Source organism: Furfurilactobacillus sp. WILCCON 0119, assembly GCF_053471565.1.
Map to the genome: position 1 here is coordinate 1 of NZ_JBPCCV010000005.1, position 57671 is coordinate 57671.

Sequence of the window (57671 nt, forward strand, 5' to 3'; positions counted from 1 at the left end):
GTTAAACAGGCGTTTATAGATTATCTAAAATCCTGTCGTCTCCTTTTTGACCCGTTATTGAACGGTCACGAAGAAGAGAAAAAAGTAAGCCAAACCCTTTTATATCATGGGCTTGGCTTATTTTTTTTGATTTTGACCAATCACTGAATAATCACTGAAATAAAAAAACATTTTGCGCAAATTTTGCGCAAGCCTCTTTTGAGGTCTCGAATATCCCTTAAATTGGTATACCAAATCAAGTGCACTCATCATATGTTCTGCCATTTCTTAAATCTCAAATAGAAATAAATACTGAATAGCAGTACAAACTGCGCCCACTTCAGTTATTGAAGACCATTTTTTTAAAAAATAGTTAAGTATAAAAACTATTTTCGCCATGATTTTTTTAATCGTGTGTTAAAGTTATGTTGTACAAAATATTTTTTAAGGATGGTTATTATGAAAAGTTCGAAAACTTTCCGAAGTATATTAGCTCTTTTAATATTCGTCGTTACTTTAGGATTTTCTTTTCCTGCGTTCGCTGCTCCAGATCCAAATAGTATTACCATAACCTATACTTGGAAAAACAGTGATTCCGATACAACTGCGTTTCCATCTGTCTCTCAACATTTCGCGGAAGGCCAGCGTTACACGTTCATTCACGTATCTAAAGTTGGATACACTATTGATAACAATAATTCTTTTCTCGCGGAGAGAATTACTGGTCCTCATACTGCGTCGTATGCACAAATGATTGCTACCATTCCCAATGCCACAAATATTGATAATTATCTTGACATAGCCAATGAAACCGGATATTTCGCTGGAACTGTCGAGAATGGCAGAAAATATTTTTTTAATACTACTCTGATTCCAAACGATGAAACGGTGACCGTTAACTACGTTGCTTCTGATGGCAAAAAGTTAGGCTCTAAGACAATTGATACCAAGTTCAGTCAGACCATCACGATTGATCAGCCTAGTTTTGATGGCTACACCATTGCCGCTAATCAACCAAGTTCGTATAAGGTTGACAAGGACGGTGATGGCGCTAACGTTGTGACTGTCACTTATGATCCCGCCGCTTCATCAAGTTCTGAAAGTTCGAGTTCAAATGGTTCAAGCAGTTCTTCCTCCAATTCTAGCGACGTCGCTAGTTCAAGCGTTTCTGGGAGTTCTTCATCGAGTTCAAGCGTAACTTCGAATGGTCAATCATCGACTGCTGGTCAATCAAATTCACAAAGCAGTAATGGTCAATCTATTGTTGCTACCCTTGTTAAAAAAGATTCTTCAAGCAATAACTCATCAAACACGCCTGCACAACAAACTAGCAAAGGTGACAACACGCGTCACGCTAGTTTACCAAGTACCAGTGCAATTGGTTACACAACCAGCATCATTGGCATTATCATCTTAGCTGGTGTCACCACCTTATTTGTAATTAAGAAACGGAATCATTAATCACAAAAAGGCTCTAACTTCCTACAACATTAGGAAGTTAGAGCCTTTCTTTGGAATTTTAGTTAGAAATGTGATCGGTTATTTTTCTCGAAAAGTTCGTAAAAGACTCAGTTGAATCTCCATTTTTATCAAAGAATTTAGATCTACGTAACAACCAAAATCCTAATAATAAAGGAACTAAGTAAACAGGGCTAAGTGAAACAATCTTGCTGTCCCCAATTCCAGCCGCAATAAACGTCATACCATCATTCATTGCGTGAAAAAGCATTGGCCATAAAATACTACCAGTCCGTAGCAAGATGGCCGCTGACAAGAACCCAGTCATAGCCGCCGAAGCCGCTTGAACCACTGTTGCCAAAACACTTTGGCTTGTAAGATTAATGCCATGCGTTAGACCAAAGGTCAAACTAGAGATAATCGCGGCATACATAACACTTTTATACGTAATTTTATTGAATGATGACAAAATTGTCGAAATGATTAGCCCTCTGAAAAGATATTCTTCGGCTATGCCCACCAAAACTGCCGCTGCATAGAATAATAATAATGTTCCAATTGGCTTACTGCGACCAATATGTGAAAGAAAAGAAACGGCGGTAATGTTTAAAAACAAGTACGCAACCAAAGGCAACCAGGTAACGGCCAGTTGCTCTTTAATCGATACAGTCGGTTTAATGCTTATTTCTTGTTTGAGCCAAAAAACATTTAAAGCAACAACAACCAAAATAAGAATTATTTCATCAAAAATAATCGAAACTGCTGGATTCTTGAGAAATCCTGCTGGTGTCCAATAGTTTTCGGTAAGAACTAACGCAATAAACACAAGCCATGTAACAAACACCTTATAATATTTTGACATGATGATGACTTCCTTTACTATTGTTTAGAACCATATTACTAAAGGCCTCGAAGCAGCTTTCTTGAGGATCTTTATTTATCTCCTTGCTGAGGTCTTGAAATTTAAGAGTACCACCCAACAAGAGTAGCACAGCACAATTAAATTGTGCGAAACGTATATTCGACTGCAATTAAACCAGCCCCTAATTATCATAGTAACCGGCCATAAGACGGAATAAAAATAGCCATTGAAATTCAAAGTGCTTGTTTATCATTTAATTGACTTATAACCTAGCTCAACCGCTCCTCACCCTGTTATTTTTTCAATTATGCTACAATTCAATTGGATCAACTCATTTCAGAAGGAGCCTCACTCATGTCACCGATCAATATCCTAGTCACGCTAAATCAAAATTATCTTATGCCGCTAAAGACCGCGTTGACATCCCTGGCGGCCAATAACCGTGCTTATGAATTTCACATCTATTTACTCCATAAAACAATTACTCCAGCGCAAATTCAGGAATTATCAACGTTTGTACAGAGTTTCAACTGGCACTTCACTGCCATTCAAATTGATCAGGTCTTTGACACGCAAAAGATTACGACAATCCATGATTATCCATCAGAAATGTACTTTCGTTTACTCGCTGGTGACTTCTTGCCAGATGATGTGAGTCGCATTATTTATCTTGACCCTGACACCTTGATTATTAATGACCTTTCACCCCTGTGGACCTTTGATTTGGGTGACGCAATGATGGCGGCCGCCTCTCACACCGGTTTGCTTGATGCTGTCACACCAATCAATAATTTACGGCTCAATACTGAGGGGAAGTATTACAACACTGGTGTGCTCTTAATGGATTTGAACAAAACCCGGCAAATTATTCAAGCGAGTGCGATTCAGCAGACCATCGAAACCTATCATGACCAGCTCCTCTTACCAGATCAAGACGTCCTTAATCACTTATATCACAGCCACATCGTCGAAATTCCTGAAGAAATTTGGAATTATGACACGCGTCAATTTATGACGTATCAAATCCGCAGCATGGGCGAACACACGCTTGCTTGGGTTATGCAGCAGACCGTTATCCTGCATTTTGCCGGAAGCCCTAAACCATGGGAAGCTAAAAGTGATTCACGGTTCACGGCACTCTATTTACAATATCAACAACTAACCAACAGACACATTGCCCAATTGAGCTAAACGAGGTTTCACAACCGACCTACGCACGGTTACTCATTGCTCCTACAGAATCACTTTTGCATCGAAAAAGCCAAGCACTCCCTTAATCAAGGAGTACGCTTGGCTTTTCTTTAACGTGCGACTAAATCCAGGTCACCTTAAAACTTCATTGACAAGGTAAACCACAATCGCCGCAATAACTGTGCCAACCACAAAAATCACATTTAAATTCAGCGATTTCCGGTCGGTTATCTTCATGAGCATTCCGGTAATCAGTCCAGCTGTAATAATGATGATTACAATTGCCATCGCATTAACGTCCTATTCCACGATATAGACCGTACAAAATTCCCGCAACATGTTGAAAAATAAAGATCGCCAAAAACACCCGATCAAAGATTTCGGCTCGTGAAAAGTGATTGAGCCATTGTCTAAACCGGTGGCTATGCCAATAAACTAAGTGAAAGCAAATGTAGACACAATTTATCGCTAGTAGAACACCAACAACTTCATGTAGTGACGGTAGTGGGCCCAACCAGGACACCCTCATTCTTTATGATTCATTTACAAAATCATTATACCTCACAGCTTCACTTGATTATTATCTAAATCAAACTTTTCAACCACTCAGGCATTTCAACTAGTGCAGCCTTTAAAGCAGATTTTTTGTTGCGTTTTCACGCGCGGTGTAACCTACAAAGTGTCCTCACAGCTGGCCAGCATGGGACACAAATTCCTCATAAAAAGAAGCATTCGCCTATGGCAGATTGGACAACACAGTTAGTCGTAAAAAACACCACTAAGCAGGACCGCTTACTTAGTGACCGCTATGTTTATCCTAAAAATCGGGTTGATAGTTTCCCGGAAATCATTCGTGCTGGAAAAACTGCGACCTTTAAAGTGGTCTCCCCTAGTGGAAAGCCTTACGGTCCGGAATTCTGGATCAAGTTGGTCGCTGACTCACCGGTCGGCCACGAAAGTTTAGGCTCAATCTATTTTCACGTCGACATTCCTTACGGTCGCCACATCAACGAATTAGTTGTCCGGGCTAACAATGAGTTAGCATTCAAACTAAATCCATCTGAATTGAAAAATGGGGCGCATGACTACTTTGGCGAACTAACCATTGGCTTGCTGAACGACGCAAAGGAGCCTACAAATGAGAAATGGACTGAAGAATTGATCATTGAATAGTTTTCGCAAAGCCTGCCATCTGGCGGGCTTTTCATTTGCGCTTCGTTTTTTAAGATGCCCCTGATTCCGTTTTACGGCCCCATATCATTCCAAATGTAACAAGATTGCTAAGCCCATTTGTAAGGCCTCTTGGCGTGCCGAAAAACCCCAACCGCGTTTATCATAATTATTACTATCCGCTAAACTATCTGCCGTAAAGAAAAATTGACCAAACGCAACCTGCCGAAATTCAGCGCAAGCAGCCAGCGCGGCACACTCCATTTCGACCGTCTCGTACCCCGCCGCCCGATATTCTTCAATCAGGGCCTGAGTCTCACGAAAGAACGCATCCGTTGTCCATGTCTTGACGCGGCTCGTCGTCCTACCCGTTCGGTTGATTTGGCGTTCAATCGTTGTTTGCATGGTTTCATTAAGTTTAATCGTCGGCGCCGCCGGAAGATAGTGATAAGAGGTTCCCTCATCGCGTAATGCCGTAAACGGAACCAAGAACGCTGCTTCCGGTCGCTTTGTCAGTACGCCGCAACTGCCTAAACTGATTATTTGCTTGGCACCATGCCCAATTAAATAATCTAAAAACTGCACCGCAGCGGGCGCTCCAAGTGGTGCCTGCGCAACCATGATTGCTTCATTTTCAATTGTGAGACGCCAAATCGGAAACTGTTTCGTAATGTTCTCGAATTGAAAGACCTGTTCAACGTCATAATCCTCAAAGAAGGTTTGTAAATCCTTGTCCTCCACAAAGGCAAATAAGCATTTCGCAAACCCCGTAAATTCAGGATCTTCGGTTGGCGATACGACACTATTTGGATTGGCGTCATAGTTAAAGAGTGGTGATTTAAGGTTCATTCAGACAGCCTTCTTCCGTTCTAAATTCTTACACATGGCCCGCATTCTCATTTTATTTTCATTTAATCATACTGTTGTGGAGCCTTAATGTCGAGCATTAATACAACCTTGCCTTATGCTATCGAGTTGGTGTCAAACGCCGTCTCATTTATTCTTAATAGTTAAACACTAGTGTCTTCTATCTAGGTGTCACTAGGTTTCATCCGCTCATGGCGTATAATGTGAATCAAACATTGCTTTTTGAAAGGAGTTTTTCCTCATGGAAATCGGACCACTTTCCGAATGGGTCACCGCCGCTGCGGAAATACTAGCCGTCTGTACAGCACTATTTTTACCCACCATTACTAATGCTAGAACGGCAAAACGTCGGGAACGAAAACTTGCCACGTCAATTAAGCACATCACCCAGCAGGCCTTACAGGGTGACGCTGACACTGGTCACCAACTTGAAATCTTTATCAAAATCTACTTCTTTATTGCGGAAACATCACATGAACAAAATGATTTATTGATTGCCACTCAAATCGTGGACCTTTTGGATCACAAGACCGTTGATGAAGAGGTCACTTCAGCAGTTACGCAATTACTAAAGGATCTCGATTAACCCGAATTTGTTGTCATTTCATCCACCCACAAAGGAGTCTTTTCATGGCTGACGCACTCATTATTATCGATATGCAAGCTGGTTTACAAGACATTGCCCACCGAACTCAAACAGTTGCCGTCATTAATCAGCGGATCAACTTATACCGGGCCGACCACAAACCAATCGTTTTCATTCAACACACCGAGCCTGGTATGGAAGTGGCGTCAGCTGGTTGGCAGTTGTTTTCAGACATTGACGCTCAGGGTTCAGATACTTATTTCATCAAAACACGCCCCGATTCGTTTTATCAAACCGGTCTCAATGACTTTCTTAACATGAATCAGCTGACACACATTGAAATCTGTGGTGCTCAGGTTGAATTCTGCGTCGATACCACCATTCGGGTCGCCTTTCACCTCGGCTTCACCGTCTCGATCCTTTTAGATGGCATTACCACTTGCGATTCTGCCCTTCTCTCCGCCGAACAAATCAAGGCCCACCACGCCAGCATTTGGAAGGATCGGTTCGGCACGATCGTTGCGCCCACCACATCGCTGTAATCAACAAAAGCGCTCACCATGTTTTGACAACCCGTCCAAGGATTATCAAAAACACGGTGAGCGCTCTTAATTTCAGCACTATTTCGGTGAATCTTGTCCAACTGTCTTGGCTGATCTAGCCCGATAAAGCACGATCAGTAGTGCAAGCACCGAAATGAAAATTGCAAACCAAAAGACCCGTTGAAAGGCCGCAACAAAGGTCATCCCCAGCGCTTGACTAACGTGTTTCACGTTTGGTAATTGGGCAAACAATAATGTTGACCCGAAACTAATGCCGACCGTCATCCCGATCGTCCGGGCAAATGAATTGAATGAACCCGAGACACCCGACAAGCGTGAACTGACAGATGACATCGTAATGGCATTATTTGGTGAAAGGAACAGTGCCATCCCGATTCCGTTTAAAACAATTGGCCAAATGATCATAACCAAATTTAGGGTGAGCGGATAAACGGCATAACCGATTTGCGAAATAAGCAGCACAACTAGGCCAATAATGGTTAACTTCATCCGATCCCAGTGATCTGCAAGTGCGCCTGCAATTGGTGTCACAATCAGCATGACGCCCGCTTGCAAGCCCATAATCAAACCGCTTACTAACGGCGACAAACCGCTATAACTTTGTAAATAAAATGGTAGTAGAATGTTAGAAATCGCGTTTGTCAGCATCGACAGCGCCATCGCAAAGATCGATACCATGAACGCCTTATTATGAAGGATCGTCGGATCGATCCACGGATTTTTCGATTCGCCATCCACTTTAAAGCTATAGAGTGTAATCACACTTCCTAAAACGAGCGCCACCACCCCCGTTAGCATGGCCACTGGCGTATGCGTGTTAAAAAATAAACTGCTGGAGAAAAAGAGAAGAATTCCGATGGTGAAGACATTTTGCCCGCGCCAATCCGCCTGCTGATACACCGTTTTGACAAGTGTTCGATCAATTTTTGTAAATGGCAACACTCGCCAACCAAAGATTAAAATAATGATGCCAATGGGCACGTTGAAGAGAAAAATCCAGCGCCAGGATGAAATTGACATAATCAGCCCACCCAGTGCTGGCCCAGAAATGGACCCAATGGCAATAAACATTGAAATTACCGATAACGCCTCAGCCCGTGAATTATCTGAAAACGTTTCTGTGACGATTCCCATTGAGTTCGCCATGATCATGGCAGATCCAATGGCTTGAATGAAACGCCCCAGAAGAACGAACCAAAACGCCAGTGCGATCCCGGTCATCAGTGATCCCAGAATAAATAGCCCGCCGCCATATAAAAAGATTAATGTCTTTGATGTGATGTCGCCGATGTGACCAAACATAACGAGTAAAATGGTCGTCGTCACTAAGCCAACTTGAACGATCCACGTGGCGGTGCTACTGGAGACACCAAGTGAAACGGCCATTTTAGGTAATGCGAGATTTGTACTCGATCCAGATAACGAAGTCACTAACGAGAACAGTCCCAAAATGACGATGATTGGCCAACGTTTCACACTTTGATTTGTTGAATTCATGGCTTCTCCCCCTTTATCCAACAAAGCATACATCATGACTTTTTTAAATACTTGATTGTTTACTTATTTAGTCCCCACTTGTTCTAATGTCATGACTGTAACCGCCAGCTATTCGGCGCTTACGTCAATTCTTATTCAAGATGTGGTGCAATTGAGTCCCAAACTTTTGCGTCGCTTGCTCACCCAATTGAGTCAGGAAAACGCGTTTTGTCCGGCGATCCCGCGCAACATTTTTAACGCTAATGAGGCCCAAGTGAACATTGGTGCTAATCCGCAGTGACAGTGCCGAAGAACTGATGTTAAGTGCTTTGGCCAGCACCGCAATTTCAATGCCATCCGCTGCTTGCTGTAACCGCAACAACATGTAGATGGTGCTTAAATCGTAGCCAAAGGCACGATAAACGTTTCGATTGAGCGTTTGAACATGGTCTTGTGTTTCAATAGCTGCATTGAGTTCATCAATTATTGCTGCTTTAATCATTGGCGTTACTCCCTTTTCACTGGCAAGTTTGCGTTGATTCGCAAACTACCCAAAATCAGTTTACGACCAACGATACCACCGCACTAAAAGCCCATTTTCAAATTCTGGACGGGCGGCGAAAAATTGACATTTGTCCGGCAGACTCATCAATCAATCCAGCTAACCAACGCAAACCAGCGTTCCACCATTAAGAATCAATGGTGAAACGCTGGTTTAATTATCACTTTGAACCGCTATTTATCGAACGACAATAACTGTCTTGCTGAAATGGTGAATCAAAAAATCGGCTGTTGATCCGAGGCTACTTGCGTCAATTGCATTGGCCCCCTGCGCACCGATCATCAACGCAAAGATTGCTGAGTCCATTCCTTGCGCAATGATTTCTTCCTTCGGGTTCCCCAACATCACTTTAGAAGCGGCGGCAAAAACCCGGCTAGCTTTTGCCTGGTCAACGTAACCCGTCAGCTTCTTTTGTTCCGCCAGTTGCTCTGTTTGAACGAGTAGGTTCAACTTCCCATCAGCATCATCAAAATGGAACCCCGTGGCGTCAACCACGAAGAGAAATAAGATTTTCATCCGTAAATCGACCGCATAGCGAATGGCCGCTTTCACAACCGTGTCGGCGTGCGCCGATTCATCAATGGCAACTAATAATGTTTGCGCCGTGTCATCCATGACTAACCCTCCTCAACTGAATCGCTAAGCTGCTAACCCGAGAGTGCTATTTTTCTTCATCACTAACCAAGGTGATTTTATCATCACGTCGGCCCATCTAGTGTGTTTTTATGCTTTTAATCGGTCAGCAATAATTCCAAGTCCAAAAATTGGTCTGTTTGATTGCACACCTCTATAATTGGGTCATCAATAAACAGGAGGAATCGCTCATGGCAAAATTAACCGCTGAAATGAAAGAATTAGTCGACAAGGCATTTCCGTTTATCGCAACGGTGGACGCGCACGGGAATCCGCAGATTGGTCCCAAGGGTACGCTGCGGGTCTTAGACGATGAACACTTGATCTATAACGAAGAGACTGGCCGCCACGCCTGGCAAAATTTGCAGGACAACGGCAAAATTGCGGTGGCCGTGCATCCTTATCCCGGGTTAAAGGGCATCCGTGTGGAAGGCCATGCTACAATTTATACGGACGGTAAGATTTTTGACGACGCAAAACAGTTTGCTACCGATAACAAGCTTCCCGACTTGATTGCGGCAGTGGTCATCAGCGTTGACCGGATTATTCGGTTAGATGCTGGTCCAGACGCCGGAACCGAAATTGCCAATTCACCTGTCAAAGATTAGGCCAACTGGACTAACATTCAAGATAAAACGACGTAGGTAATCGCTTTTTGATTTCCTACGTTATTTTTAACCCGTTGGTCTGGTAATTTCACCGGCAATTTAGTTTCTTAATTTTTTTGAATCTGGATTTTTATGAGCGGTGCTTAACACGGTTAATCGCTATAATGACTTTCTAAATAAGGATCCCGTGTCTTCCTTTACCGTCAGTTGACGACGACAATTGATGCTTTGGACCAGACTAAACTAGTGGCGGGCGTACCCTTTCGGAGGCAGTTACCATGGACAACAAAGAATTAATGGATCAGTATAATAATGCATTTTTATTTATGGGAAAGTTTATTGATGAGTTTGTTTCCACCGTCGATCAACAATATCAGTTGTCCCACAACGCTTGGCTTATCCTAAAACTCATTCGGGATAACGGACAATTAACCAACCGAAAAATTGCCCAGATTATGAAGGTTGCGCCCGCCAGCACCTCAATTCAACTCTCACCGTTATTAAAGCGTGGCCTTGTTAACCAATCATTGAGTAATGAGGATCGCCGGGTTCGGCAGCTCACCCTCTCCGACGATGGTCTTCGCATTGTCAATGAACTCGAAAAACGGCATCTGGCCCGTTTCGACCAGTGGGCCAATGCTCTTGGTCACGATGAAACGCTGGAATTACTACGCCTAATTAAAAAAGTTGAGACTGATGTCCTCCCGAACGACAAGCTCGTCAATGGCGATCATTTACGTTAGCCCCACTAATCATTTGTAACGTTAAGGAATGTTTTGTACAATGTAGTTGCAAAAAACTATATTCGAGGTTAGGGACTATGATTAGTTTATATACCATACCATCAAATTTTCCTTCCAGACGTGCAGTCACCTGGTTTAAAGACCATCACATTACCGTTAAGGAGTACCGGGTTCATCCAAGTGCCCCCACGTTAGTAAAATTGCCACTTAAATCATTTTTAGCCGCTTCTGAAAATGGCGTCGATGATTTACTTGCCCTGAAAAGTAAAGCGATGGTGCGCTTCAAGCAAACCCATAGCATTGATGACATTTCGCTAAACGATTTACTTACCACAATTGCTGAGAATCCATCCATGCTCCATTTTCCAATCATTTTTGATTCGGACCGTTCCATCGTTCAATTTGGCTTTTCGGAGGATGACATTCGGACATTTATTCCCCATGCAGTTAGACATGACAGTTTACTTCAATTATTAGAACCACTGAACTCAAGTAATCATCAGCACACAACCGCCAAAAGCGTTTAATTAACCGACAATCACTCACTGTTCTCAGCATGAACAATGGGTGATTGTTTTTTTGTTAATATCCATTCCGTTAACAAACGAGGCATTAGGTGATTCTTCCAATATTTAGATTAGTCAACCTATTTCCGATCACCTCGGCGCCCTAACACTAACTTTTCACGTTCATTACCCGCGTCTCCCCTTTTAGAGATTAAATCGACTTCATCGCTACCCGTTGGCTGTCCATGTAAGTTGAAACATTCAATTAAGGCGTAGTTTTCGGTTCGCTCTTAAAGATGACCACGAATCTGTCTAAGAATCACTTTGCTTTATTGTCTATAAATGACGCCTCACGACTTTTCGTTTGAAAACATTATCAAGTTGGGAGAACATAAATTACCTTTTTTTAACCCTCTGATTTAGACTATGTTTGTTCGAAAGACAAGCTGTTAACCGATGGTAATTTAATTGGAGGGATAATTCATGTCAAGAAAAGATCGTAAACAAAAAATCAAAGACTTACTAACCTTAGAAAAAGTCGAAGGCCCAATTGTTTCCTTGTATTTGCCACTCCATCCACAACAAGACAATCCTGAACAAGACACGGTAACATTTAATTCACTAATTGATCAGGCTAAAACAACCATTAAATTAGAATATTCATCGGAGCTTTGGAACGCTTACCAATTTCAGATTGATAAAAGATTTGCAAATGGTCTCCCAATTTCGGAAACGTTAAGTCAGGGACTATTGATTTATGTATCAACCAATAGTATTGAAGTGGTGGAACTTAATTTTTCAATTGAAGCTGGTTTCTACATTGATCCTCAGCCATTATTATGGCCAGTCTTGGTCAACAATCGACCGCGCCCCGACTTTGATCTACTATTATTACAAAAAGACCATGCTCAAGTTATTCGAGCCACTTTTTCCAATCAAGTATCCGTTAATCAAATTTTCAATATCGCAATTAGTGAGACTGGTATAACAGATACGACCACTTTTTTCACTAATATTGACAAACAAATCATAAAAGATGTCTCCAACCAAGATAAATCACCCCTGATCTTAGTTGCTAATCAAGAAGATCAAGGCCTTTTTCGTAAAGTTAGCAAAAACCAATCTCTGAGTACCACAATCTCCGCATCCATTGACCCTAATTTACCGGCTGATCACATTCAGTTGACCCAGTTGGTACAAGAAGTTAGCAATCAACTGATAAGCGCTGGCATCGCGACACTCCAAGCAGAGATTGAGAAGGCCCAAGGTGCCAACAGGCTTATCCAGACACCAGCTAAAATCGTTACACAAACCGACGCAGCTAATGTCGCAACACTTGTACTCACTACTGATAGCCTGACAATATTCGGTGATACGACAGTGGCTAACAGCTTTCTTAAGCAGGCAGTTGCTAGTGACACGGACATTTTCATCTTTAATAACCAAATGACAACACCAACTGCTCCACTCGCAATTTTGCGTCATTCAATTTAATTTCCAATTTTTGAGTAATAGAACGACTCACCGTACTAATTAATAATCACCGAAACGGTCATGAGAAAGCAATTTTTGCTTTCTCATGACCGTTTTTAGTTCTGGCTGCTTTCATTGAATCGCTGTCCACAAAAGCACATCATTTTGCCAGTTCTGGTTACCGCACTACCATCGCTTCAATCCTAGCTTTACGGGGCTTCCTGGACAAGCGTAATGTTCTTATTTCAGACGGTGATTCAGGCATCGGTCGCGCTGTTGCAATTGCTTTTGCTCGAGAAGGTGCTGATGTTGCCCTTCAATTTCTGCCGGTCAAAAGGCATTGCTACTCCCATTGATTTAAGAGATGAGTCCGCACCCCAAGAAATGATTAAACGTGTTATTACTCCTTTTGGGGCTTAGATACCATTGTTATGCAGCCCAACAAATTGCCGTCGAAGATCATCAAAAACTATCCATGGAGCAAATTCATGAGACATTTACAATCAATCTATTTTTGATGATGGCACTTGTGAAAGCAGCAGAAAAAAACCTTCAAAGCGGCAGTGCCATCATCACGACAACTTCTGTCCAGGCGTTTCATCCAAGCCCTCATTTAATTGACTATGCAGCCACAAAGGCCGCAATTGCGAATTATACAATTAACTTATCTCAGATAATAATTCAAAAAGGAATTCAAGTGAACGGTGTCGCCCCCGGCCCGATTTGGACCCCGTTACAACTTAACAATGGCCAACCAAAAGGTGCAATTTCAGGATTTGGTCAAAAATCTTTGCTGAGTCGCGCTGGTCAACCAAGCCGAACTGGCCTCTGTCTATGTTTTTTAGCTTCAAATAATGCTAGCTATGTAACCGGCCAAATATATGGGTTACCGGCGGTGAAAATATTAACCTTTAGTCACACCAAATTTCCTTATTTAGCACACCATTGTCTTACAATGCTTGGTACTTTCATCCATTTGGCCTCAGAAAGGACAACGTCATTTTCTTCAAGACAATCCAAATCTAGTGGTCAATTTAACCATAGGCATTGCTTTTGACGACAAAAGCTTTTTAGGTTAGTTTTATTAATGAAATGATTTTACGATTTGACGTATCATTTCACCATAATTTTATTCATTTCACGGGAGGTAAAAGTCTATGCATTGGTTATGGGTAATCATTATCGGAGCTGTCATTGGTGCCATTGCTGGAGCGATTACTAATCGCGGTCACTCCATGGGCTGGATTAGCAATATCCTTGCCGGTCTAGTAGGATCATCTTTGGGTGAGGCTATCCTGGGTTCTTGGGGCCCAAAACTTGCAGGAATGGCAATTATCCCTTCTTTGATTGGCGCCGTGCTTCTTGTCCTCATTGTTTCATTTATTTTTTCACGAATGAATCGGTCTTAAGGAGATTAATATTATGTCTAGTATTCTTAAATTAGCTTTTTCCATGGTTCTAATTATTGGAGGCCTCTTAATTGGTGGTACCGTATTTGCTGCCAAAGAAGCTGATAAATGGGGCGATAAGCTTCAAGATCGTCTTCACAATTAAATTCAAACAATTATAAAATCCGTTAAACACATAACTTGAATGTGCGTTTAACGTTTTTTTTAGTTAAGTCAGTAACTGTTTCGACACGTGTCAAAGTAGCCAACGATTATGTTAATCGCATCTAAACAATAGCATCTAAAAATTCACCATATCACAAGCATTTTCATTGGCATTCTGTAACAATCGTCATTACAATATAACTGTTGAAATCGGTTTCATGTCACTATCAGTCACCAAGGAGGCACAATCATGGCCTATCAAACCATTAATCCATATACCAACGAAACAGTTCATGTTTATGAAAATGCTACTGCTACCGACGTTGAGCGGGCATTAACAAACGCGCAAGCGCTCTACAAACACTGGCGCAATGGCCCGGTCGGCAGTCGGATCACCGTTTTACAGAAACTTGCTACTCATTTTCGCGACCATGTCGATGAATTAGCAACCGTCTTAACCGTCGATATGGGGAAACTTTATTCGGAAGCCAAAGGTGAAGTCTTGCTTTGTGCGGACATTGCTGACTATTACGCTAAGAATGCGGAACGACTGCTCGCACCGCGGCAGATTGAGTCAATCGCCGGTGAGGCACAATTAGAAAACCATCCCCTTGGGGTTCTCCTAGCGGTTGAACCGTGGAACTTCCCCTATTATCAAATGATGCGGATCTTTGCCCCCAACTACGCGGTTGGTGATCCCATCGTGTATAAGCACGCTGCCAATACGCCAGGCGCCGCGCTTGCCTTCGAAAAGGCTGTCACAGAAGCCGGTGCGCCCGCTGGTGCCCTGACAAACCTCTTCTTGTCCTATGATCAAGTAACAGACGTCATCGCAGATAAACGTGTTGTCGGCATTGCATTGACGGGATCTGAACGTGGCGGTCGCTCAGTCGCCGAAGAAGCAGGTAAAAACCTCAAGAAAAACACAATGGAATTAGGTGGTGCGGACGCCTTTATTGTTGCGAGTGACGCCAATATGGACCAAGTGAACGCCATTGCGCCACGGGCCCGGTTATATAATTGTGGCCAGGTCTGCACGTCTTCCAAACGTTTTATTGTTACAGAAAACAACTATGACGCATTCTTAGCTTCTTTAAAAAAGGCATTTAAAAACGCCGTCCTTGGCGATCCCATGGATCCCAAGACGACGCTAGCACCGATGTCATCAAAACGTGCCAAAGAAAAACTTCAGGAGCAAGTTGATGCCGCAGTTGACGCTGGGGCCACCCTCTACTTCCGTCATGACCCAGTTGATTCAGACGGGCAGTTCTTCCTGCCAACCATCTTGACGGATGTTACCAAGGATAACCCCGCCTACCATCAAGAATTCTTTGGACCAGTGGCGATGGTCTACAAGGTTAAAGACGATGAAGAAGCCATTAATTTAGCCAATGATTCTGACCTTGGATTAGGTGGTATCGTCTTCTCTGGCGATAAGGATCACGGAGCCGAAATTGCTTCCCAACTTGAAACCGGTATGGTGTTTGTTAATACATTCTTCTCCACGCTTCCAGAATTAGAATTTGGTGGCGTCAAAATGTCCGGTTATGGCCGTGAAATGGGCGAAAGCGGCATTCTTAGCTTTGCTAATCAAGAACTCGTGGTAAAACGTGATGCACCAAATGACAATGAATTTGGTGGTCTTGTCGCTCCGTCAACATATTTATAATTTAAACAGGACCGCTAATGAGCTTGATCACTCATTAGCGGCCTTGTTTTAACAGGCTGTTATTTATACCGGAGTCGAGCTGTTTTTTTAGCTGGCAAATTCGTCTCTCAATAAAATCAGTAAACTGGTAATTATTGAAATGTTTTCGAAAATTAATTATCATGCATTAAAAATCACTATTTTGATTACTAATTTTATAACTGATATACTTAAATAAGTTAAGAAAGCGAGGTTTAACCGAATGACACACACATCGTTCAAACGACCATTATTTCTGGCGATCCTTGGTGCCCTCTTTTTTATGTCATTGACGTCACCAGGATTCGCAGATAAAACAAATTTCACCGTTAACTACAGTTGGACCAACACTGATCCAGAAGGGACGGCTCCAACAGCCGTTTCTGATCGCTTTGCTGTTGGCGACACACTGGTCTGCCACCCCGTCTCGGTAACCGGCTTTACCGTCGACAACGCTGCTTCACGGATCCTGCAGACTGATGTGGACGGCAACGTTAATCTAGATGCCCCCTACACAGATATCATCAACAATCTTCATTTCCCAACCGTTGACGCATACTTAGAATACGTAACCGGGACGCACACTAAAATAACGGCCGAGGATTTGGGCGGGTCACAAACTTACAAGACCGTCCTAACACCAAACGATGAAACAGTGACTGTTAATTACGTTTCGACCGATGGCAAGAAACTGGACTCAAAGACCATTAACACCAAGTTTAGTCGCACGGTTCCAATCGCCCAACCAACCTTTTCTGGGTACACCATCATGGCTAATCAACCAACTTCCTATACCGTGACTCAAGACGGCGCTGATCAAAATGTGGTCACCATTACCTATGAACCTGTGGCCTCATCGAGCTCTAACAGCAGCTCATCAAGCTCATCTTCGACAAGTGGACCTGGGGCTTCTTCCACAGGTTCCACAAATCCTGGAAGTTCAACTAGCACCTCAACGACCCAATCATCAGCGGTTAGTAATGCAACGCAGCCGTCAAGCTCTGTGAGTGCGGTGGCGGTGGTACCAGCGGAAAGTCATTCTTCACACGGTTCCGGACAGCCAACATCCACCGTTTCAAAACAGGCTACTTTACCCGAAACCGGTAAATCCACCACGCATGTTATCGGTGGAATCATTATTACCGTGGGCGTCCTTCTGCTTGGTGGTACTGGCTACCACCTCATCAAAAAGCAACGTAATTAGCCATGGAAGGATTGCACATCGATTATCACTGATCGCACTTCCGCCTTGGTATGAAAAAAAGCGATCGCAATTTCCATTTAGCTTGGAAATTGTGATCGCTTTTTTAATTTACCATTAACGTTCTTCCATAGCAGAGATCATCACGCCAGCCCGTCGATAATCATCCGGGTTCTGAAATAACTGACTCAATGTAACGGCCAGTGAACGAACGCTGATGGGCCCACCGTCAATTACCTGTGAGCTTGGTTCAATGATTGCCTTTTGAACACTGTCATCGTATTTGAAAAAGTGGCACAGTAACAATGTGTAACTTAAATTGCTTGATTCAATGAGTGAGGCACCGAGTTTTTGGTTTTCAACATAGTTGCGTTCCACTTCCTCACTAAACCCAAACGTTGCCGCCAGATCCAGCATGTCTTGAGTCACTTCTGGTCGTGCAATTTGGAACTGTGTTGACCAGTATAACCGGCCAACACCGGCTTCATTCATTGCTTCGATCAATGGAACCGCATATTTTTCAACTTCAAACGGTCCAAGCGTTGAGAAAACAATATCAATTCCAGCTAGCGCTGAAACAAGGTCCTCAACCTTTGTGGCATCACCATAAAAGACGTTTGCTGCTGTGACTGGTTTAGCGTCGGCATGCTTCCGACCAAATAGCGTAACGTTGACCTCTGGGAGTGGTGCCAGTTCACGATAGACTTCCTGGCCAAGTTTCCCGAAGCCGCCCAAAATAAGAATGTTCATCATTCAACCTGCTTTCAAAGATAAAAGTTATTTTACCTCCATATTATACCCCGTTAATTAAATAAATCGGTCATTATCAAGCATTAACTTCAAATCTATGTTAGAATAGTTTCTGTCCCAAACTTATCCGTTTGGGATCATTCCAGGCGATCACTTTTGTGGTCGCTTTTTTTTGCAGTTTTTTCTAAATCAAAAGGCTGGCACTATCCTCTCCGGAAAGTGTCAGCCTTTTAGTTTATTCGTTTACAGAACGTTTTTGTGTCATGACCGTTTTCACGTTTCCAACGAGGAAACGCAAGTAGTGGCCCAGAACAAACATGACCATGATAAACGCAACGCCTAATTCAACGTTTGCTGCAATGTTCCACCATTGCCCCGTTACACCTAGCCGCTTTAACAGCGTTAGGAATCCGGTTGCTGAAATCACCAGTGGGAACGTTAATGCGGCAAAACTCGGGTAAAACCGAATCAACGAATGCTGCCCAATTACATATAAGCGCACCATAAACCCAACCGTAATAACATACAACGCTTGCGCAAATAATGCCAAGCCAACTGCAACGGCAACGTTTAATGTGGGTGTCATGTTCAAGTACCCCGTCAAACATAACGATGCCGGTGCCGCAATAATCATCAGGTACGGAAGCGCATTTTCGGCCAGTCGCCGGTGCCAAAATAGGCGCCACATCACAATTGGAAACACAATTGCATACAACCCGAGCGCAAGCACTAAGAACAGGCGGCCGGTCGCTGGTGAAAATGGTGTCGCCGTCACTGGAATCACACCAATCCCCACAAACATCACAAACCAACTTGGGTAAATATCCGTTGCGCTAATTCGGTGTGCCATGAAGTGGACATAACAAAATGCAATCATCAAGACCACGTGTGTGATCAAAGCGAGCCACCACAGACCTAAACCAACTGTTGACCAACCCCAACGGGCCCAAAAGACCGCAATTATCATCAGCGCCATGGTAAACGTTGGCAACGTCCCCGCGGTAAATGGATTCATTAATTCATCCTGCACTGACGTAAACGTCAGGATGACCTTCATTAAGACAATCATCATTAAGAGCATCCCGATGATTCCAACCACGTTACCAACGACCACTGCCCCAAGATTGACCAGCAGATTACCTAACGACACGAGTCCTAAGATCAGGCCACACATTGCCATTGGGATATTTTTTAACAGTGTTAACATTCGTCTTGTCCCCCATTGTTTTTACTAAACCTAGCTTACCGAATTTTCTAGGATAAATAAAATCAATCATTTTTATTGTTATAATAGAAATATTCAATCTAAAAAGGAGGTCACATGATGAATCCGTACCTCACCACGTTTATCTACGTTTATGAAACACGCAGCTTTTCTTTAGCCGCAAAAGAACTCTTTATCACCCAGCCCACCGTTTCGGCTCAAATTGGTCAGTTGGAAAAACGGGTCGGGCAATCCCTGTTCACGCGCAAACGCCGGCAAGCCATCGTACCCACTCCGGCAGGCGATCTGTTATATAAGCAGGCCCTTCATCTCCGCGAGGTATGGCAGGAAACAGAACAGCTCCTCGCCCAGGTCAATCAAAAGCAACGTCAAATCATCCAGTTGGGCTTCTCCCAGACGCTGGCCCAAACGGTGGCCCCCACGTTTTTGATTCAGGCGCGTCATCAACTCCCCCAGTTTGATTGGCACATTACCGTCGCCAATTCTGATTACATCGCCGACCAACTAACAAAGCAGCAATTAACCATTGGCCTGATCGAAAAACCTGTTCTCACCGACCCCGCCGTCATGACCCGTCAACGGCTCGCTCATGACCAGCTCGTTCGCATTGGGACGCCAACCGGCCTGTGGTTTCAACGGGAACAAGGGTCCGGCATTGCGCACTACACGGATCAGTTTTTTCAAGAATACGATCTTCATCCCGACCAAACGATGATCATCAATCGAAACGATTTAATTATGAATCTAGTCCAACAGGGTGCCGGTGAAACCATCGTTTCAAAAAGCATTCTGCCATCTGAAGTCCCTTTCACCCCGCTTAACGCACACTTCAACCGGGACCTTTACGTCCTGACCACTAAGCAATTAGACGCTGCGGCCGTTACCCCCATCGTGACGTTACTCAGGACCCTCATGGCAACGCTATATTCAGACTAAAACAAAACCACCAATCGCTAATGTCAGCGCTTGGTGGTTTTATTTTAGTTAATTAATAGTCCATCAAAACTAAGGTATCGTAGTCCTTTAACTTTTCACGGCCATTCAGGTCCTTCAACTGCAAGAGGAAGGCACAGCCAACGACGATGCCTCCCAACTGCTCAACCAACTTGATGGTGGCCTCAATGGTCCCACCAGTAGCTAAGATATCATCCGTAACCAACACGCGCTGGCCGGGTTTGATGGCGTCTTCGTGCATGTACAATGACGCGGTGCCATATTCAAGGTCATAATCGGCCTTAATGGTCTTCCGTGGTAACTTCCCCTTTTTCCGGGCTGGTGCAAACCCAATGCCCAGTTCATAGGCGACGGGACAACCAACGATAAACCCACGTGATTCAGGGCCGACGATCATGTCGACCTGCTTATCACGGGCGTAGCTAACAATGGTATCTGTTGCCTGATGATACGCCTCACCGTCACCCATCAATGGTGAAATATCACGAAACATGATGCCCTTTTCAGGGTAATCAGGTACCGTTGCAATGTAGTTCGTTAAGTCTAATGCCAATTTAGCCAACTCCTTTTAAGCCTGGTTCATGGCTCCCGTCAACCAAGCTGTCAGTTGGGGACCCTTTGAATAGAGTAATTTTTCTTCTGTATCGATCCGCGCCAGACGTTCTTTGTACGCAGTTGCCGTAGCCAGTTCAACGTGTTCTGGTGCTTGCACGCCGTTCATGACGCCAGCATCTATTTTAACAAATCCCACTTCAAAAAACAGCTGAATCATGAAAATCAGTTTATCGTGGTCAATTTGTAAATATTTAGCAAGGGCATCCATTTGGTGAGCCACATCAACATCGTGGTGAGTTGCAATAAATTTAAACAGCTTTCCGTACTCAGCCCGACTTGGCATCCCACTCAAATACGCAGATTCACGCTCGTAAAAGTAAACCGTCACTTTATCAGCGCTCATTGCCGTCAGGGTGTCCGTTAACGTTGCTAGGTCATCTGGACAATCAACAAGGACTAAGTGCGTCGTGTGGGTCGGTACCGTGTCACGCCCGACACACACGGCCGTGGCGCCGTCCTCCAAGTAATCAGCCAGTTGCGTCGCCAATTTTTCGTGGAAGAAGAGGTAGGTTCCTGGCTGTGAAAATAGTGATTTCATCAGGTTTGTCGTTCTGGCATCGATAATGGCCATCCCGTTCACCTGAAGATCCTTCACCATTAATTGATACGTCGTCTTCCCCTGCCATTCATTGGCTGATAATGTGCCAACCGTGGTCACCTGATCAGCACCCGCGGTCACTTGGTCAAACGAGGCACCATGACCAAAGGCAATGGCCGGCACCTGATGGTCAGCCTCATCCTTCATGGTGAACTTTAAGTGCGTCTTTGTGGCACCCATCGTTTTAACGTTTGTAACCGTTTGGGGCGCCACCTTGAACACTGGCTGAGGATTATCCGTCCCAAACGGCCCCAGTTGGTGGATCGTTTGGTAGTTTGTGGCGTTGATTTCTGGTAGATCGATCACACCAGCAACCGGCAAACTTGGTTTGGTGGTCAGATCAACATCCTGTTCATCACACGCTGCTTCCAATGCATCCGCAAGTGCCGGCAATTCAGCAATCGGACTGGTTAGTCCACAGGCCATCGCATGACCCCCAAACGCAATCATGCGCTCTCTGATTGGGTTGATTGCCGCAAAGAGGTCATATCCCTCGATGCTTCGGCCAGAGCCCTTTAACGTTTGTTTTTCAGGATTTTCTGTCATCACTAACGTTGGTTTATGGGTTGCTTCAACAATCTTGCTGGCAACAATCCCCAAAACCCCTTCGTGCCAACCCTCACCATGAATGATCAACGTCTTCCGGGCCTGGTTTTCTGGTGTCTGGGCTTGCGCCAGCGCTGTTTCGCTAATCTGTTTCACAAGTTGCTGGCGGTCTTCATTTTGTCCGTTAATCATCTTAGCAAGTGACTTCGCTTGTTCTTCGTCAAACGTCGTCAAAAGGTCAACGGCTGGATTGGCGTCACCCAGCCGACCAAGCGCATTTAACCGCGGCGCAATGCCAAAACCAACGTGTTCTTCATTAATTTCAGTTGCGTTGATCCCTGCTTCCGCCATTAATGCAACAAGGCCGGGCCGTTGCGAATTTGAAATGACTTGAAGACCAAATTTCACTAAGGCATGGTTTTCATCAGTCAATGGCACCAGGTCAGCAATTTCACCGATCGCAACCAGATCTAATTCATCACTCAATTCTTCAGCCGTCGCGTCTAACAAACACTGGGCCACCTTAAATGCGACCCCCACGCCGGATAATCCGCCAAACGGGTAGTTTCCTTCTGGGTGCCGCGGATGAATAATTGCATAGGCATTCGGGAGCTCGTCTGGAAGCTCATGGTGATCAGTAACCACCACGTCCACGCCACGCTCACCAGCCGCTGCGATAGCTTCGTTACCGGCAACCCCGTTATCAACGGTAACAAACAGGGCCGTTCCCTCGTCAATGAGTTTGTTAAAGGCGGCCACATTAGGGCCATACCCGTCGGAAAACCGGTTAGGGATGTAGTAATTTGCATCCGCCCCCAGCTGAAGTAACGTTTCGTACATCAAGGATGTGCTCGTTAACCCATCTGCATCATAATCGCCGTACACCGTAATCTTTTCACCAGCTTCAATGGCCGCCTGGATCCGGGCCACCCCGAGATCCATATCAGCCATTAGCTTCGGATCATGAAGATCATCACTTGTCGGGGTTAACCACCCTTTGGCTGCTGATTCATCTGTCAGGCCCCGGCTTACCAATAAGCGCGCTAAAAACGGTGACACTGATAATGACGACACCAATTGTTCAACCTGCTGTTCCTCTGGTGTCGGGGCAACTTGCCACTTAAACTTCGACTCTAACACGTCATTGTCCTCCCCTTACGTTTCCCACTTTTCAGTCATTCACCACGAGGGAATGACCGGCAATCAATAAACCAGGCCAACACGATGTGCCAGCCTGGTTTATGCGTTAGTGGTCACTCTTATCCTTGTGAACTTGTTTGTGCTGACGTTGCAGCACTAGCAGTGCCCAACTGTTGTTGCAGTTGTTCAATCGTTTGATCACGTTCACTAACCAACTGATTTAACTGGTTATTTTTTGTGGTCAATTCTTTATTTTGGGCGGTTAACTGCTCATTTTCTCTTGCCAATGTGGCATCCGCCCTTTTATCGGCCGAATTATTCCCTGTTGAGACAAGCAGTGCAATGACAACCCCAATCAAAATCGCAACCACTAAAATTAAAATCATGGGCCATTTAACCGTGGCGACGCCGAAATGAATTGGCACACTATCACTGTTTAATAGCGCAAAGCCTGCAACAATTAAAATCAGGACCAGGACCAACACTAAACGCCACTGGTTCTTATTCTTCATGTTTTTCATTAGTCCGCCTCCGGTGTTGTGGTTGAATCCGTGGCACTCAGTTGATGGCGACGCGGCCAGTGGTGCCGTTCTTTGAACAGCTGGTTAATGACAAAGTCACCAGCATCCGGCCAAACACGGTATGCCATTGCTGCGGCTGTAAAGTACCGTGGGACCGTTACTTCACGAACGTGATACCCAATCGTTTCAACTAACCGACTAGCAACCAACTGTGGCGTCACCGTAAACCGTGCAACCCGGGATAGATACGTGCCATTTTGGTCCGCAACATTAAAGAAGTTTGTGGCGACAGGCCCCGGATTAACGGTTGTTACCTGCACACCAAACGGCCGCAGTTCTTGCCGCAGGACATTACTGTACCCAACAATCGCTGCCTTCGTTGCTGTATACACGGCGGACTTCGGTGTTGGAACAAGTGCAGCTACAGAAGCAACGTTAATGATGGCACCATAGCGTTTATCAAGCATCTCAGAAGCTAACCGCCGGGTAATGTAAATCAGGCCAAGCACGTTGACCCGAAAGAGTTGTTCGGTCGTGGCCGTTGATGTCGTCAACGCAGACTCCATATCGCCAAAACCGGCAGCGTTAATGACAACGTCAACGGAACCGATTTTATGACTTACGGTCGTCAGCATTTCATCAACCGCATCAACATCACCGATGTCCACCGGCATTGCAAACGCTGGCCGCCCAGAATACAGCATGCATTGCTGGGCCATCTGGTTCAACTTTTTCGCGTTGCGGGCCACTAAGACCACAATCGCCCCACGCCGAGCAACCTCAAAGGCCGTTGCCTGCCCAATGCCAGACGATGCGCCTGTAATGAGGACGATCCGATTTTTCAGATTCCGTAATGCTTTTAACCGACTTGCAAGGTTCATCATAACGTTCACCTCAATCTCGCTGATAGACAATTTGATGCCCACCACGAGTTATTTTTTAAACGGGACTTCAACAACGTCAAAATCACGCATCACCTTCGTGTTGCTAAACGTTTGTTTTGCCTGTCGTTCTAATTCTTTAGCTCCACGTCCATTATAGCGTGCAGAAATGTGATTCAGTAATAATTTGCCGGCATGCGCATCCCGAGCCACCTCAGCAGCCTGAGCACTCGTTGAATGGAAGTAATTTCGTGCCAACTTTGCTTCATCCGCCGCGAACGTGCTTTCGTGGACAAGGACATCCGCATTTTGAGCCAGTTCTGTCGCCCGCCGGGTCTTTCGGGTGTCCCCTAAAATGCTGACGATCCGGCCTTTTTGTGCTGGGCCAATGAAATCGTGGCCGTCAATGGTCCGCCCATCAGGCAACGTCACGGTCTTACCAGCCTTTAATTGCCCATACAGGGGGCCAGAAGGAACTTCTGCTTCCCGTAACTTATCGACGAGTAGTTCACCCTGATGGTCCTTTTCAACAATGCGGTAGCCAAAACACGTGATTTTGTGGTCCAACCGCTTGCAGGAAACGGTAAAGGTGTCATCGTCAAACAACACACCATCACCATTTAGTTCCACAAACCGTAGCGGATAAGTCAACCCAGATTCAGATAACCGTAAACTGGTTTGAACATATTCCTTGATGCCCTTGGGTCCATAAATGGTCAACGGTTCATCACCACCCTGAAAGGATCGCGAACTTAGTAAGCCAGGGAGCCCGAAAAGGTGGTCCCCATGCAAATGGGTGATAAAAATCTTTTCGATTTTTCGTGGCTTGATTGTCGTGTTCAAAATCTGGTGTTGCGTTCCTTCACCACAATCAAACAGCCAAATGGCGTTTCGTTCATCCAGTAACTTTAATGCCAAACTTGAAACGTTTCGTGCTTTTGCCGGCGAACCAGCGCCAGTCCCTAAAAATTCAATTTCCATAATTATGCTTAACCTAATTTCTAATATGAACAAAATGTGTTTAAAACAGCGCTGTGAGGCTCACAGGCTTGTCGCTTTGCTTAGACGATCATCATCGACCGATCTCAAACTTCGGTCAATACCGACCGTAACGTTTCGATGCGTCCGCCATTAATTTTACTTAATTTACCGGTAAAAAACAATCATTGCCGGTTCATGGTATGCTAAGAAGATCAATTAATTATGCCAATGGAGACGCTAATAACCATGCGAATTGTCGACTTTAAATTTTCAACTGCGGATTATGACCCTAACCGGCCCTTATTCTTGGCCCATCCTGAAAATAATCAACCAGTGACTGACCTCACCCAACAGGCAGACACCCATCAATTGATTCTAAACACAGGAACCGGTCGGCCACTGACCCTGGATCAATTTAACGCCCGCACGCAAAAACTCCCCGGTAGCTGGCGAATCACAACCGTGACGCCAACTGCTAGAGAGCTCTTTGGTTACCGTCTAGTTGATGAACAAATCGTCTTCATGTAGACGTGCCTGTTTACTTTGCTTTGGCCGTAATTGTCTGAACAACTAACCGGGTGTAGGCTGCACTCCCTGCTGGATCTGGATGAACATGATCCGGGCCAAACCAGGCTGGTTGCGCATGACTTAGCGAATACCAGTCGATTACATAAAAGTGCTGCCGTTGTTTTGCATTTTGCGCCAATAAGGTGTTCACTTGATCCTGCCAATTTTTGGTTGGGACCATCGTGTTAACCCAATAAATGGTGTGGTTTGCCCCAACGGCCTTCACAACGTCATCAATTTGAGCCTGCGTTAATGGTGCATTGGTTCCTAAATTAATTAACACCGTTTGCGCCAGTAAATGGCGCTTTTTTAGTGTCTCGATTGTTCCCGGTGCCTGCCAAACTTGGCGGCCAACCTGCGCATCAACGTATGCATGACCAAAGACCTGTTGCAAGTCATCCGCTGTGTCAACCAGAACCGAATCCCCAATCGCCGTGATCGACGTCTGTTGCGCCGCAAGGACCGCGGTTGGTTCTAATCCATACGTTTTGGTCAACGCTTGTTGCTTAGCGGACAGTTGCTTTTTGGCAGCTTCATTATCTTTTTGTTGGTGCGCAGCAGCGCTTGCCAACGCAGCCTTATCGTCTGCAACTTGGCGATTCTTTTGCTTGGTTTGTTTGCCTGCCGCTTGGATGTGCTTGGTAACAGCGTCAACCCGTTGCTTTGCCGTTGTCGGTGCCTGAATGGCCCCAATAACGGTCACAAGGGTCAACACGCCAACAACCGCACTGGTGACTAACCGCGCCACGGGCTGCTTCGCCCACTGCTGTGGCGTGCGCAGTGTTTGCCACACCGTTGCCCATTCAACATGCGCTAACGGTTGTTCAATGAACCGGTAGGACACTTCCGTCAGGATTAAAATTAGCGCCAACTCCGCCAGGGCATTTAACCAGCTATGATCGGCAACATTGACCACCCGCTGCTCGTAAAAAATCATGACAGGAAATTGGTATAAATATAACCCATAGCTTCGTTGCCCGATCCATGTGAATACGGGGTTCGTCAGCCACCGATTCCAACTGGCCCCAGGATGAACAACCACGGCCAAGAGCCCCGTTGTCATCACTGAAAAAAGCGCCATTCCACCATGATAAGTCAGAGCGGCTGTTCCTGACAATTGCCAGTACATCAGAACCATCACCGCAAGACTTATGCCACCAAGCCAATTCAAGACACGCCGACCATTCGTCCCGAGGTTTGCATTGAGGTGTGCACTGGGCCAAATGGCTGCCAATGCACCACCAAACAGAAGTGAAAATGCCCGGGTATCCGTGCCGTAATAGATCCGGTTGATGGACGCTGAACCACTAAACAGCACGGCCATTAGCACTGCTGATATGATTCCCAATAGAGTCAACGTGCCGGCAATCCGGGCCCGCCGTTTAACCAGCCGAACAAGAATAATAATGACTAGCGGCCAAATTAAATAAAATTGGCCCTCAATGGACAGTGTCCACAAATGGGTGAACGGTGACTCCCCGTTAAACCGGTCAAAGTAAGATTGACCGTGGCCAATTTCAAACCAGTTGTAAACGGAAAGTAAGTTAGTCACCAACGTCGCTTTCAGCCCTGGCAACAGTTGCCGTGCGCACACCGTTATGTACGCACTTGTTGCCACTAGCATCGTAAATAGCGCTGGTAATAAACGCCCCACCCGCCGGCGATAAAACTGCCCAACGGCCAATCGTTCACCACGATGTAACTGTTCAAGAAATTGATCCGTGACGAGATACCCCGTCAGGGCCAGAAAAATCGGAACACCCAAAAAACCGCCCGGTAACAGTGCCGGAAGTAAATGGTAGGCAATGACACCCAGAACCGCTAATGTTCGCAGTCCGTTGATTCCTGTGATATAACGCCGTTTCGCCGGCGTTGGTGTTGCCTGCATAACCTAACCCCTGTTTATTACAATTAGTTATTCAACAAAATCAAACGTAAAGTCGAGGATTTGGACGGGATCGCCATCCTGAGCGCCAGCTTCACGCAACGCATCATCAACCCCCATACTCCGCAACTGCCGGGCAAACCGAATCATACTCTGCTCATGCTGCGTGTTGGTCATCTTGAACAACCGTTCAATCTTATCACCATTAAGAATCCACGTGCCATCCTCGTCTTGACTGATTTCAAAGGCTGGGGCGATCTTTTCATCATACTGGTAAACCACACCTTGATCTGCAACCACTTCTGGTTCGATGGCCGGTGTTTCATCCAGTAAGGCCGCCGTTGCTTGGATCAACGGTGTTAACCCTGCGTGAGAAACAGATGAAATTGCTAACACTTGTGGCTTGGTTGTCAGTGAGTCATCGGTTGCTAAGGCCGCTTTAAAGGCTTCAAACCGTTCCTCCGCGCCCGGAAGGTCCATCTTTGTTGCCACAACGATTTGGGGCCGTTCTAGTAGACTTTCGTCATAACTCCCCAACTCCTTGTTAATGGCACGATAGGCGTCGATTGGGGTCATGGCTTCTTCATCAGCCAAGAACTCATCGCCACCCATAGCCACCAGGTGGAGTAACACCCGGGTGCGTTCTACGTGCCGCAAAAATTGGAAGCCTAAACCGACACCATTACTGGCCCCTTCGATCAACCCAGGTAAATCAGCCATAACAAAGTCACGCCCATCATCCAAGCGCACCATTCCGATGTTTGGGTCGATCGTTGTGAAGTGGTAGGCCGCAATTTTCGGCTTCTTGTTCGTAATAACGGACATCAGCGTTGATTTCCCAACGGATGGGAAGCCAACCAAACCAACATCGGCTAATAGTTGTAATTCCAACCCAATGTGGCGCTCTTGACCAGGTTCCCCGTTTTCGGAAATTTCTGGTGCTGGGTTTTTGGGTGTTGCAAACCGAATGTTACCGCGACCACCGCGGCCACCCTTAGCAATCATCAATTCTTGACCATTCTCCGTGAGGTCGCCAAGAATTTCGTTTGTATCAAGATCCCGGATGATCGTTCCACCAGGAACCTTAACGTACATATCAGCAGCGGAACGTCCCGTCATGCCCTTGGTCATCCCGTTGCCACCATGCTTCGCTTTGTAATGGCGATTATAACGGAAGTCCATTAACGTCCGCAGTCCTTCGTCCACGACCATAATGACGCTACCGCCACGGCCACCATCACCACCAAACGGTCCCCCGTTGGCGACAAATTTTTCACGACGAAAGGAGACAATCCCGTTACCACCATTACCTGCCTTCACTTCAATCGTCGCTTGATCAACAAATGCCATTTTTTATTTCTCCGTCTCTATAATTTAACTCATTGACCGGCGCCACGTTCCTTGGCGGGTCTTCACCGTCCACAGCGGTTCATTCGCTTCCACCATTGTACAGTGCGTAGGCCAAGGGGTCAAAATAATCCCGGTAAAACCCGTGAAAAGGTCAATTTAGCGGTTCGTCTGTTTATCCAAGTAACTTAAGGATTGTTGGGCTTCGCCGGCAACCATGGCCGTCACTGCAAGGTGAACCGTTTGGGCGACCGCTTCTGACAACCCAAGTTCATGCAACTCAGCAACTGGAGCAGCCGCAATTTTCTTCAACGATCCGTATTTTTTTAATAATTTAGCCCGTGTCTTTGGCCCGACGCCCTGAATCTGATCCAGCCGAGAACTAAGCGAATTCTTATTATGCAACTGCCGGTGGAACGTAATGGCAAACCGGTGAACTTCATCCTGAATCCGTTGCAACAGGTAAAACCCTTGTGACTTAGGATCTAAATTCAGATGTTCATCCTGCTCACCAAACATTAAGTCGGCCGTTCGGTGATGGTCATTTTTAACCATTCCGGCAACTGGAATCATTAATCCCAGCTCGTTTTCCAACACGTCCTTGGCCGCGTTCATTTGAATCGCGCCACCATCCATGAGAATTAAGTCCGGCAATGCGGCGTGCTCTTTCAGCAAACGAGTATACCGCCGCCGAATCACTTCCATGGTGCTGGCTGTTTCATCCGCATGATCCACCGTCTTCAGCTTATATTTTCGGTATAACTTCTTGTTCGGTGCCCCATCTTCAAACACAACCATCGCGGACACCAAATCTGCTCCTTGTTCATGGGAGTGGTCAAACGCTTCGATGCGCGTAATCGGCGCAATTCGCAGGGCATCCGCAATTTCCTGCATCGCCCCAGTCGTCTTATGCTCGTCCAGTTCCAGCAAGCGGAACTTTTCCTCCAGAACCAAGCGGGCATTTTTCCCTGCCATTTCCATCAGGTCACGACGCACACCACGTTGGGGGACGTTGACCGGCACGTTCAGCACTTCTTCAATAGCCGACCGCGTTTCTGCATCAATCTCTTTTGGCACCAAGATTTCCCGCGGCAAAATCGCGTTTCGCCGGTTGTAAAACTGCATGATAAACGTTTGCATTTCTTCTGGTGCCGTGGAAACAACTGGGAACAACCGCTTTTCTCGTTTCATTAACCGGGCCTGCCGAACAAAGAACACCTGAATGGAAAGCCATCCCTTGTCCAAATAAAAATTGAAAATATCACGCGGCGTCTCATCCGTGCTAATGATTTTTTGCTTTTCAACGGTCACATCAATGTAGTGCAGTTGATCCCGGAGGTCAGCGGCGCGTTCAAACTCAAGCTTTTCAGAAGCGGTCTTCATTTGCTCCTGGAGGTGCTTGATCACGGTCGCGGTATTCCCGTTCAAAAACGACTTAATGTGCTTAATTTGTTCCTCATAGGCTTGCTCAGGAACCTCCTTAAAGCAGGCGCCCAAACACTGGCCCATGTGGTAATACAAACATGGCCGCCCCTGATAACCGGAACAACGCCGCAACGGGTACACCTTTTGAAGGAAATGTAACGTCTCCTCAGCAGCATAAACATTCGGATACGGGCCAAAATAGTAGCCCCCATCCTTTTTAACGTCGCTGGCAATAATCATCCGCGGGTCACGTTCATTTGTGATTTTGATGTATGGGTAACCCGTTCCCCGTTTTAATTTAATGTTGTAATACGGCTGGTGCTTTTGAATCAACGTAATTTCTAATAAAAAGGCTTCTTTATCCGTCGACGTAATGATGGTCTCAAAGTCAACGATGTGAGCCACAAGCTGAGCCGTTTTCCCCTCATGGCTGCTCTTAAAGTACGAGCGGACCCGGTTCTTCAGGTTCTTTGCCTTCCCCACATAAATGATCTGGCCATTGATGTCCTTCATGAGATAACATCCTGGCATGCCGGGCAGTAACGCTAATTTATGTTCAATGTGTTCTGACGCCACGTTGTCAGCCTCCCTTACCGTAAAATCGTAGTTAAATTATAACGCATGAACGCACGTTCGCAAGCAAAAGCAGTTATGCGCCCACATTTTCTAATCGGCAGACCGTTTCACCTTATTCAAACGTGTTGCCAAATAAAAATGATCAATCTCCACTGAGATCGATCATCTAAATACCTGATTTATAAACCAACGCTACTTTGCAGTTTGCGCCCAGAATCGTTCGGCAAGGATTCGGTAAAATCGGCAACCAAGGAGGTAATCTGCCACCGCGACATGTTCGTTGACCTGATGATCCGTTGCACCATCGGCTGGCCCCACAATGATAATCGGTAAGTGCGCCACCTTGACGTACTCTGAGGCATCCGTGGCACCAGTCCCCGCTGCCAATGCAGCATGGTGGTTAAAGTCCTCGTCTAACACCGTCACCGCTAACTGTGCCAACGCGGTGTCTGCCTGACTCGGTAACGGCAGTTCTGGATATTGATAACTGATTCCTAACGTTGCGCCCGCCGCATTTAGGTCTGCGACGATGTCTTCCAACTCTGCCATTATCTCGTCGTTTGGATAGGCCGGAATCGTCCGAATGTTCCCAGTTAGCCAAGCGCGTGCCGGGACAGAATTAACCTGTTCCCCACCCTGGATCTGACTGATGACGTGGGTTAGGCCACCTAAGACGGGGTCCGTCTTTTGATGGTTATCCATGACCGTTTGAACACGTTCAGCAAACGTCAACAGTGGTGTGATCGCGTTGACCCCCTGGTCAGGACGTGATGAATGGGCGCCCTTCCCCACGGAAGTCACTTTATAATCAATAACGCCCTTATGGGTTACCTTCACGTCAAAACCACTGGGTTCACCAATCACGAGGCCGTCCAAATCATTCGCGAAGCCGGCGGCCGTTAACTGGGCCGCGCCGTATTCACCAGTTTCTTCACCAACCGAAGCCAGTAACCGGATGCGGCCAGGTAACGGTTCACCAGTTGCCAGTAAATCAAGCATGGCCACAACCTGCGCTGCTAACCCCGCCTTCATGTCACTGGCACCCCGCCCGTACACATTATCATCACTTACGGTTCCAGAAAACGGTGGAAAACGCCAATCTGCTTCGTCACCAGCAGCCACAACATCTTCATGCCCAGAAAAGCCAAGGAGCGGCCCCTTATCGCCAATTGTCACCACTAAATTATCACGCCCTGGTGCATAGGTGACCCGGTCGATCTGAACCGGTGCTCCCGCAAACAGGCCTGCCAGATAATCAGCAACCTGTGCTTCGTGATCATTGACAGAAGGAATTGCAATTAAATCCGTTAAAATTTTTAGTGCTGCCGCTGCTTCCATTTCGAAACCCCCGCCCTATTGTCTAACCGTTACGCTTCTAAGACCTTCGCCAAAAAGTCCTTCGCCCGATCCGTTTTTGGATGATCAAAGAAATCACTTGGCGTTGCTGATTCTTGAATGTACCCGTCGGCCATAAACCACACTTTGTCCGCAACGTTTCTGGCAAAGCCCATTTCATGAGTGACCACAACCATCGTCATCCCATCGTGAGCTAGATCCTGCATGACTTTTAAAACTTCTCCGACCATTTCAGGGTCCAGCGCTGAGGTTGGTTCATCAAACAGCATCACCTTTGGGTTCATCGCAAGCGCCCGAGCAATGGCAACCCGTTGTTGTTGTCCGCCAGACAAGCTCGTTGGGTAAGCATCCGCCTTATCAGCCAGTCCCACTTGGTCGAGCAGTTGTTGTGCCGTCGCAGTGGCCGTCGCCTCATCAACGTTTTTTACCTTCATTGGCGCTAACTTGATGTTTTCGATCACCGTTTTATGAGGAAACAGGTTAAAGCTTTGAAACACCATGCCCATGTCTTCCCGGAGTTTATCCAAGTGCTTATCATCCATCTTCGTCAGGTCGTTGCCTTCAAAAAGCACCTCTCCTGACGTGGGTTTATCCAGTAAGTTTAAACACCGTAAAAACGTACTCTTCCCGGCACCAGAAGGGCCGATCAGACAGATCACCTGTCCGTTATGCACCTGTTCGGTGATGTCCTTCAACACTTCGTTTTTAGCAAAGACCTTTTTTAAATGATTGACCGCCAGCACTGGCGTTGTTTCGTTATTCATGTGACATTCTCCCTTCAAAGAACTTCATCAACCGTGACAACCCAAACGTCATAATGAAGTATAAAATCATCGTAATGACCAGTGGCATTACGCCCCGATACGTATCTGCCTGAACGATCCGCGATTGATAAATCAAATCCTTAACCCCGATGATCGAGACAATTGAGCTTTCCTTGATCAGAGAAACGAATTCGTTCCCCAATGCTGGCCAAATATTCTTCATGGCTTGTGGCAAGATCACGTGGCGCATGGTTAACCCCCGTGAGAGCCCTAATGAGCGGGCTGCTTCCGTTTGACCGATCGGCAGTGAGTTGATCCCTGACCGGATCACTTCGGCAACGTAGGCCCCGGAATTCAGCGAAACAGCGATGATCCCGGAAAGTAGTGCCGGAATGTTCACAACCACACCAAGACCAAAGTAGATGAACAGGATTTGCACCATTAACGGTGTTCCCCGAACGAACTCGATGTAACTAACCGCAATCCCATTGGCAACTTTGTTTTTACTCAACCGCATGAGTGCTAATAACACCCCAAGTAAAAAGCCAAGAACAACGGAGACGGCTGAAATCATTAAGGTATAACCAATTCCGGCAACGAAGAAGTCCTTGTAAGCCCACATGGAGTTGGCCGCCTTCGCAGATTTCGATGTTCCGTTCGACAGGTACTTCCCTGCGTCAGGAAGGTACTGCTTTTGGATCAAATGGTGCGCGTTGATGTCTGCAATGGACTTATTGGCTGAATCAACCATGGATTGTGCGCCCTTTGGAAAGGCAATGGCTGACCCTTGAGCGCCTTCATCCTTAAAGCCGGCATTAATGGCAACCAGCCCCTGAGTGTTTTTCGCATAGGCTTCCGCCGTTGGTTGGTCCAGTGCGATTGCACTGATCTTATTGGTTTGAAGGGCCAAGATGAGGTCGGTATCCTTGTCCATTCCCTTCAACGTTGATTTTGTTGCCTGACCCTTAACCAAGTTGTATTGAATTGAACCTGTTTGGGCCCCAATCGACTGGTTAGCAAGGTCACGATAGCTCTTGATCTTCTTTGCGTCGGCCTTCTTAATGACAAGGTCTTCACCCGCTTTATAGTACACGTTACTGAAATCAACACTCTTGGCCCGTTTTGGCGTCTTGCTCATCCCAGCAATGACCATGTCGACCTTCCCAGTTTGCAAAGCAACCAGGAGTGAATCAAAGTCCATCCGCTTAATCACTAACTTAACGCCCATATCGTGCGCCACTTTTTTAGCGATATCGATGTCCATCCCCACAACTTCTGACTTACCATTGACGTTCTTGATAAACTCATAGGGCGGGAAATCTGGACTGGTTCCAACGACCAGTTCCCCCTTTGCCTTGACGTCACTCAAATAATGATCCGTAGCGGTCGTTTCGGCATGGCTGGTCGTGTGTGTCAAGCCAAGCGTTACCAATACGGTAAGAACTAATAATAGCCAACTGACTGTTTTTTTCATCTTGTTCTCCCCTTATCTCTTTAACAATGTAAATGAGTATACGATTGTTTGAAATAATATGCAAGAAATATTTAGAATAAGTTTGTTTTATTCATATAAAGTGATTAAAATACCGTGTTTTTGCATATAAATTGCGAAATTTCCGTTTTCGGTCAATTTCTGCTACAATTACCGCAGTTGATAAAGGGAAAGGAGGCACACTCATGGGCTTAACCTATAAACGCCAAGATGATCTCGATAAGTTGTTTGATCAATTCGCGATTGAACCAGATGATCTGAAGGATCCTAGCAAAACACCGCTTAAACGTGAACACATCAAGGATGAGACGCCAAAAAAGGCCACCAAGTCTGACGAGCAAACAAATAACCAATAAAATAGCACAAAAAAACTCAGGTGATCATTCACCTGAGTTTTTTTGTGCTATTCCCACTTGGCGTGCTGCGGGTCTGGGTAGCGTTCGTTTAATTCATCGAGATTCTGTTTAGCAACAGCTTCAAAATCGATGTTTGCCCATTCAGCAATCTGAGATAGATACCATAGCGTATCGCCCAGTTCATGGGTCAACTTTTCTTTATCGAGCGGTCGGCCCTGGAATGTATAGCGTTGCACCAAATCAACAACCTGGCCCGCCTCATTAGCAACCCCCAAGGTGATGTTTGTTAAGACCTGTTCGTTACCAAACAACGTGCGTTTAGCTTCCTTTTGATACTCGTTAAATTCCATGGTTCCTACTTCCCTTCATTCAACCCCGACTGCTGTTCTAACCATTGCCAAACAGCGTCCTTCCCCTGTTTGGTTTCAGAAGAAAACTGAATGTATGGTTCATCCGGTGCCATGTTAAGGCCCTTGCGGATCCGGCTCTCCGCTTGATTCCATTTTCCGCGCGCAATTTTATCAGACTTCGTTGCGACAACCAGCAACGGGATGTCGTAATAGGCCAACCATTCATGCATGCTGATGTCATCGTCTGATGGCTCATGGCGTGCATCAATCAATTGAACGACACCGCGTAGCTGAGGCCGGGAGGTCAAATAGGTTTCGATCATTTGACCAAACTCTTCCCGCGCCTTTTTTGACACCTTCGCAAACCCATAACCAGGAACATCCACGAAGAACAGTTGATTTTCCACTTTATAAAAATTAAGTGTTTGTGTCTTCCCTGGCTGACTTGATGTGCGTGCATACGCCTTTCGGTTAATCAGCGTGTTGATCAGGGATGACTTCCCCACGTTTGACCGTCCTGCCAACGCAATTTCCGGCAGATCCCCATCTGGATACTGCTTTGGTGCCACGGCACTAATGGTTAATTTAACCTCATGAACTTCCATGCCGACAACCTCCTCGATTTCAATGCTTCTATCATAGCATAGCCGCCACTAAATTAGCGGTTCACTTCACTAACATTTTTCTAATCATCACAAGATTCCCTCAACATAAGCATCATCACGATCACCCGTTATGCGCCATGTCGCAATTTTTCAAACAGATCCAGCCATAAAAAAAACGGCCACAAATGCTGTGGCCGTTTTTTGAATTCATTAATGCTTGATCCGTTTATGATGCTTTTTCAGTTTTTAAAATTAACTCAGGTTCGGCGTTTGACGTAACCGTCTCCTTAGTAATAACAACCTTTTCAACATCATCACGGCTTGGCAAATCAAACATGATATCACGCATGACTTCTTCCATGATGGACCGTAATCCACGAGCACCAGTATCTCTGGCAATCGCTTTTTTCGCCATTTCACGTAACGCAGGCCGCGTGAAGTCAAGTTTCACATCATCCAACCCAATCAGCTTCGTGTACTGTTTAACCAGTGCGTTCTTTGGTTCGGTTAAAATCCGAACAAGATCGGATTCGTCCAACTTTTCCAACGCGGTTAAAATTGGTAACCGGCCGATAAATTCAGGGATTAACCCAAATTCTAAGAGGTCTTCTGGAATCACGTGTTGCATGATGTCCTTATCGGTCATTTCAGCAACGTTTGGTTGATTGACAGAATCTGTACCAAAACCAATGGTCTTTTCACCCATCCGGTTCTTAACGATGGTTTCAATGCCATCAAACGCACCACCAACGATAAACAGCACATTGGTTGTATCAATCTGAATGAACTCTTGCTGTGGATGTTTCCGACCGCCCTGCGGTGGCACATTCGCAATCGTTCCTTCGAGGATCTTCAGCAGCGCTTGTTGGACCCCTTCACCAGACACGTCACGCGTAATTGACACGTTTTCGCTCTTCTTAGCAATCTTATCGATTTCATCAATGTACACAATTCCGTGTTCAGCACGTTCAACATCGTAATCGGCGTTTTGTAACAGCTTCAATAAAATGTTTTCAACGTCTTCACCAACGTAACCAGCTTCAGTCAACGTGGTTGCATCGGCGATTGCGAATGGAACATTCAAGATCTTTGCTAAACTCTGGGCTAAGTATGTCTTCCCAGAACCAGTTGGGCCAATGATGCTGATATTACTCTTTTGCAATTCAGCATCGTTGTCATCGTCAGTTGTGGCCGATAAGTCGTTGATTCGTTTGTAGTGGTTATAAACGGCCACTGACAGCGTCCGTTTTGCTTCACTTTGACCAATGACGTACTGGTCCAACGTCTTAACGATTTCCGCTGGTGTTGGTACATCTAGGACTTGACTAGCCGTATCTTCAGCAAATTCTTCATCAATGATTTCTTTACAGAGGTCGATACATTCATTACAAATGTATACGCCAGGGCCCGCCACAATCTTCTTCACCTGATCTTGTGACTTTCCACAAAAAGAACAGGTTACAGGGCCATTTGGATCTGTCTCATCTATCATTAGCACCCTCACTCTCTTTACTCAATTGATCCTCGCGCGGCGAGGATTTAGACTACGAATATCATAGCAGGTTTCTAAATAAAGCCCTAATGACTTGCTTAGTCCCGCCTCAATTAATTCCGGAGGCTATTGTAACACGCACCGCGCAATTATGCTTGGGTCAAAACTTGACCGATAAAAAATGAGCCACCATCGCTGGTCACTCATTTTTCAAACCGTTAATTAAAAAATGTGACTACTTTTCGTCACTCTTTTTAGTTGATTTCTTTGCTTCTTGCTTAGCATTGTCAGCAATCAGGTCAACGGCCTTCTTGATGGCGATGTCATGCTTCAACATGTCGTCAGTCAAAGCTGAACGAACAGCTGATTCTTCCATGTTGTATTGACCAGCCAAGTTTTTAACTTCAGCATCAACGTCTTCATCCGTTGCAGCCAAGTTTTCAGCATCAACGATGGCTTCCAGAACAAGGTTTGTCTTAACGCGACGTTCTGCGTCAGGAGCAAATTGCTTGTGCAAGTCGTCTTCCGTCGTCCCAGTGATCTGGTAGTATGTTTCAGGGTTGATCCCTTGTTGAGCCATTTGAGCCAAGTATTGATCCATCTGACGGTGAATGTCTTCATCAACCATGGCTGCAGGAATGTCACCACCAACGACTTCAGCGTTGTCAACAGCAGCGTTAATCGCAGCGTCTTCAACAGCATCATGAGCAGCCGTCTTCTTTTCTTCCTTCAAACGGTCTTTTGTCTTGGCTTGTAATTCTTCAAGACTGTCAACATCTTCGTCAACGTCCTTGGCGAATTCATCGTCCATTTCAGGCAGTTCCTTAGTCTTTACTTCGTGGATCTTAACATCAAAGATGGCTTCCTTACCAGCTAAATCACTAGCTTGGTAGTCCTTAGGGAACGTAACGTTAACTTGAACGTCTTCATCCGCCTTGTGACCAACCAACTGATCTTCAAAACCAGGAATAAAGGAGTTAGAACCCAATTCCAAACTGTAGTTATCAGCCTTACCACCATCAAAGTGGTTACCGTCAACAGAACCATCAAAATCGATAACAACTGTGTCACCGTTTTCAGCAGCCTTGTCTTCTTTAAGAACCAATTCAGCTTGTTGTTCACGCATCTTTTCAAGTTCTTCAGTAACTTGCTTTGCTGTAACTGTTGTTGATTGCTTAGGAACTGAAACACCCTTGTAGTCGCCCAACTTGATTTCTGGGGCAAGCGTTACAACGGCCTTCAAAACCCAGTCAGAGCCCTTTTCCATGCTCTTAACGTCGATTTGTGGTTGATCAACTGGTGTAATGCCAGCTTCTTCAACGGCCTTTGAGTAGGCTTCTGGTAACACGATGTTCAACGCATCGTTATACAATGATTCCTCACCGTACATCTGGTTAAAGATAGCACGGGGAACCTTGCCCTTACGGAAACCAGGGATGTTCAGTTGTTTCCGAGTGTTAGTGAAGGCTTGATCCATACCTTGTTGGATCGTTTCGTTAGCGATTGAGAATGTCAATTCGCCTTGGTTGCCTTCTTTTTTAGCAAATTCTGCTTTAGCGACCATTTAAAAATTCCTCCAGTTGAAGTCACGCTGTTCACGCACTTCTGTTAAATTGCATACGTTTAACAGTTTAACGTATGCCTGTCCGAAAGTAAATAAACACGGGGAAAAAGTCTTCCACCTGCCCGGATTGATTTACTTTTGGTAAATAAAAAGTGCTTGACCAAAATGGCCAAGCACTCGTGATTGCTATCTCAGGCAACCACTAATTTAGCCAAGGCTAAAATTAGTCGTCGATTTCTGAAACAACACCGGCACCAACAGTGTGTCCACCTTCACGAACAGTGAACTTAGTACCCTTTTCAATGGCAGCTGGTTCGATCAGTTCAACAGTGAACGTTACGTTATCACCAGGCATAACCATTTCTACGCCATCAGGCAATTCAATAACACCAGTGATATCAGTGGTGTGGAAGTAGAATTGTGGACGGTAGTTTGAGAAGAATGGTGTATGACGACCACCTTCGTCCTTTGATAAGATGTAGACTTCACCCTTGAACTTCTTGTGCGTCTGGATTGAACCAGGTGCAGCAAGAACTTGTCCACGGACAACTTGGTCGCGGTCAATCCCACGAAGCAAGGCACCGATGTTGTCACCGGCTTCACCTAAGTCAAGTGTCTTACGGAACATTTCAAGACCAGTAACCGTTGTCTTTTGGATGTCTTCCTTCAAACCAACGATTGAAACTTCGTCCCCAACCTTAACAGTCCCACGGTCGATACGACCTGAAGCAACAGTACCACGACCAGTGATCGTAAATACGTCTTCAACAGGCATCAAGAAAGGCTTGTCAGTGTCACGGTCTGGTGTTGGGATGTATTCATCAACAACGTCCATCAAGTGCAAGATAACCTTTTCTTGTTCTTCGTCGCCTTCAAGAGCCTTCAAAGCTGAACCGCGCAGAACTGGAATATCGTCACCAGGGAAATCGTATTCAGAAAGTAATTCCCGAACTTCCATTTCAACCAGGTCAACCAATTCGTCATCGTCAACTAAGTCAGTCTTGTTCAAGAACACAACGATGTAGTTAACACCAACTTGGCGAGCTAACAGAATGTGTTCACGTGTTTGTGGCATTGGGCCATCAGTAGCGGCAACAACCAAGATTGCACCATCCATCTGAGCAGCACCAGTGATCATGTTCTTAACGTAGTCCGCGTGTCCTGGGGCGTCGATATGAGCATAGTGACGCTTTTCAGTTTCGTATTCAACGTGGGCAGTGTTGATCGTAATTCCACGTTCACGTTCTTCAGGGGCAGCATCGATTGAAGAATAATCTTGTTCCTTAGCCAAACCCTTGGCTGCCAATACCTTAGTAATAGCAGCAGTTAAAGTAGTCTTCCCATGGTCAACGTGGCCGATAGTACCAATGTTAACGTGGGGCTTAGTTCTTTCATAATGTTCTTTAGCCAAAATGAAAACCTCCAGTGTGTGATAGAAGAATGTCAGGTGCGCCCTGACAAATCTTTATAAAATAGTATACTACATCCCTAGTTGATAACAAAGTGAAAAACATTGATTTTTCACTGTTTCAGCCCAAGAATCCTTAAGTATTATATATACTGCTCGTTTGTTTGTAAACACATAACCCCGAAAATTTTGCATCAGCTTAATGAAATCGACATAAGTAACGGGATTTAATCATCATTAGCAACAAGTTCAGCGGTCAATTGTTCCAGGCGTCGTTGCCAGTTTGAAACACTTTCACTGACCGTTTGATCATCGCCACGATAAATTTCAATTAAACCTGTGACCCACTCATCAGGATCTGTGACAACGTCGTTTAGGCGTGGATAAACAAGCGTTAACTGTAACCGGACCTCTTGCGTTAATAATGTTTCAGCAACAGGATCTTCATCAACCAATCGATCCTGCAACTTTTTTTGGACTTGCTGATAGATGGCGTCATCGTCCAGCGGTGTTAGTTGCGCTGGCACCACTTCATGCGTTTTTTCATCAAGCCAGCGATAAGAAACTGGCTCATCAAGTTGAACGCGCTGGAGCACTTCTAAAATGCTGGCACGATATAACGGGTGCAGGTACGGATCAAGGAGTAAAAACTTTGCCCCCGTTTCGAACTCCGCTAACGGTAATTTCATCGCCGCTTGAAACCGGTGTTGTTGTTCTAAGACTGAATCATCGCTCATGTGATAGAAGTGTTTAGCGACTGTCTTTATTGTGGCCGCCGTTTCGGTCCGGGCCGCTTGTTCAGCCCCTTCGATCAAGGTTTCACTTTCGATTCTTAACGTTGATTCATGAATCCCTGCTGTAACCTCATGCGCCAAAATAAAGTCGTGCACACGAAGCAACAGCGTTAGCAAAAATCGCCAATCGGCCGCGGTCCCTAAATAACTATTTAAAAATTCTCCGGCATACATCCGAGCTCGTGAATATTCTTCGTGCATGTACAGTGCCTGAACCAGCAAGTGGTTCACCTCAGGCAACTGCACTTCTTCATATAATTTTTCTAACAAAGAAGCCGCCTGCGCGTAATCTTCGTCATTAAACGCTTGTTTAGCGTTGGCGACAATTTCACGTTGGCGACTGGTCAATGCGTCTTCCGACATTTGCTGTTACTCCTGTTCAGTTGGCTTCTTTGTGCCTCGTTTTGCGCGGCCATGGTGGGCGTGCTGATTAACTTCCATGATGACCGGTAAAATCACTGGATGGCGCTTCGTTTGGTCAAATAGATAACGACCAAGCTGTTCGCGAACATCTTGCTTCAAGTGGCCCCAATCAAATTCCTTGTTATCCAAGTTGTTTTGAACGGCCTTTGTCACTAATTCGCTTGCTTCATGCATCAGGTCGCGGTTGGCCTTCACGTAAACAAAGCCACGTGACGTGATCTTTGGCTGCGCTACGATCCGTTTTTTCTTCCGATCAATGGTCACGACCGCAATAAAAATCCCGTCTTCCGAAAGAATTTTCCGGTCACGAAGCACAATGTTTCCGATGTCACCCACACCGATACCGTCAATCATGGTATTTCCGACTTCAACACTTTCTGCAAGGTGCATTGGCGTTTCACCATCGTAAACCAGTGAGTCGCCCCGCTGCGTTAAGAAAATGTGGTCAGCAGGAATCCCTGTTTCCATGGCTAATTTAGCGTGCCGGTTTAAGACCCGGTATTCCCCCTGAATGGGAACTAAGTATTCAGGGTGCATAAAGTTCAACATTAACTGCAAATCGGCTGGGGTCCCGTGACCTGAAGATGGTAAATTGTCAGAAATGGCCTCAACGTGCGCACCCGTCCGGAAAATGAGGTCCCGTGTCTTTGCCATCGTCGTTTCCATCGCATGTGATGGGGTCGTTGTAATGAAGACAAAATCGCCTTCGCCAATCTTCACTTGACGATCTTCACCAGTTGCCATCCGCTGCAACGCCTTGATTGGTTCACCCATCCGCCCCGTCTCCAAAATGACGGTTTGTTCTGGTGCAAGGCTATCCATGTTCTTTGGGTTAACCAACAGATCTGGCGTTGGTAATTCTAGCCGACCGAGTCGCATGGCCGTCCGAACAATTTTTTCCAAATCATGGCCCATCAACACAACCTTGCGTTCTGTCGCTGCGGCTGCGTCAAAAATCTGTTGAATCCGTAAAATGTTTGAGGCAACACTCGCCACGATGATGCGGCCATGATGGCCTGCAAACTTATCATGAACTAAAGTTTCAATGGCGTTTTCTGTGGCCGCCTGCCCGTAAATCTCGGCACCAGCTGAGTCACTTAATAACGCCACAACACCGTTTTTCCCAATTTCACCCAATCGCGCAAGATCTGTTTGGTAATACGGTGCAGCCGTTTGATCGAACTTAAAGTCCCCTGTGTAAACCACTTGTCCCAGCGGCGTTTTCACAACGATCCCTAATGATTCAGGAATGCTATGGGTTGTCTTGAAAAAGGACACGGTTTCTAGTCCAAAGTCGATTTCTGTGTCAGCATCCACAATGTGGAAATCAGTAAACTTCTTCGACTGAGGATCGTTTTCAACATTTAGCTTAGCCAGTTCGATGGTTAACTTGGACCCAAAAACGGGCACGTTAAACTCACTGACAAAGTATGGTAATGCGCCAATGGCATCCGCATGACCATGGGTTAAAAAGACCCCCACAATCTGGTCTGCGTGTTCACGCAAGTATGTCCAGTCAGGAATAACGACATCGATCCCTAACAATTCATTTTCTGGGTACTTTAGCCCACAATCGAGGATAAAAATATCCTCATTAACTTCCAATGCGTACATGTTTTTACCGTTTTCGCGAACACCACCAAACGGCATAATTCTAATTTGATCACTCACGTTGTTCACCTCATAATAGTATGGACAAAGTGATCTCGCCGTGTTTCTTCGGTTTATCTATAGTGTAAACGCTGGTTAATCCGGGATTTACAGTACGTAAACAGCCTCACGTCGCTATTGAACAGTTGGACGTGTCTAACGGAGCGGCAACTCCACAAAACATTGGTGATCACTTTGAAAATTTTGTCTGGATAATCAATTAGTGTTAGCTTAGCATACTCACCGGTAAAAACCAATCACAGCGCCACGCCCCTGCTAAGGAAACGCAAAAAGGACGGCTCCCAAACGGGAACCGTCCTTCTTCACACACTTCGGTCGATCTGTGATTACCGACGAAGACCTAACTTTTGGATCAACGTCCGGTAACGTTCAATATCCGTGTCACGCAGGTAACGCAGTAAGTTACGACGGTGACCAATCTTCTTCAACAAACCACGTTGTGAGTGGTAGTCGTGAGTGTGCACTTGCAGGTGCGCGTTCAATTGGTTGATGTCAGCAGTCAAAACTGCGATTTGAACTTCAGCAGAACCCGTGTCACCTTCGTGACGAGCGTATTCTGTCATAATTTGGTTCTTTTCTGCTTGTGTAATAGCCATGGATAATATCCACCTTTCGATTTTTGTCACCACATACCGAGTCGTCGCCAAGTGGTGGCAAGCGACTAAGTAAGGGTCGTGCATTAGCACTTGTCCTAGTTTAGCCAACTGATATCGCAATTGCAAGACAAAACAGTCCTTTTATAACCAATTGGGGGTCAAGTAAATTTCCTTGACGCGTCTTGATTTAATTATTGCAAAGCTTCGCGCCCTCTTGTATAATGATGACTGTTGAAATTTGTTTGACATGGGTCAGACGCTTCGGAGGTGAAATTAATGCCAGTTACTAAATCAGCCATTGCGCGTGTGAAGACTAACGAAATCGCTAATGCACGTCGTGTTGCTCAATTGAGCGAAGAACGGACTGCAGTTAAAAAGTTTGAAAAGGCCGTTACTGCAGGTGCAGACAACCTTGAAGACTTGTACCGTTCAGCTAGTGCAGCGATCGACCACGCCTACTCAAAGGGTTTGATCAAGAAGAACAAGGCCTCACGTGACAAGTCACGTCTTGCTGCTCGTTTAGCTAAATAAGCATTCAAGCAACGTCATTTCTTTGGAAATGACGTTTTTCTTTTGTTAAAAAGCGTGTGTTAAGCTCCGCTTTGAACCACATGCACAAAATATAAAGCGACTGTTCACCCAAACTTTTCTGGGCAAACAGTCGTTTTTTTTGGTATTTGTCTTTTTACGCTGCCTGATTTGTAAATTTCAGCATAAACAGATTAAACAGTAGCTCTGGATCCTGCCGGCTTTGCTTCAACTGGGTCTCGATGTTAATTAACCCAAGAAACGCCCGACTGAGATCACGCTGAGAAAATTGATGGTTACTTTGCATTGCCAATTTGACCCGGTACGGATGCACCTTTAGTTGGCCCGCTAACGTTCCCTGACTGAGTCCTCGACTAGCTAACACCTTTACCTGCAAGAGTAGCCGGAATTGACCCACGAGAACGGCATTGATCCGTAGCGGTTCCTCCCCCGTTGCCAGCAAATCATGATACAGCATGACCGCTGTTGGAACCTGGCGCTTCAACACCGCCGTCACAAGGTCAAAAACATTGTCCGCCAATGATTGGGGAACCAACCCGCTTACTGCTTCACGGTCGATCACCTTACTTTGAACCGCAAAGAGCTCCAGCTTGGTCAAGTTACTCATCATTAACGATAAATCCGCATTCGTTCGCTGAACCAGTAAATTGAGCGCGTCATCCGCCAATTGGTATTGATCTGTTGCCGCCTGATCAATCACTGCTTGGCGGGCCGCTTGTTCCGTGAGCGGAGCCGTTTCGATCGTAACGGCAGCTTTTTTCAAAACTTTCACGATTTTTTTACGCCCGTCCAGTTTTTCATACGGGGCCATTATTACAAAAATAGTCGTTGGCTCTGGATGTTGAATGTAATGTAGTAACGCATCTAAATCATGATCCACCTTGCTCCGGCTTGTTTCGCCGGTTAAAAACCCGGGCTTATCGATCAGTACCAGCCGGTGATCACCGAAAAACGGCATCGACATCGCATCATCTAATGCAACCGCAACTGGGGTTTGCTCCATATCATAACTGCCGACGTTCATTTCAGCTTGCTCAGCCGGAATCACCGCCTTAAACGCATCCCGAACTTCGTTTAGTAAGTAATTTTCCGTTCCTAACACAAGGTACAGTGGTTGCTTATCGCCGTTTAGTAACGCCTTTTTTAATGCTTGAACATCCATCTATTTTCACCACTCCTTACCTAATTTGCTTACGGCGATCCTGCCTGTGGTGTCGTCACTGGTAGCATTGTTTGCCAGTGACCCACCCGTTCCCACCATAAATATGTATAACTGATCATACCAACATCTGCCGTACTAACCGCTGTAACATGATGATTGGCGAGTGTCATTAGCGTTTGTGCTTTGGGATGACCATACCGATTTTTTCGTCCTGCAGAAATTATACCGAACTTTGGCCGCACATGGGTAATAAATTCAGGATCGCTTGCGGTATCGCTACCGTGATGCCCCACTTTAAGGACATCCGTTTGAAGGGTTGGGTACTGTTCGATCACCTGACGTTCACCAGCGCGATCCAGGTCGCCCATAAACAGAAAGCGGGTTCCTTGCTGGATCGTTCCTAAAACCACCGAATCTGCATTTTCACCAGTCCCTGCATGAAAGGGATGATACACGGTAAACGGAAAATTCGGAATGTGTTGCCCTGCCGTCAGTTCAAGCACTGTCGTTCGACCGAGATATGGGGCAATTTTTGTTTGAAAGCCACGCGACATGCGCATGCCGGCCGGAATTGTTAGCCGTTTGACCCGCATTTGTTGTAACAGCACGCCAACATCGCCGATATGGTCTGCATCTTGATGACTACAATTAACGTCATCAATCGTGGTAATCCCCCGACTGTGAAGGTAATTAACCGTCACCCGTGTCACCGTCGCAGAACCGGTTTCACATTGGGCCCACTGAGGCTTTCGAAATGTCAGGTGCCCGCCGGTATCAATGAGTGATACGTGCCGATTAAACGGCGTCCGAACTAAAATGCTATCGCCCTGCCCGATATCAAGAAAACTCACTTCGCCATCCAGCGGATAGTGCAATGCGACCATTCCTAACCCGTAGCAACAACATAATAACCGTAAATATCGGCGCCGCCCCCGCCACGTTGTTTGGTCAACCCGTATCAGTGTTAGTAGTAAGCATAGCCAGGTCAGGATTGTTGGCCATCGACCGATCGTCAATAGTCCTGGCAGACTCCCTAGCCAGTTTGTTAATGCACCAAACCACGTTAGTCCAGTGTTACATCCTTGCGCAATTAGTGGCCACCACGTGCCCACCCCAACACCAATCAACACTAGCGGAAAAACAACGTAGCTAAAGACCGGAATCAATAAGAAGTTAGCCGGTGTACTCAGGACGTGAATTTGAAAAAGACTGTGCAGTAATAGCGGTAAACTTGCTAAGTTCATGAGCCACGTCTGCCACCATCTTTTTTGTGCCCGAACATAAAGCAAGATAAACGCGAGCAGATAGCTCAATTGGCCACCGAGCGTCGTCAAGACTAGTGGTTGGAATAATAACCCACCAATTAACGACCACGACCATGCCGTCAACCCACTCACTGAGCTGTTTGGCCACCGCTGTTGCACAAAGGGCATCAAGACGCTCAATTCACCAATTAGTACCGCCCGAACTAATGTGCTGGCACCGCCCGCGACCACCACGTAGCCGGGCAATAAGGCCGCTAAAATAAGGTTTGTTGTTTCCCGCGTCACACCAGCTAAGGTAAGTAATAGCCGGCACAGTCCGAGTAAGTACACCACGTGCATTCCTGAAATACTAAAGAGGTGAACCAATCCGAGTTCTTTGATTCCTGGTTGTACCTCGTAAAATGATTGTGCAGTGGCCCCCAACAGTAAATTATCCGCATCCATTCTCAATGTTAGTGGTAACCGTTCAAACCGTTGGAGCAGTTGTGCCCGCAAAATATGGGGCCGATCACTGAGCCACTGCCACGGTGAACCGTGATTATCATCATTGACGGTCCATTTTGTGATCCGAAGCTGGTCATGCACTCCTTTGCTTTGCAGCCACCGCCGCCCGTCAAACTGATTTTTGTTCCGCGGACCGGCAACGAGTTGATTGGTCCCAGTGACTGTCCACACAGTCGGTCGTCGTAACCGGGTCATTTTTTGCGCCTGTCCCGCTGACGATAACCGACCAAAAAGTTGAATAACGTGGCCAGTGGCCGTTCTGCCAAGTGCTTTCAACTGGTCACCGCTTACCTGAACACTATCCGGCTGAACACGGACTTGTACCTGACGAACCTGTTCAGTACACCACTGTTGTGCATGGTAGTGATGGTTGCACCACACAAACCACCCTGTCCCGAAACTTCCCACGATAAAAAGCCAAATGACTTGTTTACCCGGATGCCCCAAGAAACAGCACCGAACGCATAAATACACGCACCCGGCAAGGCACCACCACGAATGGAGAAAAACAAGGCCACTCAATAACCCCAATAGAATGGCTAAGAAAATCAGCGGTGGCCGCCGCACTATTGTTCAGTTGGTGCTTTTGTGGCATCGGATTGCAAGAAATCACTAACATGAAAATCAGTCAGGCCGTCCTCAGGTAATCGAACCTGAGTCACTTCAATTTGTTTTAAAGCCACCAGGTGCATTGCGTACGGATCATTATGGTAGTTCCGTAAGTAGTTAATTTTTGTAATGCCAGCCTGAAGCAACATCTTGGTGCACTGTAGACACGGAAAATCCGTCACGTAAATTTCTGCCCCAGCCGTTGCAATCCCAAACTTGGCGCACTGCAAGACCGCATTCATTTCGGCGTGAATGGTTCGTAGACAGTGCCCGTCAACTAAATAATCCCCCACATCCACACAATGATCATCACCGGACACCGATCCATTATAGCCACCCGCAATGACCCGTTTATCACGCACTAAGACCGCGCCAACGGAAAGGCGCTGACAGGTGCTTCGACTTGCTAATAGCACCGCCTGCATCATGAAATACTGATCCCATGGAACCCGCTTTGTTGCTGTCATTTCGTTAGCCTCCTCTTTTGGTTGCATTAAGCCTAAGCCATTCTGTAGTTTACGACAAGCACAAATGTGATTTTAACGTTTGAACCGTCTTTGCCCCAAACCCTGGCACCTTCGTCAGGTCGTCCAGTGTTTTAAACTCACCGTGTGCTGTTCGATAATCAATAATTTTCTGAGCCTTTTTCTCACCCACACCGGTTAACCCCATCAGTTGATCCTTCGTTGCACGATTCAAATTCAGCGACGCCGTACCACCATTACCGGATTCCTGCGCTGGCACCGCACTGGTTGTTCCCGCGTTCGCCGTCCCATTCACCGCGGTTGCTAAATCCGTCGGCACCGTTTCACCCTGCATTGGGACATAGATAACCAGCTGATCCGCAACACGTTGCGCTTGGTTCACCCGATTGATGTCCGCGTCGTGACGAAAGCCCCCTGCCTGTGCAATCACATCAACGATCCGTTGTTGCGCCGCTAAATGAATGACTCCCGGATGATTCACCGCGCCCTTCACCTCAACCGCAACGGTTGTCGCTGATGGTTGAGGTGAGCGGTGAGAAGCCTCATTTACTGATTGGTGCATTGACGTTGCCTTTGGCCGTGACGCAGCCGTCGCCGTTAACGCCGGCTGAGTCACCGCCCCCATTTTAACCGTCATTATCGTTCCAACGATTCCAACAACAATGAGTGTTGTTAAGCCACCCAGTAACCACCACCGGTAGTCACGCCAAGCTGTTTTAAGTGCCCCTTGCCAATCCATCATCTTGTCTGCTCCTTCCATCTTTCAGTCCCATACACTGACATACGGAAATAAACGCACTTTGTTTTTTAAACCAATAAAAAAACGCACGGCCTGCGACCATGCGTTTTGTCCTCAGCTTATCACTGATTAGTGGTGTGTTTGTAAATAATGAACAGCGTCTTTAAAGGAACTCACCGGAACCACTTTCATCCCGGGGGCATACTTTTTCGCCGTCTTCTTTGCTAACTGATAGTTCGTCATGTGATCCGGTTCGTACTTCAGCAGCGCTTTTGTTGGCTTAACGTACGGTGCGAAGAACACCGTTGCGCCGGCATTATGTGCGGCAACGATTTTTTTATCGATCCCGCCAATTTCACCAACAGAACCATCAGCACCGATAGTCCCCGTTCCAGCAATTTTTCGACCATGCCGTAAGTTTTCATTAGTCAGTTGTTGGTAAATCTGAAGACTAAACATCAGTCCACCAGAAGGGCCACCAATTTCACCCGGATTCACTTCTACTGGAACCTTAGTAGTGACCTTGACGTTATCAGTCAGGGTGATCCCAATGCCTGAACGACCACCAGGCAACTTAATGAGTTGCTCCCGTGCCGTCTTTGTTTTGCCATTATGCACGTAGGTCACGGTCACCTTGTCCGTTGGTTTCCGGTTAGCCAGGGCCTTTTGGTAGCCGCTGGCAGAATCATAGTGCACGCCATCAACCTTTGTCACCGTATCGCCCACACTAATTTGCTTCTTAAAGTGTGAAGACTTCGCCACATCCAATACATAAATCCCTAAATATTTTTTGGTGTACGAAGCCCCAGCCGTCTTATAGGCCGTTGCAATTGCTTCGTTAATGGCACTCTGCATGTAAAAGGACTGCACCTTGTCATAGGTTGCACCGCTTTGGCCACCCGTGACATCCGCTGCGTCTTCAATGCTTGCGTGCGGGTCAGCATGCGCCCACAACCAGCTTAACGGCGTTGCCCGTTGCAAATAGACAGAGGTAATCATGAATTTACCCGCTCGTTTATCCGGTCGTGTTGGCATATCCACAAAGTTCTGTAGGTTATCCGCAGTCCCCGGTGTTTCGATGTACGTATTAAGTGGGACAAATCGTAATCCTAATAAGACAAGAATTGTGATGGCACCACCCAGCCACCAGCCAAAACGTCGCTTCTTCATTCAATTACCTCGATTAACATCCATTGTTTATTGCTTATTTTTTTGTTGAAGTCGTGCTAACACTACTGGTGGAACAAATGCGGACACGTCCCCACCAAAATGGGCGATTTCTTTTAAAATACTTGAAGAAATCTGGGCATTCTCTGGTTTAGCAAGCAAAAACACCGATTCAACGTCCGGGGCCAACGTGCTGTTCATGTTGGCAATGTCCCGTTCAAAATTGAAGTCCTGCTCATTTCGAAGCCCGCGAATCAGAAACTGCGCGTGTTGTGCGTGGGCAAATTCAATGGTTAACCCGTCGATTGCCTTCACCTGAACGTTTGCTAAATCAGCGGTAACATCGGCAATCATTGCTTGCTTCTCCGCTAAGTCAAACAACGGTCGTTTTCCCGTATTGGTCGCCACCGCCACGATCACCTGATCAAACAGCTGACTACTCCGCTGAATGATGTCTAAATGACCGTTTGTTAGCGGGTCAAAGCTACCAGGAAAAATTGCAATTCGTTCACTCATGCGGGGGCCTCCGTTTCTGTGTGGAATTCGTAAACCATCACATCCGTAATCCCGTAATCCTTATGGTGGGTTTGTGTAAACCCAGCAAACTGCTCTGGAAGACCAGCGTTCTGATCCGTTTCAGCAATCACCGTTGCCCCATCGTTTAGTAACCCGTGTTCGGCCATAAACGTGAGGTTAGCAATGATCTTCTGCTTTGCATACGGCGGATCCAGCAAGATTAAGTCAAAGGGCTGACCATCACTTGCTAGCCGGCCCAAAACAGCCTCAGAATCGCCCTTGATCACCGTAAAGCGTTCCGGCGCCTTGGTTACCGCAATGTTCTCACGAATCGTTTTAACGGCCTGATATTGGCGATCTACCAAAACTGCTTCATCAATTCCCCGAGAAACAGCTTCAATCGCTAATCCACCGGAACCAGCAAACAAATCAAGTGCCCGGCCCCCATCAAAATATGGGCCGATCATGCTAAACATAGCTTCCTTGACCTTATCTGTTGTTGGCCGGGTCAGTGTCCCCGGCACCGCACTCAACGGTCGGCCACCGAAGTCTCCTGCAACAATTCTCATGAGTCCGCCTCCGTCTGATCATCAGCATCGGCCGCTCCATCATTTTCTGTATGGGTCACAAAATTGGCGTTAACCCCGTGACCAACAAACGGATCAATCACCGGTCGTTCACTCACCATGACCCGCCGCACAAACGACAACTTATTAATGGCTTGCCGATTTTGTTCGATCTGATCTGCGTCCATGTAGATCACAGCATAATGCAGCTTTTTCGAAACGTAGTCAATGTCACCAAAACGACGAAGCTGCCGGACTTGGCGCAGATTACGGACATAGACACTTAGCGCCTGCCGTGGTTGGAGCGTCAATGCCGTTGGTTCATGATCAACAAAGGCATTTGCTAACTCAGCCCGCACAACTGTTTCCGGTTGCGCCACGGGTGCCGCTGCACTAACCGCTTGTGTCTTTGCTGGTTGTGATGTGGCGGCTTGATTATCAGCCGCCTGTGAGGCAACCGGTTGACTCGCGACATCACGGTCGCCCGTCGGTTTCTTATGCCGACGCCGCGGTCGCCGACTGTTAGTTGGTTTTTGTGTTGTCGCTTCGCGGTTAGTTTCTGGCGTTGCTTCTTTCGACCGTGGTCGATGAGACCGGTGCCGCCGTGGTCGCTTTACTACGGGCTTTTTTGCCGTTGTTTCTTGTTGTTCGCTCACTGGAAAACCCCCTTGATTTTATTGATCATCACGTTGGTGGTCACTTAGTCGTAGCCGTTTTTGCCGGGCCGAAATGTTCATCAAAATCCCCATACACATGGATAACATCAGCATTGATGAACCACCATAACTAACAAATGGGAGCGTCACCCCAGTAATTGGCAACGCGCCAACAACGCCACCAACGTTAAACAGTGATTGGATGGTGATCAACGCAGCGATTCCGTAACACACTAAACTTTCGTACATGGTTTCTGCCCGGTTTCCTAAACGAACGGCGCGGTAGGCAATCATGCCAAGCAAAAAGAGAATTCCGAGTACCGCCAGGGCACCGAGTTCTTCACTTGTAACCGCTAAAATAAAGTCCGTATTTGGTTCTGGTAAGTACCCCATTTTCTGAATACTGTTTCCCAGTCCCTTACCTAACAACCCACCATTACTAATGGCATAATACGAGTTGACCAGCTGTCGGCCCACCGTTTTGATGGTCCCGAACGGGTCAACAAAAGCAACAAACCGTTGCAGCTGATAATGTTTCGTCCACAGCGAACTGTTCACATCAATGTGTGACAACGCACTGAGCATCGCGATGTACAGGGCAAAAAAGCCCATCACGATTTCCATTGGCACATTATGTTTGTTTCCACTGGCCATAATGACGATCAAAATAATAAACCAGTCAATCGCAAACCCACCGGTATCCGGTTGAATTAAAATCAATCCGGTCATAATGGCAAACATAATTAGTGGACTGCGCATCGTTCGCCAGTAGTGCTGTTCAAGCCCCTGCTTATGCGAATCCATGTAGTGGGCTAAAAACAAAATGATGTACAACTTCAAAAATTCTTCCGGCTGAATGTTCACCGGCCCAAAATTAATCCAGCCCTTCGCCCCGTTAACTCGTGACCCAATCACAAGCACAGCAACTAGTAGTAAGGCCATAATAATGGTCGCCCATCCAACCAGTCGCATTCGCCGTAAAACGGACAAGCGCATTAAATCAAAGAAAATGGCAAGCCCAAGGCCAATAACAACGTACGCTGCTTGCTTAATCAGATACATACTGGGGGTTGTCCCTGTGGTAAGCGCGACGTTGGTACTGGCTGAATAAACCATGACGATCCCAATAAGGCTCAGGACAATGTAGGGAATAAAAATGTAGTAATCAACGAGCTTTAGTTTTTTCACACCATTTTCCTCACAAAAAAATTCTGTTCACATTATAGCATATGCCCAGCCCGACCAGTGGCCTCGGTGTTAAGCTCGCAACATTTCTTAATAAACCAACAAAAAAACCATTCAGTAAGCGAACTTACCGAATGGTTTTTAGCCGTTAATTAGTCGCGGGCAGCAGCCTTACGACGCTTAGCAGCCTTTTCACGCGCGTTTGTTTCCAAAATTTGTTTCCGCAAACGAACGTTTTCTGGTGTGATTTCACAGTATTCGTCTTCGTTCAAGAATTCAAGTGATTCTTCAAGCGTCAAGTGTGTTGGCGTCTTGATTGAAGCAGTCATATCCTTGTTAGAAGAACGCACGTTAGTCATGTTCTTACCCTTGGTAACGTTAACCGAAATGTCGTTTTCACGACTGTTTTGACCAACGATCATCCCTTCGTACACAGTGGTACCTGGGTCGATGAACAACTGTCCACGATCTTCAACACCCATCATGGCATAAGTTGTGGCCTTCCCTTGGTTAATTGAAACTAAGGTTCCGTTCCGACGACCAGGGTTCCAGTTCTTGATTACTGGCATGTACTTTTCAAAGGTGTGGTTCATAATTCCGTAACCACGCGTCATTGATAAGAATTCAGTGGAGTAACCAATCAGCCCACGTGAAGGGGCCAAGAATTCCAACCGTGTTTGACCGTTACCAGTGTTTTCCATGTTCTTCATTTCACCCTTACGTTGTGAAAGCGTATCGATGATTGAACCAACATATTCTTCTGGTGTGTCAATTTGAACGGCTTCAAATGGTTCTTCCATTGTGCCATCAATTTCACGGTAGATAACTTCTGGACGTGAAGCTTGTAATTCATACCCTTCACGACGCAATGTTTCGATCAGAATTGACAAATGCAATTCCCCACGACCTGAAACCATCCATGCATCTGGTTCATCCGTGTCATCAACACGCAATGAAACATCAGTATGAAGTTCTTGCTTCAACCGTGTTTCAAGTTGACGCGTCGTTACGAACTTACCTTCTTGGCCGGCCAATGGTGAATCATTTGTCCGGAATAACATTTGCAGCGTTGGTTCGTCGATCCGAAGAACTGGCAATGCTTCTTGGTGATCTTGTGGTGTCACAGTTTCCCCGACGTTGATTTCTTCCATCCCTGAAACGGCAATCAAGTCACCAGCTTTGGCTTCGTTAACTTCAACCCGTTGCAACCCAATGAACCCGTATAACTTCGTAACACGGAAGTTTTGCGTTGTTCCATCAAGCTTCATAACGGTAACACTGTCACCAACCTTGATCTTCCCACGGAAAATCCGGCCGATCCCGATCCGACCAACGAAATCGTTGTAGTCCAGCAAGGCAACTTGGAATTGTAATGGTTCGTCTTCGTTGTCAATTGGTGCTGGAATGGTCTTCAAGATGGTGTCGAAGATTGGTTGCATCGTGTGTTCTTGTGAAGCCAAGTCGTCACTGTATGATGACGTCCCGTTCATGGCTGATGCATATAACACTGGGAATTCCAGTTGTTCTTCATCAGCACCTAATTCGATGAACAAATCAAGCACTTCGTCCACGACTTCAGCAGGCCGTGAACCTTCACGGTCAACCTTGTTGATAACAACGATTGGTGTTAAGTGTTGTTCCAAGGCCTTCTTCAGCACGAACCGCGTTTGTGGCATCGTTCCTTCGTAGGCATCGACAATCAACAGCACACCGTCAACCATCTTCATAACCCGCTCAACTTCACCACCGAAGTCCGCGTGTCCTGGGGTGTCCAAAATGTTGATTTGCTTGTCGCCGTACTTAACCGCCGTGTTCTTTGACAAGATCGTGATCCCACGTTCTTGTTCAATGGCGTTCGTATCCATGGCCCGATCAGCAATTTCAGTATGTGAATCCAGTGTATCTGATTGCTTCAGCATTTCATTAACCAGCGTCGTCTTACCGTGGTCGACGTGGGCAATGATGGCAATGTTACGAATATCGTCTCTAGTTTTCAAAGTGTAACTTCCCTTCATTTTTAAATCATTAATTTATTAAACGCAGCTGCCTCTACCGGCCCCGCAAGGCCGCAAAAAAACTGTGACCTCGTATGTCACAGTCCGACATCACGCCGTTTGCATTGCAACAATCATTTGTTGCGCCTGCTTCGTAGCTACTAATACAACGCCATATGATAGCACAGCCGGCGTTTGGCCGTCAACTGTCGACACAACTAAGCCTAACTCTTCGGCCAGAACTCGCCCCGTCGCAAAATCCCATGGTCGGAGGTACGAAATGTAGCAAACGTGTTGGCCTAAAAGGACCCGGGTAAAGGCAATTCCAGCGCTGCCAATCATGCGCATCCCTAAACTTGTTTCGGCAATTTCTTGCATGTGGTTCACATCGTGTTGAACCAGTGGTCCTGATAATCCAGCCAGTCCCTCGGTCAAGGGAAGATTTTCTGGTGCCGACAAACGCTCGTCATTCACCCACACACCAACGTTTTTACCACCATGAAACAACCGGTCCCCCATAACATCACAAAGCCAAGCCGCCTGGCCCACACCATCAACATACAACGATAACATGATGGCAAAGTCTGTGCGTTCTTTAATAAAGTTCATGGTGCCATCCAGCGGGTCAATGATCCACACCCGGCCAGAAAGATCGGTAACGTCATCACCCAACCCTTCTTCACCAAGAATTTGGGCCGTTGGATCAGCCGAACGAATGTGTTCAACAAATTGGCGTTCGTTTTCTTTATCGACCTGCGTTACAAGGTCACGACGGCCGGATTTTTCCTCAACGTCAAGCCGCTGATCAAAATGCCTTAAAATATTTTCACGTGCTTCTTTAATCCAGCCACTAACCGGTTCATCCCATTGAGAAAATTCTGACTGTTCCACGATTCATCGCCCCTTACCTGTTTACTGCTGAATGACTAACCGCCGTGCATGACTATCAGCCGCTTGTTTCATCGTTTGGTAAATGCTGATGCCCGTTTGTTGACTCAACTGTCGGTCGAGCTGACGTTGCTCCCCTTTAGCAGGGATCACCGTCCGAAACGCATTGTACGCCGCTAATAACTGCTCACGGTCAACGCCGCCTTCGTTTGCTTCCAGAACGAGCTCATACAGCTTTGTCACCGTCACGATTTCATCCGTTGACCACGCTGGGTCAATGGGGAAATCAATATTTTCATTTGTCTTCACGTTACGCCTCCTGTCCTAGCCCACCAGTTTCAATGTCATGTGTTGCTTCACGAACGACATCACTAATGTCGTCAAGTTCGCGTTGCTCCACATCTGAATACGTCACATCAACCAATTTTGACACGCCGGCCGCATTCAACCGAACCGGCGTGCTCAACGGTAAGGTCTGTCCATCCATTGTGGTTAGTAAGTTCGTCAGTGTCCCAACAAGTGGCCGTTCCAAGAATAGTCCTTGGATCACCCGAATCACCGCTTGTGCCCGAACCACATCGTTACTGGAAATGACGGCTTCGTTTAACCGTTGCTCAATGTCCCCTAGTTGGGCAGCATCAAAATTGATGTCCTCGTTTGCCATTAATGAAAGCACCGGAACCGGGCCAACGGTTGACCGACTCCAGGCAACCACGTGCTGACTGGCGATTCCAATAACATAGGCGTGTAACGCCGTTAAGTTAACGTTAAACGCTTTGGCTAACGTCGTTGTTAGAATGTGGGAATGGGCCAACGTGCCGATCCCAATACAGTTAGCGGCGCTAATCCCGGAAAAGCGCTGTGCAAAGTACGTTAATAAGCCATCATATTGCCCAGCAACCACGATTTTCCCCGTAAAGCCCTGCGCCATCGCTTCACGCATCAATTCACGAATCACCGGCAAACTGGCTGCCAGCGTCTCATCACGCGATGCTTCTGGTGCCATTGCAACAACATCCCCGATAACGACTGCATCCGCCGTTACTAAATCCGTTGCGGTTCCCGTTGTTAAATCAACGTTCATACTGCTGGCACCAGCAACCCGGGCTGCCTCCAACTGTTGCGCCGTTGTTGCATCCGCCGAATCCATTACAGCAACCGTCATTGCTTCGTTCAACATCAGCAACGACGTGACCAGTGTTTCATTAAACGATCCCGTTCCGTACACCACTATTTTAGGTTTCATAAAACCATCCCTTATTTGACTTATTCAAGCCCGCGAATTCACATCGCGTACCCCCAGATTAAGGTGCAATCAGTTATAAGTAATTTTACCCAAGCCGCCCCGAATAGCAAGTGATTCCGCCATTAAACCACGTTATTCAC

General features: G+C 46.2%; 57 protein-coding genes and 1 pseudogene. 18 read left to right on the plus strand and 40 right to left on the minus strand.

Going from position 1 to position 57671, the window contains the following annotated elements; translation table 11 throughout:
* The first annotated feature begins 867 nt into the window (after positions 1–867).
* Positions 868–1440 carry a MucBP domain-containing protein gene (locus tag ACRYI5_RS08385; RefSeq protein ID WP_448224962.1) on the plus strand — a complete coding sequence of 191 codons (573 nt, stop codon included), beginning with the start codon at positions 868–870 and terminating at the stop codon, positions 1438–1440.
* 58 nt (positions 1441–1498) lie between these two features.
* Here the strand turns inward: ACRYI5_RS08385 and ACRYI5_RS08390 are convergent, their stop codons facing one another.
* Positions 1499–2299: a CPBP family intramembrane glutamic endopeptidase gene (locus ACRYI5_RS08390; RefSeq protein ID WP_407879382.1), complete on the minus strand. Its 801-nt coding sequence runs from the start codon at positions 2297–2299 to the stop codon at positions 1499–1501.
* A gap of 354 nt (positions 2300–2653) precedes the next feature.
* Between ACRYI5_RS08390 and ACRYI5_RS08395 the strand changes: the two genes are divergently transcribed.
* A complete protein-coding gene (locus ACRYI5_RS08395) occupies positions 2654–3490 on the plus strand; it encodes a glycosyltransferase family 8 protein (protein WP_448224963.1) in 837 nt (278 codons plus the stop codon).
* 132 nt (positions 3491–3622) lie between these two features.
* On the opposite strand, the gene ACRYI5_RS08400 is transcribed toward ACRYI5_RS08395, so the two are convergent.
* Positions 3623–3778 (minus strand): hypothetical protein, encoded by a 156-nt coding sequence (locus ACRYI5_RS08400; protein WP_448224964.1) that lies wholly within the window; start codon positions 3776–3778, stop codon positions 3623–3625.
* A 450-nt stretch (positions 3779–4228) separates the two neighbouring features.
* On the opposite strand from ACRYI5_RS08400, the gene ACRYI5_RS08405 reads away from it, so the two are divergent.
* Entirely contained in the window at positions 4229–4663 is a 435-nt protein-coding gene (locus ACRYI5_RS08405) for a hypothetical protein (protein WP_448224965.1), read from the plus strand.
* An 84-nt stretch (positions 4664–4747) separates the two neighbouring features.
* Here the strand turns inward: ACRYI5_RS08405 and ACRYI5_RS08410 are convergent, their stop codons facing one another.
* Positions 4748–5509, minus strand: a complete 762-nt coding sequence (locus tag ACRYI5_RS08410) for a nucleoside phosphorylase (protein ID WP_448224966.1) — start codon at positions 5507–5509, stop codon at positions 4748–4750.
* Between the two features lie 259 nt (positions 5510–5768).
* On the opposite strand from ACRYI5_RS08410, the gene ACRYI5_RS08415 reads away from it, so the two are divergent.
* Together ACRYI5_RS08415 and ACRYI5_RS08420 are read left to right on the plus strand one after the other, a co-directional pair.
* Positions 5769–6113, plus strand: coding sequence for a hypothetical protein (locus ACRYI5_RS08415; protein WP_448224967.1), 345 nt, complete (start codon positions 5769–5771; stop codon positions 6111–6113).
* Between the two features lie 44 nt (positions 6114–6157).
* Positions 6158–6655: an isochorismatase family protein gene (locus ACRYI5_RS08420; protein WP_407879372.1), complete on the plus strand. Its 498-nt coding sequence runs from the start codon at positions 6158–6160 to the stop codon at positions 6653–6655.
* 78 nt (positions 6656–6733) lie between these two features.
* Here the strand turns inward: ACRYI5_RS08420 and ACRYI5_RS08425 are convergent, their stop codons facing one another.
* The 3 genes from ACRYI5_RS08425 to ACRYI5_RS08435 all read right to left on the minus strand — a co-directional run bounded on the left by ACRYI5_RS08425 (position 6734) and on the right by ACRYI5_RS08435 (position 9329).
* Entirely contained in the window at positions 6734–8173 is a 1440-nt protein-coding gene (locus ACRYI5_RS08425) for an MFS transporter (protein WP_448224968.1), read from the minus strand.
* Positions 8174–8297: 124 nt separating this feature from the next.
* On the minus strand, positions 8298–8654 hold the full coding sequence (locus tag ACRYI5_RS08430) for a hypothetical protein (RefSeq protein ID WP_448224969.1): 357 nt from the start codon (positions 8652–8654) through the stop codon (positions 8298–8300).
* 237 nt (positions 8655–8891) lie between these two features.
* Entirely contained in the window at positions 8892–9329 is a 438-nt protein-coding gene (locus ACRYI5_RS08435) for a universal stress protein (protein ID WP_448224970.1), read from the minus strand.
* Between the two features lie 209 nt (positions 9330–9538).
* On the opposite strand from ACRYI5_RS08435, the gene ACRYI5_RS08440 reads away from it, so the two are divergent.
* The 9 genes and pseudogenes from ACRYI5_RS08440 to ACRYI5_RS08480 all read left to right on the plus strand — a co-directional run bounded on the left by ACRYI5_RS08440 (position 9539) and on the right by ACRYI5_RS08480 (position 17121).
* Positions 9539–9955, plus strand: a complete 417-nt coding sequence (locus ACRYI5_RS08440) for a pyridoxamine 5'-phosphate oxidase family protein (protein ID WP_407879364.1) — start codon at positions 9539–9541, stop codon at positions 9953–9955.
* 278 nt (positions 9956–10233) lie between these two features.
* Complete coding sequence (locus ACRYI5_RS08445) at positions 10234–10698, plus strand: MarR family winged helix-turn-helix transcriptional regulator (protein ID WP_448224971.1); 465 nt, start codon at positions 10234–10236, stop codon at positions 10696–10698.
* Between the two features lie 77 nt (positions 10699–10775).
* On the plus strand, positions 10776–11225 hold the full coding sequence (locus tag ACRYI5_RS08450; protein ID WP_407879360.1) for an ArsC/Spx/MgsR family protein: 450 nt from the start codon (positions 10776–10778) through the stop codon (positions 11223–11225).
* A 462-nt stretch (positions 11226–11687) separates the two neighbouring features.
* A complete protein-coding gene (locus ACRYI5_RS08455; RefSeq protein WP_448224972.1) occupies positions 11688–12698 on the plus strand; it encodes a baeRF3 domain-containing protein in 1011 nt (336 codons plus the stop codon).
* 200 nt (positions 12699–12898) lie between these two features.
* Positions 12899–13592, plus strand: a pseudogene (locus ACRYI5_RS08460) (SDR family oxidoreductase); the annotation flags it as partial.
* 242 nt (positions 13593–13834) lie between these two features.
* Positions 13835–14086, plus strand: coding sequence for a GlsB/YeaQ/YmgE family stress response membrane protein (locus ACRYI5_RS08465; RefSeq protein WP_448224973.1), 252 nt, complete (start codon positions 13835–13837; stop codon positions 14084–14086).
* Positions 14087–14099: 13 nt separating this feature from the next.
* Positions 14100–14231 (plus strand): hypothetical protein, encoded by a 132-nt coding sequence (locus ACRYI5_RS08470; protein ID WP_407879354.1) that lies wholly within the window; start codon positions 14100–14102, stop codon positions 14229–14231.
* 249 nt (positions 14232–14480) lie between these two features.
* On the plus strand, positions 14481–15899 hold the full coding sequence (locus tag ACRYI5_RS08475; RefSeq protein ID WP_448224974.1) for an NAD-dependent succinate-semialdehyde dehydrogenase: 1419 nt from the start codon (positions 14481–14483) through the stop codon (positions 15897–15899).
* 241 nt (positions 15900–16140) lie between these two features.
* Positions 16141–17121: an LPXTG cell wall anchor domain-containing protein gene (locus tag ACRYI5_RS08480; protein WP_448224975.1), complete on the plus strand. Its 981-nt coding sequence runs from the start codon at positions 16141–16143 to the stop codon at positions 17119–17121.
* A 114-nt stretch (positions 17122–17235) separates the two neighbouring features.
* On the opposite strand, the gene ACRYI5_RS08485 is transcribed toward ACRYI5_RS08480, so the two are convergent.
* Together ACRYI5_RS08485 and ACRYI5_RS08490 are read right to left on the minus strand one after the other, a co-directional pair.
* Complete coding sequence (locus ACRYI5_RS08485; RefSeq protein ID WP_407878725.1) at positions 17236–17871, minus strand: NAD(P)H-binding protein; 636 nt, start codon at positions 17869–17871, stop codon at positions 17236–17238.
* Positions 17872–18103: 232 nt separating this feature from the next.
* Positions 18104–19075, minus strand: coding sequence for a TDT family transporter (locus tag ACRYI5_RS08490; protein ID WP_448224976.1), 972 nt, complete (start codon positions 19073–19075; stop codon positions 18104–18106).
* 114 nt (positions 19076–19189) lie between these two features.
* On the opposite strand from ACRYI5_RS08490, the gene ACRYI5_RS08495 reads away from it, so the two are divergent.
* Positions 19190–20029 (plus strand): LysR family transcriptional regulator, encoded by an 840-nt coding sequence (locus ACRYI5_RS08495; RefSeq protein WP_407878727.1) that lies wholly within the window; start codon positions 19190–19192, stop codon positions 20027–20029.
* A gap of 52 nt (positions 20030–20081) precedes the next feature.
* On the opposite strand, the gene ACRYI5_RS08500 is transcribed toward ACRYI5_RS08495, so the two are convergent.
* From ACRYI5_RS08500 to rnz, 5 genes are all read right to left on the minus strand, one after another.
* Positions 20082–20600: an adenine phosphoribosyltransferase gene (locus tag ACRYI5_RS08500; RefSeq protein ID WP_407878728.1), complete on the minus strand. Its 519-nt coding sequence runs from the start codon at positions 20598–20600 to the stop codon at positions 20082–20084.
* 15 nt (positions 20601–20615) lie between these two features.
* On the minus strand, positions 20616–22946 hold the full coding sequence (gene recJ / locus ACRYI5_RS08505) for a single-stranded-DNA-specific exonuclease RecJ (protein ID WP_448224977.1): 2331 nt from the start codon (positions 22944–22946) through the stop codon (positions 20616–20618).
* 119 nt (positions 22947–23065) lie between these two features.
* On the minus strand, positions 23066–23467 hold the full coding sequence (locus ACRYI5_RS08510; protein ID WP_448224978.1) for a LapA family protein: 402 nt from the start codon (positions 23465–23467) through the stop codon (positions 23066–23068).
* Complete coding sequence (locus ACRYI5_RS08515) at positions 23467–24351, minus strand: SDR family NAD(P)-dependent oxidoreductase (protein WP_448224979.1); 885 nt, start codon at positions 24349–24351, stop codon at positions 23467–23469. The genes ACRYI5_RS08510 and ACRYI5_RS08515 overlap by 1 nt, the downstream gene beginning before the upstream one ends.
* 48 nt (positions 24352–24399) lie before the next feature.
* Positions 24400–25329 carry a ribonuclease Z gene (rnz, locus tag ACRYI5_RS08520; protein WP_448224980.1) on the minus strand — a complete coding sequence of 310 codons (930 nt, stop codon included), beginning with the start codon at positions 25327–25329 and terminating at the stop codon, positions 24400–24402.
* Positions 25330–25575: 246 nt separating this feature from the next.
* Between rnz and ACRYI5_RS08525 the strand changes: the two genes are divergently transcribed.
* Positions 25576–25857, plus strand: coding sequence for a hypothetical protein (locus tag ACRYI5_RS08525; RefSeq protein ID WP_448224981.1), 282 nt, complete (start codon positions 25576–25578; stop codon positions 25855–25857).
* 10 nt (positions 25858–25867) lie between these two features.
* Here ACRYI5_RS08525 and ACRYI5_RS08530 read toward each other — a convergent pair whose 3' ends face one another.
* The 6 genes from ACRYI5_RS08530 to ACRYI5_RS08555 form a co-directional block, all read right to left on the minus strand.
* A complete protein-coding gene (locus tag ACRYI5_RS08530; protein ID WP_448224982.1) occupies positions 25868–27784 on the minus strand; it encodes an acyltransferase family protein in 1917 nt (638 codons plus the stop codon).
* A 27-nt stretch (positions 27785–27811) separates the two neighbouring features.
* The gene (obgE, locus tag ACRYI5_RS08535; RefSeq protein ID WP_448224983.1) at positions 27812–29131 is read right to left on the minus strand and encodes a GTPase ObgE; all 1320 of its coding nucleotides are present in this window, start codon (positions 29129–29131) and stop codon (positions 27812–27814) included.
* Between the two features lie 156 nt (positions 29132–29287).
* On the minus strand, positions 29288–31129 hold the full coding sequence (gene uvrC, locus ACRYI5_RS08540) for an excinuclease ABC subunit UvrC (RefSeq protein ID WP_407878739.1): 1842 nt from the start codon (positions 31127–31129) through the stop codon (positions 29288–29290).
* A 192-nt stretch (positions 31130–31321) separates the two neighbouring features.
* Entirely contained in the window at positions 31322–32467 is a 1146-nt protein-coding gene (locus tag ACRYI5_RS08545; RefSeq protein ID WP_448224984.1) for an ArgE/DapE family deacylase, read from the minus strand.
* Positions 32468–32496: 29 nt separating this feature from the next.
* On the minus strand, positions 32497–33249 hold the full coding sequence (locus ACRYI5_RS08550; protein WP_448224985.1) for an amino acid ABC transporter ATP-binding protein: 753 nt from the start codon (positions 33247–33249) through the stop codon (positions 32497–32499).
* On the minus strand, positions 33242–34723 hold the full coding sequence (locus ACRYI5_RS08555) for an ABC transporter substrate-binding protein/permease (RefSeq protein WP_448224986.1): 1482 nt from the start codon (positions 34721–34723) through the stop codon (positions 33242–33244). Before ACRYI5_RS08555 ends, ACRYI5_RS08550 begins: the two co-directional genes overlap by 8 nt.
* 203 nt (positions 34724–34926) lie before the next feature.
* Here ACRYI5_RS08555 and ACRYI5_RS08560 point away from each other — a divergent pair, with 203 nt between their 5' ends.
* A complete protein-coding gene (locus ACRYI5_RS08560; protein ID WP_407878745.1) occupies positions 34927–35097 on the plus strand; it encodes an SPJ_0845 family protein in 171 nt (56 codons plus the stop codon).
* Between the two features lie 47 nt (positions 35098–35144).
* Here ACRYI5_RS08560 and ACRYI5_RS08565 read toward each other — a convergent pair whose 3' ends face one another.
* The 8 genes from ACRYI5_RS08565 to rpsO form a co-directional block, all read right to left on the minus strand.
* Positions 35145–35447, minus strand: a complete 303-nt coding sequence (locus tag ACRYI5_RS08565) for a nucleoside triphosphate pyrophosphohydrolase family protein (protein WP_407878747.1) — start codon at positions 35445–35447, stop codon at positions 35145–35147.
* Positions 35448–35452: 5 nt separating this feature from the next.
* Positions 35453–36052 carry a ribosome biogenesis GTP-binding protein YihA/YsxC gene (yihA, locus tag ACRYI5_RS08570; protein ID WP_407878749.1) on the minus strand — a complete coding sequence of 200 codons (600 nt, stop codon included), beginning with the start codon at positions 36050–36052 and terminating at the stop codon, positions 35453–35455.
* A 226-nt stretch (positions 36053–36278) separates the two neighbouring features.
* Positions 36279–37544: an ATP-dependent Clp protease ATP-binding subunit ClpX gene (gene clpX / locus ACRYI5_RS08575; RefSeq protein WP_407878751.1), complete on the minus strand. Its 1266-nt coding sequence runs from the start codon at positions 37542–37544 to the stop codon at positions 36279–36281.
* Between the two features lie 235 nt (positions 37545–37779).
* Positions 37780–39108: a trigger factor gene (gene tig, locus ACRYI5_RS08580; RefSeq protein WP_407878753.1), complete on the minus strand. Its 1329-nt coding sequence runs from the start codon at positions 39106–39108 to the stop codon at positions 37780–37782.
* Between the two features lie 223 nt (positions 39109–39331).
* Positions 39332–40522 carry an elongation factor Tu gene (gene tuf / locus ACRYI5_RS08585; protein ID WP_407878944.1) on the minus strand — a complete coding sequence of 397 codons (1191 nt, stop codon included), beginning with the start codon at positions 40520–40522 and terminating at the stop codon, positions 39332–39334.
* 221 nt (positions 40523–40743) lie between these two features.
* Positions 40744–41673, minus strand: a complete 930-nt coding sequence (locus ACRYI5_RS08590; RefSeq protein ID WP_448224987.1) for a hypothetical protein — start codon at positions 41671–41673, stop codon at positions 40744–40746.
* Positions 41674–41679: 6 nt separating this feature from the next.
* Complete coding sequence (locus tag ACRYI5_RS08595) at positions 41680–43404, minus strand: ribonuclease J (protein WP_448224988.1); 1725 nt, start codon at positions 43402–43404, stop codon at positions 41680–41682.
* Between the two features lie 326 nt (positions 43405–43730).
* The gene (gene rpsO / locus ACRYI5_RS08600) at positions 43731–44000 is read right to left on the minus strand and encodes a 30S ribosomal protein S15 (protein ID WP_407878759.1); all 270 of its coding nucleotides are present in this window, start codon (positions 43998–44000) and stop codon (positions 43731–43733) included.
* A 276-nt stretch (positions 44001–44276) separates the two neighbouring features.
* Here rpsO and rpsT point away from each other — a divergent pair, with 276 nt between their 5' ends.
* Positions 44277–44531: a 30S ribosomal protein S20 gene (gene rpsT / locus ACRYI5_RS08605; protein ID WP_407878760.1), complete on the plus strand. Its 255-nt coding sequence runs from the start codon at positions 44277–44279 to the stop codon at positions 44529–44531.
* A 154-nt stretch (positions 44532–44685) separates the two neighbouring features.
* Here the strand turns inward: rpsT and holA are convergent, their stop codons facing one another.
* The 13 genes from holA to ACRYI5_RS08670 all read right to left on the minus strand — a co-directional run bounded on the left by holA (position 44686) and on the right by ACRYI5_RS08670 (position 57531).
* Positions 44686–45711, minus strand: a complete 1026-nt coding sequence (gene holA / locus ACRYI5_RS08610) for a DNA polymerase III subunit delta (protein WP_448224989.1) — start codon at positions 45709–45711, stop codon at positions 44686–44688.
* Positions 45712–45740: 29 nt separating this feature from the next.
* Positions 45741–48047, minus strand: a complete 2307-nt coding sequence (locus ACRYI5_RS08615; protein WP_448224990.1) for a DNA internalization-related competence protein ComEC/Rec2 — start codon at positions 48045–48047, stop codon at positions 45741–45743.
* Positions 48047–48556, minus strand: a complete 510-nt coding sequence (locus ACRYI5_RS08620; protein WP_448224991.1) for a ComE operon protein 2 — start codon at positions 48554–48556, stop codon at positions 48047–48049. Before ACRYI5_RS08620 ends, ACRYI5_RS08615 begins: the two co-directional genes overlap by 1 nt.
* A 49-nt stretch (positions 48557–48605) precedes the next feature.
* Positions 48606–49316, minus strand: a complete 711-nt coding sequence (locus ACRYI5_RS08625; RefSeq protein ID WP_448224992.1) for a helix-hairpin-helix domain-containing protein — start codon at positions 49314–49316, stop codon at positions 48606–48608.
* 126 nt (positions 49317–49442) lie between these two features.
* Positions 49443–50483, minus strand: a complete 1041-nt coding sequence (locus tag ACRYI5_RS08630; protein WP_407878767.1) for a SepM family pheromone-processing serine protease — start codon at positions 50481–50483, stop codon at positions 49443–49445.
* Between the two features lie 27 nt (positions 50484–50510).
* Positions 50511–50996 carry a pantetheine-phosphate adenylyltransferase gene (gene coaD, locus ACRYI5_RS08635; RefSeq protein WP_448224993.1) on the minus strand — a complete coding sequence of 162 codons (486 nt, stop codon included), beginning with the start codon at positions 50994–50996 and terminating at the stop codon, positions 50511–50513.
* On the minus strand, positions 50993–51565 hold the full coding sequence (gene rsmD, locus ACRYI5_RS08640; protein WP_407878770.1) for a 16S rRNA (guanine(966)-N(2))-methyltransferase RsmD: 573 nt from the start codon (positions 51563–51565) through the stop codon (positions 50993–50995). The genes coaD and rsmD overlap by 4 nt, the downstream gene beginning before the upstream one ends.
* A complete protein-coding gene (locus ACRYI5_RS08645) occupies positions 51562–52218 on the minus strand; it encodes a YlbG family protein (RefSeq protein WP_448224994.1) in 657 nt (218 codons plus the stop codon). Before ACRYI5_RS08645 ends, rsmD begins: the two co-directional genes overlap by 4 nt.
* 18 nt (positions 52219–52236) lie before the next feature.
* A complete protein-coding gene (locus tag ACRYI5_RS08650) occupies positions 52237–53406 on the minus strand; it encodes an FtsW/RodA/SpoVE family cell cycle protein (protein WP_407878774.1) in 1170 nt (389 codons plus the stop codon).
* Positions 53407–53555: 149 nt separating this feature from the next.
* Positions 53556–55400, minus strand: a complete 1845-nt coding sequence (gene typA, locus ACRYI5_RS08655; RefSeq protein WP_407878776.1) for a translational GTPase TypA — start codon at positions 55398–55400, stop codon at positions 53556–53558.
* A 108-nt stretch (positions 55401–55508) separates the two neighbouring features.
* Positions 55509–56288 carry an inositol monophosphatase family protein gene (locus ACRYI5_RS08660; RefSeq protein ID WP_448224995.1) on the minus strand — a complete coding sequence of 260 codons (780 nt, stop codon included), beginning with the start codon at positions 56286–56288 and terminating at the stop codon, positions 55509–55511.
* Between the two features lie 21 nt (positions 56289–56309).
* Complete coding sequence (locus tag ACRYI5_RS08665; RefSeq protein WP_407878779.1) at positions 56310–56594, minus strand: UPF0223 family protein; 285 nt, start codon at positions 56592–56594, stop codon at positions 56310–56312.
* 1 nt (position 56595) lies between these two features.
* Positions 56596–57531, minus strand: coding sequence for a lactate/malate family dehydrogenase (locus tag ACRYI5_RS08670; protein WP_448224996.1), 936 nt, complete (start codon positions 57529–57531; stop codon positions 56596–56598).
* Between the last annotated feature and the right edge of the window lie 140 nt (positions 57532–57671).

What these genes read in the sequence shown, in the direction of transcription:
- ACRYI5_RS08420 (WP_407879372.1), top strand. Translation starts at nt 6,158, where the DNA reads ATGGCTGACGCACTCATTATTATCGATATGCAAGCTGGTTTACAAGAC.
- ACRYI5_RS08530 (WP_448224982.1), bottom strand. Translation starts at nt 27,784, where the DNA reads ATGCAGGCAACACCAACGCCGGCGAAACGGCGTTATATCACAGGAATC.
- rpsO (WP_407878759.1), bottom strand. Translation starts at nt 44,000, where the DNA reads ATGGCTATTACACAAGCAGAAAAGAACCAAATTATGACAGAATACGCT.
- holA (WP_448224989.1), bottom strand. Translation starts at nt 45,711, where the DNA reads ATGGATGTTCAAGCATTAAAAAAGGCGTTACTAAACGGCGATAAGCAA.
- ACRYI5_RS08625 (WP_448224992.1), bottom strand. Translation starts at nt 49,316, where the DNA reads ATGATGGATTGGCAAGGGGCACTTAAAACAGCTTGGCGTGACTACCGG.
- ACRYI5_RS08405 (WP_448224965.1), top strand. Translation starts at nt 4,229, where the DNA reads ATGGCAGATTGGACAACACAGTTAGTCGTAAAAAACACCACTAAGCAG.
- rpsT (WP_407878760.1), top strand. Translation starts at nt 44,277, where the DNA reads ATGCCAGTTACTAAATCAGCCATTGCGCGTGTGAAGACTAACGAAATC.
- ACRYI5_RS08440 (WP_407879364.1), top strand. Translation starts at nt 9,539, where the DNA reads ATGGCAAAATTAACCGCTGAAATGAAAGAATTAGTCGACAAGGCATTT.
- coaD (WP_448224993.1), bottom strand. Translation starts at nt 50,996, where the DNA reads ATGAGTGAACGAATTGCAATTTTTCCTGGTAGCTTTGACCCGCTAACA.
- ACRYI5_RS08475 (WP_448224974.1), top strand. Translation starts at nt 14,481, where the DNA reads ATGGCCTATCAAACCATTAATCCATATACCAACGAAACAGTTCATGTT.
- ACRYI5_RS08395 (WP_448224963.1), top strand. Translation starts at nt 2,654, where the DNA reads ATGTCACCGATCAATATCCTAGTCACGCTAAATCAAAATTATCTTATG.
- ACRYI5_RS08415 (WP_448224967.1), top strand. Translation starts at nt 5,769, where the DNA reads ATGGAAATCGGACCACTTTCCGAATGGGTCACCGCCGCTGCGGAAATA.
- ACRYI5_RS08465 (WP_448224973.1), top strand. Translation starts at nt 13,835, where the DNA reads ATGCATTGGTTATGGGTAATCATTATCGGAGCTGTCATTGGTGCCATT.
- ACRYI5_RS08450 (WP_407879360.1), top strand. Translation starts at nt 10,776, where the DNA reads ATGATTAGTTTATATACCATACCATCAAATTTTCCTTCCAGACGTGCA.
- ACRYI5_RS08410 (WP_448224966.1), bottom strand. Translation starts at nt 5,509, where the DNA reads ATGAACCTTAAATCACCACTCTTTAACTATGACGCCAATCCAAATAGT.
- ACRYI5_RS08510 (WP_448224978.1), bottom strand. Translation starts at nt 23,467, where the DNA reads ATGAAAAACATGAAGAATAAGAACCAGTGGCGTTTAGTGTTGGTCCTG.
- ACRYI5_RS08560 (WP_407878745.1), top strand. Translation starts at nt 34,927, where the DNA reads ATGGGCTTAACCTATAAACGCCAAGATGATCTCGATAAGTTGTTTGAT.
- ACRYI5_RS08545 (WP_448224984.1), bottom strand. Translation starts at nt 32,467, where the DNA reads ATGGAAGCAGCGGCAGCACTAAAAATTTTAACGGATTTAATTGCAATT.
- clpX (WP_407878751.1), bottom strand. Translation starts at nt 37,544, where the DNA reads ATGATAGATGAGACAGATCCAAATGGCCCTGTAACCTGTTCTTTTTGT.
- ACRYI5_RS08425 (WP_448224968.1), bottom strand. Translation starts at nt 8,173, where the DNA reads ATGAATTCAACAAATCAAAGTGTGAAACGTTGGCCAATCATCGTCATT.
- ACRYI5_RS08490 (WP_448224976.1), bottom strand. Translation starts at nt 19,075, where the DNA reads ATGTTAACACTGTTAAAAAATATCCCAATGGCAATGTGTGGCCTGATC.
- ACRYI5_RS08515 (WP_448224979.1), bottom strand. Translation starts at nt 24,351, where the DNA reads ATGATGAACCTTGCAAGTCGGTTAAAAGCATTACGGAATCTGAAAAAT.
- ACRYI5_RS08565 (WP_407878747.1), bottom strand. Translation starts at nt 35,447, where the DNA reads ATGGAATTTAACGAGTATCAAAAGGAAGCTAAACGCACGTTGTTTGGT.
- ACRYI5_RS08550 (WP_448224985.1), bottom strand. Translation starts at nt 33,249, where the DNA reads ATGAATAACGAAACAACGCCAGTGCTGGCGGTCAATCATTTAAAAAAG.
- ACRYI5_RS08620 (WP_448224991.1), bottom strand. Translation starts at nt 48,556, where the DNA reads ATGACAGCAACAAAGCGGGTTCCATGGGATCAGTATTTCATGATGCAG.
- ACRYI5_RS08445 (WP_448224971.1), top strand. Translation starts at nt 10,234, where the DNA reads ATGGACAACAAAGAATTAATGGATCAGTATAATAATGCATTTTTATTT.
- ACRYI5_RS08435 (WP_448224970.1), bottom strand. Translation starts at nt 9,329, where the DNA reads ATGGATGACACGGCGCAAACATTATTAGTTGCCATTGATGAATCGGCG.
- ACRYI5_RS08555 (WP_448224986.1), bottom strand. Translation starts at nt 34,723, where the DNA reads ATGAAAAAAACAGTCAGTTGGCTATTATTAGTTCTTACCGTATTGGTA.
- rnz (WP_448224980.1), bottom strand. Translation starts at nt 25,329, where the DNA reads ATGGAAATTGAATTTTTAGGGACTGGCGCTGGTTCGCCGGCAAAAGCA.
- ACRYI5_RS08400 (WP_448224964.1), bottom strand. Translation starts at nt 3,778, where the DNA reads ATGGCAATTGTAATCATCATTATTACAGCTGGACTGATTACCGGAATG.
- ACRYI5_RS08455 (WP_448224972.1), top strand. Translation starts at nt 11,688, where the DNA reads ATGTCAAGAAAAGATCGTAAACAAAAAATCAAAGACTTACTAACCTTA.
- ACRYI5_RS08480 (WP_448224975.1), top strand. Translation starts at nt 16,141, where the DNA reads ATGACACACACATCGTTCAAACGACCATTATTTCTGGCGATCCTTGGT.
- rsmD (WP_407878770.1), bottom strand. Translation starts at nt 51,565, where the DNA reads ATGAGAATTGTTGCAGGAGACTTCGGTGGCCGACCGTTGAGTGCGGTG.
- ACRYI5_RS08485 (WP_407878725.1), bottom strand. Translation starts at nt 17,871, where the DNA reads ATGATGAACATTCTTATTTTGGGCGGCTTCGGGAAACTTGGCCAGGAA.
- ACRYI5_RS08630 (WP_407878767.1), bottom strand. Translation starts at nt 50,483, where the DNA reads ATGAAGAAGCGACGTTTTGGCTGGTGGCTGGGTGGTGCCATCACAATT.
- ACRYI5_RS08670 (WP_448224996.1), bottom strand. Translation starts at nt 57,531, where the DNA reads ATGAAACCTAAAATAGTGGTGTACGGAACGGGATCGTTTAATGAAACA.
- ACRYI5_RS08525 (WP_448224981.1), top strand. Translation starts at nt 25,576, where the DNA reads ATGCGAATTGTCGACTTTAAATTTTCAACTGCGGATTATGACCCTAAC.
- ACRYI5_RS08470 (WP_407879354.1), top strand. Translation starts at nt 14,100, where the DNA reads ATGTCTAGTATTCTTAAATTAGCTTTTTCCATGGTTCTAATTATTGGA.
- ACRYI5_RS08430 (WP_448224969.1), bottom strand. Translation starts at nt 8,654, where the DNA reads ATGATTAAAGCAGCAATAATTGATGAACTCAATGCAGCTATTGAAACA.
- ACRYI5_RS08590 (WP_448224987.1), bottom strand. Translation starts at nt 41,673, where the DNA reads ATGTCGGAAGACGCATTGACCAGTCGCCAACGTGAAATTGTCGCCAAC.
- yihA (WP_407878749.1), bottom strand. Translation starts at nt 36,052, where the DNA reads ATGGAAGTTCATGAGGTTAAATTAACCATTAGTGCCGTGGCACCAAAG.
- obgE (WP_448224983.1), bottom strand. Translation starts at nt 29,131, where the DNA reads ATGGCATTTGTTGATCAAGCGACGATTGAAGTGAAGGCAGGTAATGGT.
- tig (WP_407878753.1), bottom strand. Translation starts at nt 39,108, where the DNA reads ATGGTCGCTAAAGCAGAATTTGCTAAAAAAGAAGGCAACCAAGGCGAA.
- ACRYI5_RS08390 (WP_407879382.1), bottom strand. Translation starts at nt 2,299, where the DNA reads ATGTCAAAATATTATAAGGTGTTTGTTACATGGCTTGTGTTTATTGCG.
- ACRYI5_RS08495 (WP_407878727.1), top strand. Translation starts at nt 19,190, where the DNA reads ATGATGAATCCGTACCTCACCACGTTTATCTACGTTTATGAAACACGC.